Origin of the sequence: Dokdonia sp. Asnod1-B02, from assembly GCF_045063955.1 — a bacterium.
GTDB lineage: Bacteria > Bacteroidota > Bacteroidia > Flavobacteriales > Flavobacteriaceae > Dokdonia.
In genome coordinates, this window is record NZ_JBEFNW010000002.1 from 864,499 (window position 1) to 912,500 (window position 48,002).

Annotated in this window: 44 protein-coding genes, 2 tRNA genes, 2 rRNA genes and 1 pseudogene (1 of these 49 running past the window's edge); 20 read left to right on the forward strand and 29 right to left on the reverse strand. The window is 38.0% G+C overall.

The window, feature by feature from the left end; translation table 11 throughout:
• Positions 1-123 precede the first annotated feature (123 nt).
• From ACJJVU_RS03935 to ACJJVU_RS03945, 3 genes are read right to left on the reverse strand one after another with little or no spacing between them, the layout of a single operon-like run.
• Entirely contained in the window at positions 124-951 is an 828-nt protein-coding gene (locus tag ACJJVU_RS03935; protein ID WP_405222507.1) for a TPM domain-containing protein, read from the reverse strand.
• Entirely contained in the window at positions 951-1,394 is a 444-nt protein-coding gene (locus tag ACJJVU_RS03940) for a TPM domain-containing protein (protein WP_405222510.1), read from the reverse strand. The genes ACJJVU_RS03935 and ACJJVU_RS03940 overlap by 1 nt, the downstream gene beginning before the upstream one ends.
• Positions 1,395-2,000, reverse strand: coding sequence for a LemA family protein (locus tag ACJJVU_RS03945; RefSeq protein ID WP_405222513.1), 606 nt, complete (start codon positions 1,998-2,000; stop codon positions 1,395-1,397).
• A 191-nt stretch (positions 2,001-2,191) separates the two neighbouring features.
• Between ACJJVU_RS03945 and ACJJVU_RS03950 the strand changes: the two genes are divergently transcribed.
• Positions 2,192-2,365, forward strand: a complete 174-nt coding sequence (locus ACJJVU_RS03950; protein ID WP_013751097.1) for a hypothetical protein — start codon at positions 2,192-2,194, stop codon at positions 2,363-2,365.
• On the opposite strand, the gene ACJJVU_RS03955 is transcribed toward ACJJVU_RS03950, so the two are convergent.
• Positions 2,362-2,691 (reverse strand): MerR family transcriptional regulator, encoded by a 330-nt coding sequence (locus ACJJVU_RS03955; protein WP_405222516.1) that lies wholly within the window; start codon positions 2,689-2,691, stop codon positions 2,362-2,364. The two genes, ACJJVU_RS03950 and ACJJVU_RS03955, sit on opposite strands and share 4 nt — an antisense overlap.
• Positions 2,691-3,662, reverse strand: a complete 972-nt coding sequence (locus ACJJVU_RS03960; protein WP_298329244.1) for a M23 family metallopeptidase — start codon at positions 3,660-3,662, stop codon at positions 2,691-2,693. Before ACJJVU_RS03960 ends, ACJJVU_RS03955 begins: the two co-directional genes overlap by 1 nt.
• Before the next feature lie 118 nt (positions 3,663-3,780).
• Between ACJJVU_RS03960 and alaS the strand changes: the two genes are divergently transcribed.
• Positions 3,781-6,393, forward strand: a complete 2,613-nt coding sequence (alaS, locus tag ACJJVU_RS03965; protein WP_405222519.1) for an alanine--tRNA ligase — start codon at positions 3,781-3,783, stop codon at positions 6,391-6,393.
• 70 nt (positions 6,394-6,463) lie between these two features.
• The gene (locus tag ACJJVU_RS03970; protein WP_405222522.1) at positions 6,464-7,411 is read left to right on the forward strand and encodes a GSCFA domain-containing protein; all 948 of its coding nucleotides are present in this window, start codon (positions 6,464-6,466) and stop codon (positions 7,409-7,411) included.
• Between the two features lie 7 nt (positions 7,412-7,418).
• Here ACJJVU_RS03970 and ACJJVU_RS03975 read toward each other — a convergent pair whose 3' ends face one another.
• Both ACJJVU_RS03975 and ACJJVU_RS03980 read right to left on the reverse strand, forming a co-directional pair.
• Complete coding sequence (locus ACJJVU_RS03975) at positions 7,419-7,730, reverse strand: rhodanese-like domain-containing protein (RefSeq protein ID WP_405222525.1); 312 nt, start codon at positions 7,728-7,730, stop codon at positions 7,419-7,421.
• Positions 7,714-9,462 carry an aromatic amino acid hydroxylase gene (locus ACJJVU_RS03980; protein ID WP_405222527.1) on the reverse strand — a complete coding sequence of 583 codons (1,749 nt, stop codon included), beginning with the start codon at positions 9,460-9,462 and terminating at the stop codon, positions 7,714-7,716. Before ACJJVU_RS03980 ends, ACJJVU_RS03975 begins: the two co-directional genes overlap by 17 nt.
• Before the next feature lie 161 nt (positions 9,463-9,623).
• On the opposite strand from ACJJVU_RS03980, the gene ACJJVU_RS03985 reads away from it, so the two are divergent.
• Positions 9,624-10,373 carry an enoyl-CoA hydratase/isomerase family protein gene (locus tag ACJJVU_RS03985; protein ID WP_405222530.1) on the forward strand — a complete coding sequence of 250 codons (750 nt, stop codon included), beginning with the start codon at positions 9,624-9,626 and terminating at the stop codon, positions 10,371-10,373.
• Positions 10,374-10,464: 91 nt separating this feature from the next.
• On the opposite strand, the gene ACJJVU_RS03990 is transcribed toward ACJJVU_RS03985, so the two are convergent.
• The 3 genes and pseudogenes from ACJJVU_RS03990 to ACJJVU_RS04000 all read right to left on the reverse strand — a co-directional run bounded on the left by ACJJVU_RS03990 (position 10,465) and on the right by ACJJVU_RS04000 (position 11,556).
• Positions 10,465-11,031: a DUF4136 domain-containing protein gene (locus tag ACJJVU_RS03990; protein ID WP_339846927.1), complete on the reverse strand. Its 567-nt coding sequence runs from the start codon at positions 11,029-11,031 to the stop codon at positions 10,465-10,467.
• An 11-nt stretch (positions 11,032-11,042) separates the two neighbouring features.
• Positions 11,043-11,216, reverse strand: a pseudogene (locus tag ACJJVU_RS03995) (hypothetical protein); the annotation flags it as partial.
• Positions 11,217-11,385: 169 nt separating this feature from the next.
• Entirely contained in the window at positions 11,386-11,556 is a 171-nt protein-coding gene (locus ACJJVU_RS04000) for a DUF5522 domain-containing protein (RefSeq protein ID WP_339846929.1), read from the reverse strand.
• A gap of 118 nt (positions 11,557-11,674) precedes the next feature.
• On the opposite strand from ACJJVU_RS04000, the gene ACJJVU_RS04005 reads away from it, so the two are divergent.
• The 5 genes from ACJJVU_RS04005 (at position 11,675) to ACJJVU_RS04025 (ending at position 15,680) form a co-directional block, all read left to right on the forward strand.
• Positions 11,675-12,001, forward strand: a complete 327-nt coding sequence (locus ACJJVU_RS04005; protein WP_405222533.1) for a hypothetical protein — start codon at positions 11,675-11,677, stop codon at positions 11,999-12,001.
• Positions 12,002-12,004: 3 nt separating this feature from the next.
• Positions 12,005-12,913, forward strand: coding sequence for a 1-aminocyclopropane-1-carboxylate deaminase/D-cysteine desulfhydrase (locus ACJJVU_RS04010; RefSeq protein ID WP_405222536.1), 909 nt, complete (start codon positions 12,005-12,007; stop codon positions 12,911-12,913).
• A 4-nt stretch (positions 12,914-12,917) separates the two neighbouring features.
• Positions 12,918-13,751: a glucosaminidase domain-containing protein gene (locus ACJJVU_RS04015; protein ID WP_298329205.1), complete on the forward strand. Its 834-nt coding sequence runs from the start codon at positions 12,918-12,920 to the stop codon at positions 13,749-13,751.
• 76 nt (positions 13,752-13,827) lie between these two features.
• Positions 13,828-15,111: a glutamate-1-semialdehyde 2,1-aminomutase gene (gene hemL / locus ACJJVU_RS04020; protein ID WP_405222539.1), complete on the forward strand. Its 1,284-nt coding sequence runs from the start codon at positions 13,828-13,830 to the stop codon at positions 15,109-15,111.
• Between the two features lie 62 nt (positions 15,112-15,173).
• A complete protein-coding gene (locus tag ACJJVU_RS04025; RefSeq protein ID WP_298329198.1) occupies positions 15,174-15,680 on the forward strand; it encodes a hypothetical protein in 507 nt (168 codons plus the stop codon).
• A gap of 86 nt (positions 15,681-15,766) precedes the next feature.
• Here the strand turns inward: ACJJVU_RS04025 and ACJJVU_RS04030 are convergent, their stop codons facing one another.
• The 3 genes from ACJJVU_RS04030 to ACJJVU_RS04040 form a co-directional block, all read right to left on the reverse strand.
• On the reverse strand, positions 15,767-16,216 hold the full coding sequence (locus ACJJVU_RS04030) for a hypothetical protein (RefSeq protein WP_405222542.1): 450 nt from the start codon (positions 16,214-16,216) through the stop codon (positions 15,767-15,769).
• A gap of 233 nt (positions 16,217-16,449) precedes the next feature.
• Positions 16,450-18,924 carry a zinc-dependent metalloprotease gene (locus ACJJVU_RS04035; protein WP_405222545.1) on the reverse strand — a complete coding sequence of 825 codons (2,475 nt, stop codon included), beginning with the start codon at positions 18,922-18,924 and terminating at the stop codon, positions 16,450-16,452.
• 63 nt (positions 18,925-18,987) lie between these two features.
• Positions 18,988-20,460: a hypothetical protein gene (locus ACJJVU_RS04040; RefSeq protein WP_405222548.1), complete on the reverse strand. Its 1,473-nt coding sequence runs from the start codon at positions 20,458-20,460 to the stop codon at positions 18,988-18,990.
• 151 nt (positions 20,461-20,611) lie between these two features.
• Between ACJJVU_RS04040 and ACJJVU_RS04045 the strand changes: the two genes are divergently transcribed.
• Both ACJJVU_RS04045 and yiaA read left to right on the forward strand, forming a co-directional pair.
• Entirely contained in the window at positions 20,612-21,778 is a 1,167-nt protein-coding gene (locus ACJJVU_RS04045; protein WP_405222550.1) for a hypothetical protein, read from the forward strand.
• Positions 21,779-22,132: 354 nt separating this feature from the next.
• Positions 22,133-22,594, forward strand: coding sequence for an inner membrane protein YiaA (gene yiaA / locus ACJJVU_RS04050; RefSeq protein WP_405222553.1), 462 nt, complete (start codon positions 22,133-22,135; stop codon positions 22,592-22,594).
• A 79-nt stretch (positions 22,595-22,673) separates the two neighbouring features.
• On the opposite strand, the gene ACJJVU_RS04055 is transcribed toward yiaA, so the two are convergent.
• The 10 genes from ACJJVU_RS04055 to ACJJVU_RS04100 form a co-directional block, all read right to left on the reverse strand.
• A complete protein-coding gene (locus ACJJVU_RS04055; protein ID WP_405222555.1) occupies positions 22,674-23,057 on the reverse strand; it encodes a thiol-disulfide oxidoreductase DCC family protein in 384 nt (127 codons plus the stop codon).
• A 269-nt stretch (positions 23,058-23,326) separates the two neighbouring features.
• The gene (locus ACJJVU_RS04060; protein ID WP_298329177.1) at positions 23,327-23,971 is read right to left on the reverse strand and encodes a DsbA family oxidoreductase; all 645 of its coding nucleotides are present in this window, start codon (positions 23,969-23,971) and stop codon (positions 23,327-23,329) included.
• Between the two features lie 7 nt (positions 23,972-23,978).
• On the reverse strand, positions 23,979-24,647 hold the full coding sequence (locus ACJJVU_RS04065; RefSeq protein WP_405222558.1) for a hypothetical protein: 669 nt from the start codon (positions 24,645-24,647) through the stop codon (positions 23,979-23,981).
• A 13-nt stretch (positions 24,648-24,660) separates the two neighbouring features.
• On the reverse strand, positions 24,661-25,482 hold the full coding sequence (locus tag ACJJVU_RS04070; RefSeq protein WP_405222561.1) for a hypothetical protein: 822 nt from the start codon (positions 25,480-25,482) through the stop codon (positions 24,661-24,663).
• A gap of 10 nt (positions 25,483-25,492) precedes the next feature.
• Positions 25,493-25,807: an EthD family reductase gene (locus tag ACJJVU_RS04075; RefSeq protein ID WP_405222564.1), complete on the reverse strand. Its 315-nt coding sequence runs from the start codon at positions 25,805-25,807 to the stop codon at positions 25,493-25,495.
• Between the two features lie 29 nt (positions 25,808-25,836).
• Entirely contained in the window at positions 25,837-26,565 is a 729-nt protein-coding gene (locus tag ACJJVU_RS04080; protein WP_013751118.1) for an SDR family oxidoreductase, read from the reverse strand.
• A gap of 71 nt (positions 26,566-26,636) precedes the next feature.
• A complete protein-coding gene (locus ACJJVU_RS04085) occupies positions 26,637-27,188 on the reverse strand; it encodes a carboxymuconolactone decarboxylase family protein (RefSeq protein WP_013751119.1) in 552 nt (183 codons plus the stop codon).
• A gap of 66 nt (positions 27,189-27,254) precedes the next feature.
• Complete coding sequence (locus ACJJVU_RS04090) at positions 27,255-27,818, reverse strand: TetR/AcrR family transcriptional regulator (RefSeq protein ID WP_013751120.1); 564 nt, start codon at positions 27,816-27,818, stop codon at positions 27,255-27,257.
• A gap of 192 nt (positions 27,819-28,010) precedes the next feature.
• Positions 28,011-28,571, reverse strand: coding sequence for a hypothetical protein (locus tag ACJJVU_RS04095; protein WP_405222573.1), 561 nt, complete (start codon positions 28,569-28,571; stop codon positions 28,011-28,013).
• Between the two features lie 146 nt (positions 28,572-28,717).
• Positions 28,718-29,740, reverse strand: coding sequence for an adenosine deaminase (locus ACJJVU_RS04100; RefSeq protein WP_405222576.1), 1,023 nt, complete (start codon positions 29,738-29,740; stop codon positions 28,718-28,720).
• A gap of 285 nt (positions 29,741-30,025) precedes the next feature.
• Between ACJJVU_RS04100 and ACJJVU_RS04105 the strand changes: the two genes are divergently transcribed.
• Positions 30,026-31,069 (forward strand): flavin-containing monooxygenase, encoded by a 1,044-nt coding sequence (locus tag ACJJVU_RS04105; RefSeq protein WP_405222578.1) that lies wholly within the window; start codon positions 30,026-30,028, stop codon positions 31,067-31,069.
• 78 nt (positions 31,070-31,147) lie between these two features.
• Here the strand turns inward: ACJJVU_RS04105 and ACJJVU_RS04110 are convergent, their stop codons facing one another.
• The 4 genes from ACJJVU_RS04110 to lysS all read right to left on the reverse strand — a co-directional run bounded on the left by ACJJVU_RS04110 (position 31,148) and on the right by lysS (position 36,288).
• On the reverse strand, positions 31,148-31,951 hold the full coding sequence (locus ACJJVU_RS04110; protein WP_405222580.1) for a hypothetical protein: 804 nt from the start codon (positions 31,949-31,951) through the stop codon (positions 31,148-31,150).
• Positions 31,952-32,030: 79 nt separating this feature from the next.
• On the reverse strand, positions 32,031-32,444 hold the full coding sequence (locus tag ACJJVU_RS04115) for a hypothetical protein (RefSeq protein WP_405222582.1): 414 nt from the start codon (positions 32,442-32,444) through the stop codon (positions 32,031-32,033).
• A gap of 123 nt (positions 32,445-32,567) precedes the next feature.
• A complete protein-coding gene (locus ACJJVU_RS04120; RefSeq protein WP_405222585.1) occupies positions 32,568-34,361 on the reverse strand; it encodes an NACHT domain-containing protein in 1,794 nt (597 codons plus the stop codon).
• Positions 34,362-34,593: 232 nt separating this feature from the next.
• Complete coding sequence (gene lysS, locus ACJJVU_RS04125; RefSeq protein ID WP_405222587.1) at positions 34,594-36,288, reverse strand: lysine--tRNA ligase; 1,695 nt, start codon at positions 36,286-36,288, stop codon at positions 34,594-34,596.
• A gap of 183 nt (positions 36,289-36,471) precedes the next feature.
• Between lysS and ACJJVU_RS04130 the strand changes: the two genes are divergently transcribed.
• From ACJJVU_RS04130 to lipB, 3 genes are all read left to right on the forward strand, one after another.
• Entirely contained in the window at positions 36,472-36,630 is a 159-nt protein-coding gene (locus tag ACJJVU_RS04130) for a YqaE/Pmp3 family membrane protein (RefSeq protein ID WP_013751129.1), read from the forward strand.
• Between the two features lie 2 nt (positions 36,631-36,632).
• Positions 36,633-37,487, forward strand: a complete 855-nt coding sequence (locus ACJJVU_RS04135; protein WP_405222590.1) for a hypothetical protein — start codon at positions 36,633-36,635, stop codon at positions 37,485-37,487.
• Between the two features lie 1,149 nt (positions 37,488-38,636).
• Positions 38,637-39,362: a lipoyl(octanoyl) transferase LipB gene (gene lipB, locus ACJJVU_RS04140; protein ID WP_405222593.1), complete on the forward strand. Its 726-nt coding sequence runs from the start codon at positions 38,637-38,639 to the stop codon at positions 39,360-39,362.
• A 10-nt stretch (positions 39,363-39,372) separates the two neighbouring features.
• On the opposite strand, the gene ACJJVU_RS04145 is transcribed toward lipB, so the two are convergent.
• Positions 39,373-41,829, reverse strand: coding sequence for a hypothetical protein (locus tag ACJJVU_RS04145; RefSeq protein WP_405222596.1), 2,457 nt, complete (start codon positions 41,827-41,829; stop codon positions 39,373-39,375).
• A 93-nt stretch (positions 41,830-41,922) separates the two neighbouring features.
• Positions 41,923-42,561 (reverse strand): ribonuclease HII, encoded by a 639-nt coding sequence (locus tag ACJJVU_RS04150; RefSeq protein WP_405222599.1) that lies wholly within the window; start codon positions 42,559-42,561, stop codon positions 41,923-41,925.
• A 108-nt stretch (positions 42,562-42,669) separates the two neighbouring features.
• Between ACJJVU_RS04150 and ACJJVU_RS04155 the strand changes: the two genes are divergently transcribed.
• From ACJJVU_RS04155 to ACJJVU_RS04175, 5 genes are all read left to right on the forward strand, one after another.
• Complete coding sequence (locus ACJJVU_RS04155; protein ID WP_405222602.1) at positions 42,670-44,616, forward strand: putative porin; 1,947 nt, start codon at positions 42,670-42,672, stop codon at positions 44,614-44,616.
• Between the two features lie 882 nt (positions 44,617-45,498).
• Positions 45,499-47,022 (forward strand): 16S ribosomal RNA (locus ACJJVU_RS04160).
• A 213-nt stretch (positions 47,023-47,235) separates the two neighbouring features.
• Positions 47,236-47,309: transfer RNA gene (locus tag ACJJVU_RS04165), tRNA-Ile, on the forward strand.
• A gap of 174 nt (positions 47,310-47,483) precedes the next feature.
• Positions 47,484-47,560, forward strand: a tRNA-Ala gene (locus tag ACJJVU_RS04170).
• A gap of 279 nt (positions 47,561-47,839) precedes the next feature.
• Positions 47,840-48,002 (forward strand): 23S ribosomal RNA (locus ACJJVU_RS04175) (it continues 2,663 nt past the right edge of the window).
• The 16S and 23S rRNA genes sit together here with 2 tRNA genes alongside, the layout of an rRNA operon.

A 48,002-nucleotide genomic window follows, 5' to 3' on the forward strand; every position in this document is an offset into this window, starting at 1 on the left:
ATGCAAATGTTTTTATAAATGTTATAATTACTGTCTGTCTGAATAATAACGATAGTTATGTGTAGATGAGCGTAGGTGTTAAAGCTATTTTAAGAGATTTTATTTTTGAAGTACTTAGTGTAATTACCATCCTCCAGAAGCACCACCACCTCCAAAGCCACCGCCACCAAATCCTCCTCCAAAACCACCGCCTCCACCGAAGCTTCCACCACCGCCAAAAGAGCCGCCTCCACCAAAGCCACCACGTCCCATGTTGCTGAGAATGATAACATCTAGTAGCGAGCCGCCTACACTGCGCTTACCTCCATTACGACCACCACCTCGATGATTGTTGCGACTTATGATAATGAGAATGATGATAAAAAAGATAAACATGAGAATCCCTTGTATGGGAAAACCATCGTTACCTTGTCTCGTTCCTTTAAAGTTTCCTTGCAAACCATCAAAGATGGCATCTGCGCTTTGATCAAGGCCAGCATAAAAATTCCCTTGTTTAAACTGAGGAATCATTATTCTATTTATGATTTGCTCTGCATCACGGTCAGAAATGATGCTTTCTATTCCATAACCCGTATTGATATCTACCTTGCGATCATCTTTTGCGAGAATAATCAGGATGCCGTTATCTTCATCTGCCTGGCCTATTCCCCATTGCTGTCCCCACTTTGCACCTACCATATCAAGTCCTTCTCCATTAGAAGTAGAGATAATAGCAATCACAATTTGTGTTGAGGTACTGTCACTGTATTTAATAAGTTTGTTTTCTAAAGCACTCTTTTGTCCTGCAGATAATAAGCCTATGTAATCATAAACCGCGTCCGGATTTGCCTTTGTCGGTTTTTCAGGAATATTAAATTGACCAAATGCAGGAATACTCAGTACCAATAAAAGTAGAGAGAAGAGTGCGCTTTCGCGAAAGCGTGAACCTAAAAAATTATTTTTTTCTTGCATTAAGAGGTGCTTATTTCGTCAGGGAGTTCATTTTTATCACCATGCTTCCATGGGAAAAATGCAGCTAGTTTCTCTCCAGCAGACTGTACTCCCTGGATGAGGCCATCGCGGAAGTTTCCTTTTGTAAACTGAGCAATCATAGCATCCTTAGTAGACTCCCAGAAATCTGGCGGGACTACCTTGTTGATGCCAGCATCACCACAAATTGCGAGTTTATGATCATCTACTGCAACGTAAATAAGGACTCCATTTTCTTCCTTAGTATTATCCATTTTAAGTAAATGAAATAATTCTTGAGCACGTATAAGCGCATCCTCTTTGTTAGAGTGATGTTCTAAGTGCACACGAATTTCCCCCGAAGTACGAGTCTCAGACTGTCTAATAGCCTCAACAATGGCTTGTTCGTCACTTTTACTTAAAAAGTCTTCTACCGTAGATGCCATTTATTTTGTGCCAAAATCAAATTCTACTTCTGGAGCATTTTCTGATCCTGCATCTGCCTCAAAGTATGCGCGGTTTTCAAAACCTAAAATTCCTGCAGCTAGGTTAGTAGGAAACATACGTATTTCAGAGTTTAAGATTTTTGCCTTTTCATTAAAGCGATTACGCTCCACATTGATACGGTTTTCTGTACGTTCCAGCTCATTGATTAACTCCTTAAAGTTTTCATTTGCCTTAAGATCTGGGTAACGTTCAAAAACGGCAAGAAGCCTAGATAGCGCAGAGGTAAGACCTGACTGAGCTTCTTGAAATTGTTTAAGCTGTGCTGGTGTAATGTTTGAAGGGTCTATGTTAATAGAAGTTGCTTTACTACGCGCTTCTATAACTCCTATAAGAGTAGATTGCTCAAACTCTGCATAGCCTTTGGCTGTATTTACAATATTTGGAATTAAGTCTGCACGACGTTGGTAAGAGCTCTCCACGTTACCCCATTGTGCACTTACCTCTTCATCTAGAGGAACGAGATTGTTATTTGTGCGAGCAAGCCATAAGCCTCCTATTACTAGTATAGCAACAATGGCGATAAGAGCGATAAGTCCTTTTTTCATAATATAATTAGGTTTGATTGTTAGTTGTTGTTTGTTGTGATTTGTTACAAGTAACGTGCAATAGTAGCAAGTTAAGAAAAAGAATTACTATAAGAAGACAATAAGGTTTTGTTAAACTCGCCGTCTAAGAGTTGTATAAGCTTGATTTTTGCAAATAAAAAAACAACACTCATTTGTAGTGTATTATTGTTATGGATTTAAAACTTTTATATTTACTAGCATCTATGGGAGTTATAGGTGTTATTGCAGGTGTATATCACCTCGTGTCTGGGCAGTATCTTGTAATGAGCCTCTTGTCAATAACTACTAGTTTATTTTTTATAGGCCTAGCTTATCGCGATTATTATAAAGGAAAGCGTTTTTAGAGATTAGACTTAATCTCTAGTAGTTGTGCTTTTACAGCTTCTAGCTTCCTTATAATATCAAAATTTGATAAAATTTCTTTTTTACCTTCTTTGAGGTGTGTTTTTGCACCTTCAAGTGTAAAACCGCGCTCTTTAACCAGATGGTAAATGAGCTCTAGATTTCTAATATCTTCTGGAGTAAATCTCCTTGTGCCCTTAGCGTTTTTTTTAGGAGCGATTACATCAAACTCTTTCTCCCAGAAACGTATCAAAGATGCATTTACATCAAATGCCTTTGAGACTTCACCTATAGTATAATACAGTTTTTCTGGAAGGTCTATATACATTAATCGAGTGATTGATTTTCTATAGATGATGCAGCTAGCATAAGATCATATTCCTCTGGAGTAAGATCATTATGGTAAAAGTTTACAGGATTAACTACGGTGCCGTTTTTCCATACTTCATAGTGTAGGTGGGGACCAGAAGATAGACCTGTATTGCCCACATATCCTATAATCTCACCACGCTTTACATTCTGTCCTACGGTAGCTTTGTACTTACTCATGTGCGCATAATACGTTTTATAGCCAAAACCATGTTCTATAATTACCATTTTGCCATAACCACTTCCTAGTCCTACTTTAGTGACTTTTCCATCACCCGTGGCATAAATTGGCGTGCCAGGAGGAGCTGTAAAGTCCATCCCGTTGTGCATTTTACGGTATTTTAAAATAGGGTGCACTCGCATTCCGTATCCAGAGGCTACACGTGAGAGGTCTTTATTTTGAACCGGTTGTATAGCTGGTATTGTTTTGAGTAACGCTTCTTTCTCTTCGGCTAGTTTGGCGATTTCGTCTAGAGATTTTGACTGGATTACAAGTCGTTTTGTGATCTGATCAATACGTTTTGCACTTCCTGTAATCATAGAAGAGTTATCAAATCCTTCTAAGTCTTTATAACGATTGACACCTCCAAAACCTGCTTGTCTTATTTCATCAGGAATAGGGCTAGCTTCAAATAATACACGGTATACATTATTATCTCGCTCTTCTACATTTGCAAGTACGCGTTCTATCTGGTCAAGTTTCTTTTCTTGAATCTCAAACTGTAATGACATATTTGCCAGCTCGCGTTCTAGTTTTCGTTCCTTAGGAGTATCGACACCAGAGTTAAACACAGCGATTGTTATAAGAAGTCCCATAAGAGCGGTTGCTGCAATGAATATCAATGCTGCGCCAAAGGTGCGTCCCTTCTTTCTCTCTACTTTTCGGTAGGATAGTGTCTCACTATCGTAGTAATATTTTACCTTAGACATAAGTTAAAATGCTTATTTTTGGGGTTTGTTTATGGGGTTTAGTACGCTTTCGCGAAAGCGTGATTTAAAACCTCAACAACGTTCAAATATAAAATAAATTATCCACACCATCCATCGTATGAAATCTCAAGAGGTACGTAAACAGTTTCTAGACTTTTTTGAATCCAAAAAACATACCATAGTGCCCTCTGCACCAATGGTTTTAAAGGATGACCCCACGTTAATGTTTACAAATGCGGGAATGGTGCCTTTTAAAGAATATTTTCTAGGAAACGCTACACCAAAAAATGCTAGACTGTCAGATACTCAAAAATGTTTGCGTGTTTCAGGGAAGCATAATGATCTTGAGGAAGTAGGTAAAGACACCTATCACCACACGATGTTTGAGATGCTGGGTAACTGGTCTTTTGGAGATTATTTTAAAGAAGAAGCAATATCATGGGCTTGGGAATTCTTAACGGAAGTAGTTAAGATTGATAAGGACAGTCTTTACGTGAGTGTTTTTGAGGGAGATAAGGAGGATGGATTAGATAGAGATCAAGAAGCTTTTGATATCTGGAAGCAACGCATTGATGAGGATAGAATCATCGATGGAAATAAAAAAGATAACTTCTGGGAAATGGGAGCGCAAGGACCTTGCGGGCCATGTTCAGAAATACACGTAGACATAAGATCTGCCGAAGAAAAAGCAAAAGTAGACGGGAAGACACTCATCAATATGGACCATCCACATGTTGTGGAAATCTGGAACCTCGTATTCATGCAGTACAATCGTCTTGCAGATGGATCGCTTGTGAAGCTACCTAACCAGCATGTAGATACTGGAATGGGATTTGAGCGTTTATGTATGGTACTTCAAGGAGTACAGTCTAACTATGATACAGACGTTTTTACTCCACTAATGAGTGAGATAGAAACCATCACAAACTCAAAGTGTGGTAATGATGAAGAAATAGATATTGCAGTACGAGTAATAGCAGATCACGTAAGAGCTGTGTCATTCTCTATTGCAGATGGGCAGTTACCTTCTAATACTGGAGCTGGCTATGTAATCCGTAGAATCTTACGACGTGCAATTCGTTATGGGTTTACGTTTCTTGACACGAAGGAACCATTTATCTATAAGCTTGTGGCAACACTTGTGAAGCAAATGGGTGACGCATTTCCAGAGCTTAAATCACAAAAGAACTTAATGACAAATGTGATACGTGAGGAAGAAGCTTCTTTTTTACGTACGCTAGATAAAGGGTTACTATTACTTGATAATGTAATTGCGGAGACTAAGGGTGATACTGTTGCTGGTGATAAAGCTTTTGAGCTTTATGATACCTACGGATTCCCAATAGATCTTACAGCACTTATACTTAGCGAGAAAAACTTAAAGCTTGATGAGAAAGGTTTTGAAGCTGCTCTTAAAGAGCAAAAAGACCGCTCTCGTGCAGCAACCAAGGTGGAGACAGATGATTGGAATATCTTACAAGAAGATGCCGAAGAAGAGTTTGTAGGATACGATACATTAGAAACTCCGGTGAAAATTACTCGCTACCGTAAGACAGAGAGTAAAAAAGACGGTGAGTTATATCAACTGGTATTTAATCTTACGCCGTTCTATCCAGAAGGAGGAGGGCAAGTAGGAGATAAAGGATATCTAGAGACTCCTAACGGAGAGGTAGTTTACATTATCGATACTAAAAAAGAGAATAACTTAATTATTCACCTTGCTAAAAATCTTCCGCGATCTACAGATGGAACGTTCAAGGCAGTGGTAGACGCAAAACAGCGTAGCCGCACGGCTGCAAACCATACTGCGACACACTTATTACACCAAGGTTTACGTAAGGTGCTAGGTACACACGTAGAGCAAAAGGGTAGTATGGTACATAGCGGGAATTTACGTTTTGACTTTGCTCACTTTTCTAAGGTGACTAAAGAGGAACTTAAGGAGGTAGAAGATTTTGTAAATGCACGCATACGCGAAAATCTATCACTAGAAGAGCAGCGAGGTATTCCTTATGATCAGGCTGTACAAGAAGGTGCAATTGCATTATTTGGAGAGAAGTATGGAGATGCGGTTAGAACTATCCGTTTTGGTAAGTCTATGGAGCTTTGTGGAGGAACTCACGTACCAAGTACTGGAGAAATCTGGCATTGTAAGATTACCTCAGAAGGTGCTGTTGCATCTGGAATACGTCGTATAGAAGCAATCACAAGTGATGCAGCTAAAGATTATTTTACTTCAGAGACGGAGGCTTATAATAATGTAAAAGCTACGCTTAAAAATGCACAAGATCCAGTAAAAGCAATTACTAACTTACTGGATGAGAATGCTGCATTAAAAAAACAAGTAGAAGCACTCATAAAAGAGAAGGCTCAAAACTTAAGCGGTGACCTGGCTAAGGAATTTACAGATATAGATGGTGTTGATTTTCTTGCCAAAAAAGTAGATCTAGATGCAGGAGCAATAAAAGATCTTGCATTTAAGCTAGGAGAAAATAAAGACAATGTGTTTATTCTTTTTGCTACAGAGCAAGACGGTAAAGCATTGCTAAGCTGCTACATTTCGAAGGAGCTTGTAGCTTCTAAGAAATTAAATGCAGGCACTGTGGTGCGCGAACTAGGAAAGCACATCCAAGGTGGAGGTGGTGGACAACCTTTCTTTGCAACTGCAGGAGGGAAAAACCCAGCAGGAATAGACGCCGCAATTGCCGAAGTGAAAAATTACTTGGTTTAATACACATACAACCATCTGCTTATTGACTTAATAAGTAGATGGTTTTTTTATAAAGAATGCTTCTTGTGTTATGATAAAATTACAGACTCAGTTGCCACTTACTACATCATCTACGCCGTTTGGGTATGATGATACGTTGCTGCTATTGGGTTCTTGTTTTTCAGAAAACATAGGAGATAAACTTGATTACTATAAATTTCAATCGGTTACAAATCCATTTGGGATTATATTTAATCCTATAGCGCTTGAGCGCCTAATACAAGATGCGATTGAAGACAAAACATATACCGAGGAAGATGTTTTTGAACTTGGCGGTGTCTGGAAATCATACTATGCTCATAGTGATAAAAATGCTTTGAGTAGACTAGGAGTTGTAATACATCTTCAAGAAGCACAGCAATTACTTAGGACGCAACTAAAAAGTGCTTCCCATCTCTTTATCACATTAGGTACTGCTTGGGTTTATAGACATCTTGAACGAGATGAGGTAGTGGCCAACTGTCATAAGGTGTCTCAAAAGGAGTTCGCAAAAGAGCTCTTGTCTGTAGATGATATTGTACAAAGCCTATCTAGCATAGTAAAGCTTGTACGCAATTTCAATCCTAAAATTCATATCACTTTTACAGTGTCTCCAGTGCGTCACATAAAAGATGGATTTGTAGAAAACACCCGAAGTAAATCTCATTTGATTTCTGCCATTCATGAGCTAGTTGATAAGAGTGCTATTTCTTACTTCCCTTCTTACGAAATCATGATGGATGAGTTAAGAGATTATCGCTTTTATGGTGTAGATATGATTCACCCTTCAGCACAAGCGGTAGATTATATTTGGGAACGATTTGTTGAGGTATACGCTTTCGCGAAAGCGCAACAAACAATGAAACAAGTCTCAAAAGTACAACAAGGAATTACTCATAAACCTTTTAATGCCGAAGGAGAGCAGCACCAAAAATTCTTAGCAAAGTTAGACAGTCAAAAAGAAGAGTTACTTGAAAAATTTCCTTGGATGAGGTTTTAAAGAAACCTTAGGTGATCATTTTTTTATAAAGTGAAAGCCATCCGCCACCATTCATGGCTTCTATCCCTTTGCTTTTTAAAATTGCAGTAGCAGATGCGCTTCGTGCTCCGCTCGCGCAAACACATATTATAGGTGCATCCCAACTCTTAATTTTTGCAGCATTGGTAGCTATTGATTGTAGTGGTATATGCTTAGAACCTGGAATAGCGCCGTTATCATATTCGGCTTTTGATCGCACATCTATGATAACAGCATCTCTACTAAAGAAGTCGTCAAGTTTCCGCTGTTTCTTACCGAAAAAACTACTGAATAACCCCATTGTCTTCCATTACTAAACTTAGTCCGTCTTTTATGAGATGTGCAATATTTGCTCTAGAAATCATGAGAGATTCTAGGTGTGCTAGCACTTCCTTATTTCGCGTAAGCTCAAATATCTCAAGTGATAAAAGCCAGTCTGTAGGATATTGTTCCTTTACAATTTTGAATATGGTAAGTAACGCAGTTTCTTGTGAAGACTTTGCTTCTCTCTGGTCTCTTACTTCCTTGTAATGTTCGTTAAGTTTTTTATCCTCTTCAGATAGTTCGTTGTGAATGGTGGCTGTACTGCTCACATTACTTTTTACGTCAAACGAGTGATGGTCTGCCGCTCCTGCAAAAGCAGATACTACAGAAGTTCCTATTACCATATCAAAAGGTCCGTTCTTGCGTGAGATAAGCTTATCGCCTTTGTAGGATACTTCGCATCCATCAAAGTGAACTACGAGTAAGGTTCCGTCTACACTACGAGTTCCGGTGGTAATCATTCCTGTTACGGTAATGCCACTTTCAAACTCAAAAGAGTTAATGCCGCCTTCGTAAATTTCAAAAGCCTTAAGATCTCTTGGGCTCATATTTTCGATAGCCATGGAGCTACGCTTGAGCTTCCCTAGAGGAGAAGAGAATCCTTTTCTAAAATGATCTGTTCCTAAGCCTATAAGTTCCTTACCTCTGTAAGAAAGTGCACTAGGACCATGAGTTTCAAAATAAACAACACGGTTGTCTTCATCTTGGATCATGTTGCTAAAATTCCCACTTACCTGCAGCCCAGTGTTAAGCTCGATAGAGCCTAGTTGCTTGCAGTCTATAAGTTTTTGAACACCTCTCCATCCACCACGTCTCAATGCCATAGTCTCTGCAAATTCTTCTAGTACTTCCATTAAGTACCCAAAATCTGGAGTGACAAATAGCTGAGGTTGCATTTTAGTTATATCAAATTCTTGATAAGCAGCATCTATGCTATAAGGTAGTTTCTTTACAGCATCTGTAAGGCAATGTTTACTCTCACCTAGTGATGATAATAAGCCAGCGCCATATAGTTTTGGATCTTCAAGTGTTCCTATAAGTCCGTACTCTACGGTCCACCAGTGAAGGTTTCTTATCAGTGCAATTTCAGATGGTTCTACCGTCATTTGCTGCAGGCGGTTTACCTCATCTTCGGCAGCGTCTATATCTTCTTGAGCAATACCTTCGGCTTCTTTTAAAATAGATAGTTTACGCACTGCTTCATACATATCCATATCATGTGCATTTGATATGGCACGAGCGCCTATTTCTCCAAATCTGCGCAGGTACTCTGCATAATCTGGACTTGCAATAATAGGAGCATGACCAGCACCTTCATGAATAATATCTGGTGCAGGTGTATATTCTATGTTTTCTAGTTGGCGAATGTCACTAGCAATCACGAGCACTTTGTATGCTTGAAATTCCATAAAAGCATTAGGAGGTATAAAACCATCTACCGCAACAGCAGCCCATCCTATTTCTTTAAGAATGCGATTCATCCCGTACATAGAAGGGATGTTATCTATAGAAATCCCTGTCTTTTTAAGACCAGACATATAGCTCTCATGAGCCACCTGACTTAAATGAGCTACATTTTTACGCATCACATATCTCCACACCGCCTGATTGATAGGAGTGTATTGATCATAATCTTGCGCCTTGATATATTGCCCTAAATGCTTAGGCAGGCGATCTAATAACGGGTTTGATGTAACTGGTATTTCCATAAAGTAAATTTACGAAGAATTGGTCGTGAATAAAATGCATTCCTAAATCGTTTGCGCTAATTTATTTTTGGGTATCCGCTTTCGCGAAAATGTGAGTTGACAAAACATGCATTATTCCCTATTTACCTATTTTTACCTAACATTAATTTGAGCTATATAAAATGACACAACCATACGTAAAGACATTAAAAGCAAACGGAATCGCTACTATCACATTCTTTCATCCGTCACACAATAGCATGCCTAGTACAGTGTTGTCAGATTTAGAAAATGCTATAAACAACAGTGGTCAAGATGCAGATGTGAAAGTAATTGTATTACAAAGTGGAGGAGAACGCACCTTTTGTGCTGGTGCTAGCTTTGATGAGCTTAAAAGCATAGAAGATAATGTAGAAGGAAAAGAATTCTTTATGGGATTTGCGCGCGTGATTCTTGCAATGCGCTCATGTCCTAAAATAATCATAGGACGCATTCAAGGTAAAGCAGTAGGAGGTGGCGTAGGTCTTGCCGCTGCAACAGATTATTGCTACGCTACTAAGTATGCTAGTATAAAATTAAGCGAACTCACCATAGGTATAGGTCCATTTGTTATTGCACCTGCTGTTGAGCGTAAGATGGGATTAAATGCACTAAGCGACTTGACACTGAATGCAACAGAATTTTATAGCCCAGAGTGGGCAAAAGAAAAAGGACTGTATGCAGCAATTTTTGAAACCTCAATTTTAATGGATGAAGCGGTAGAAGCACTAGCTGTAAAGCTTGCTTCTTATAATCCAGAAGCAGTGAGTGCTATGAAAAAAGCATTATGGGAAGGGACAGACCACTGGCCATCACTTTTAGAAGAACGTGCTGAGATGAGTGGTACTTTAGTATTGAGTAAGTTTACTAAAGATACACTGGGAGCTTTGTAACTAAGATGACAATATCAGTCAGAAACTTTATACATTAAAAAAGCACCCCAAGGGGTGCTTTTTAAGTTTAAGGGCTAATTCAAACAATGTTTTATTTTCCTGCTACTTGTGGAGGATATACACCTAAAATTTCTTGAACAATTAGGTTAATGCGTTCTTCACGCTTATCTACATCTCCAGTAACTAGCGGTGCTGTACCCTGTCCTTGCCAGATAAGCTGATTTTTATTTGCGTCTATTAAGTCAATGTATAAAGTACCCTGAGTCGATCTTGCAACGGTATTGTTGTTAAAACCACCGTTCCAGCCCCAAGGGCCTCCCCATGGTCCCCAGAAACCTCCCCAGCCTCCACGGAAGCCAAAGTTATTTTGGTACACATCAATACGTTCTTTTGCTTTTGTAAATATGCTTACAAGCACCGTAGGATTTTCAGATTTTGTAAAACCTTTTGCCATCATCTCAGATTCAATTGCGCGGAGTACACGTTTTTTATCTAGATCAGAAATCTCTGCTTTGTCTATTCCTGGTTTGTAAAAAGCAAACGTTTTGTACTCGCTAAAGTTTGTTTCTTTGTCGTAGTCAGAAGCTACGCGCACAGTGCTACATGAAGCCAGTAAGAGTACGGCTCCTAGCAATGGTAAAAGTCTAAGTGCTTTCATAGTAGTTTATTTTAAAGATTATTTAATAAGTGATCATCCACAAAATTTGGCAATGTTACTGTAAGATTAGGTTCATTTTCCATGGCTCTTTCGATTGCAAAAACAGCACCTTCGTTACGAGCCCAGCTTCGGCTAGCAATTCCGTTATTTACATCCCAGAAAAGCATTGACTGTAAGCGTCTTTCAGAATATTAAAATTATCAATTACCGTACCAAAATGATTATTTAGAGAGGCACATTCATTACGGCAATAGGCAGGTGCATCAGGTGTAATCAAGATGGACTAATTATTATGTAGAATTTTTCGCGAAAGCGCACGACATCTAATCCGTCTATTTATTGTGGATCAAGACCTTATTTCTGGCTGCTAGTTTTCTTACTATATCCATATGGACAATGACGACAGCCACTCTCACAACAATAACCTCTTTTAAGGTGGTATTGCTCTGTAAAACATTTATAGCCTTCTGGCGTTAGGTAATAATCGCCGTCTTCTATAGGAATATGTTTTTTTAAATAGGACATAACACAAAGATAAGGATACGGCACAGACTTTGAATAACGTCTATAGTATTAGTAATAACGTACAAGTATTAAGGAGATCTTAAGATGCTAGATGTTATAATTAATTTATTTTTGACCTATGTTTTTAATTGTAAATAAATATTTATTGCGCAAACGCTTTGTGGGAGTCACTCTCTGGCCATTTATAGTGATGCGTACTCCAGAACTTAAGGAGGATATTGTATTTATTAATCACGAGAAAATCCATATTAGACAGCAAGCAGAAATGCTTGTGCTGCCATTCTTTATATGGTATGTAATAGAGTATTTTATAAGACTTATACAGTATAGAGATAGCTATGTGGCTTACCTTAATATCAGTTTTGAGAGAGAGGCTTATGCTCGTGAGTGCGAGCTCAGCTATCTAGAAAAACGTCCTTTTTGGAGTTTTCTAGCGTATCTTTAACCCGTGAATCTTACTTCAGAAAATCAATTTATTTCAGAAACAAATGGACGCTCCCTTTCTATTAAAAGGGAAGACTTGTTGCACCCTACAGTGTCTGGAAATAAGTTTAGAAAACTTAAATATAATCTTATACAAGCCCGAGGAGAAGGTTATGATACGCTACTCACTTTCGGAGGCGCTTACTCAAACCATATTGCGGCGACAGCAGCAGCCGGACAGTTAGCAGGTTTCAAAACCATAGGAGTTATACGAGGAGAAGAGCTAGGTGTTAATCTTGCTAAGACACTTGAAAGTAATCCCACGTTGGGATTTGCACATAAGTGTGGGATGAAATTTCACTTTATATCAAGGCAAGAATACCGTGAGAAAGATGAGTTACGCTTTCGCGAAAGCATAACAAAAACCTTTAATAATCCGTTTATAATTCCCGAAGGCGGAACCAATGATCTCGCTATCAAAGGTTGTAAAGAAATCTTAACTGATGATGATACAGACTTTGACTATATATGTTGCCCCATAGGAACAGCAGGTACAATTTCTGGTATCATAAATAGCCTGAAGCCCCACCAGAAGGCATTAGGGTTTCCTGCTCTTAAAGGAGATTGGGTAGCAGATGAGGTGAGAAAATATGCAAAGAACGAGCAGTGGGAGATTATTACCGACTATCATTTTGGTGGTTATGCAAAGGTGAATGGTGATCTCGTTAACTTTATAAATGAATTTCACGCTGAGCATCACGTTTTACTAGATCCTATTTATACGGGTAAGATGCTTTATGGTATTTCAGAGCTTATGAAAGGTGGGTATTTCCGCGAGAATTCTCGTATTTTAGCCGTTCATACGGGAGGTTTACAAGGAATTGCAGGAATGAATATCCAGCTAGCCAAAAAAGGACTTCCACTCATACACTAATTATATGTTCAAACGTTTTACCATACTTTTATTAATAGGAATACTGTCTGTAAGTTGTGGTGGTTCTAAAAAAGCCACACGTTCTAAAAAAAGAACAAAAACTACACGTACCGTCGAGAGAAGACAACCTTCTCCAAAAGTTGAGGAGGCAGCAACTCCAGATGACAATCTTGATAATGGTGTTAATCCAGTTCCTAAGGGTGGCGTAAACGGTTATATAGAAGACTTTGCAGATATCGCAAAAGAAGAAATGGAGCTATACGGAATCCCAGCAAGCATCACACTAGCACAGGGAATTCTTGAGTCTGGTGCCGGAAAAGGAGAGCTAGTACAAAAAGCAAATAACCACTTTGGTATAAAATGTCACGATTGGAAAGGTCAGACCGTTTATCATGACGATGACACGAAGGGAGAATGTTTTAGAAAGTATAGTTTGGCTAAGTTTTCTTACAGAGATCACTCCTTGTTTTTGACAGGAAGAAAGCGTTATACAGATCTTTTTAAACTTCCTAAAGATGATTATAAAGGATGGGCAAATGGGTTACGTGCTGCAGGATATGCAACAGATAAGAAGTATCCTCAAAAATTAATTAGCCTAGTAGAACGTTACGAGCTATATCGTTATGACGGTGAAGTACTAGGTAAAGATGTTGCAGACTATAAGAAAGTGACAGACAATAATAATCAACATACTGTGCAAAAGGGCGAAACGCTTTTCCGTCTATCTCGCATGTATGATGTAACGGTGCCAGAACTAAAAAAATGGAATGGTATTGATGGTGATCAAATCTTTGAAGGTCAGGTGCTTTTTATCAAACCATTTGATAGAGGGTATTAAGACATTAGATCCTTGAATAAAATATAGTACAAGATTGTACAGTGTAAAATGTACAGACAACAAATAGCATATTTAGATGATTTATAAAAGAAGTAGTGAGCTTTTTGTAGCAGCTCAAAAAGTAATACCAGGAGGAGTAAATAGTCCCGTAAGAGCTTTTAAATCTGTAGGAGGAGATCCTGTATTTGTAAAAGAAGCAAAGGGAGCTTATTTATATGATGAAGATGGACGCAGACTTATTGATTACATCGCTTCATGGGGTCCTATGATTTTAGGTCATGCGCATAAACCTGTGGTAGATGCTGTTGTAGAAAAAGCACAAAAAGGCACTTCCTTTGGAATGCCAACAGAGATAGAAACAAAAATAGCCGAGCTTGCCATCTCTATGGTGCCGGGTATTGATAAAATACGTTTTGTAAATAGTGGAACAGAAGCCTGCATGAGTGCAGTGCGTCTTGCCCGCGGATTTTCTGGAAGAGAGAAGATTATCAAATTTGCAGGTTGTTATCACGGTCACTCTGACTCATTTCTTATTCAAGCAGGAAGTGGTGCTGTAACCTTTGGTTCTCCTAATAGTCCAGGAGTAACGGCTGGTACGGCAAAAGACACCTTACTTGCAGATTATAATAACCTAGAAAATGTAAAAGATCTTTTTGAAGCAAATTCAGGGGAGATTGCTGCAATCATTATAGAACCTGTTGCAGGTAATATGGGTTGTATTCTCCCAGCCGAAGGATTCTTGCAAGGCTTACGTGAGCTTTGTGACGCACATGGTGCGCTACTCATTTTTGATGAGGTGATGACAGGCTTTAGACTAGCAAAAGGCGGTGTGCAAGAGCTTATGAATGTTCGTGCAGATATTGTCACTTTCGGAAAAGTAATAGGTGGCGGACTGCCTGTAGGAGCTTTTGCAGCTCGCACAGAAATCATGAGTCATCTTGCTCCAGAAGGACCAGTATATCAAGCAGGAACCTTAAGTGGTAATCCGCTGGCGATGGCTGCAGGACTAGCCATGCTTACAGAGTTAAATAATAGCGATGTTTTTGAAAGCTTAGCAAAGAAAACGGAGTACTTACACAAAGGAATTGATAAAGCCTTAACTGATAGTGGAGTTACCTTTACCATAAACCGAATTGGCTCAATGATTTCTGTACACTTTGCCGAAGGCGCAGTAACAGATTTCAAATCGGCTGCGGTGGGTGATAATTATACGTTTAAGAAATTCTTCCATGGATTACTTGAAGAAGGTATTTACATTGCACCAAGTGCCTATGAAAGCTGGTTCTTAAATGATGCTCTTTCTTATGAAGATCTTGATGAGACTATTGCTGCAGTAGCAAAGGTGGGGAAGACGTTGTAAGACGTAATCATTAAAAGTGTAGCTCTCAATCTTAAATAAGTTTTTTATCTCATTTTATAGACATGAAAAATATTATCGTATTAGTTCTTGTATTGTTTTCTTTCTCAATTGAAGGCCATGCACAAGTAGATAGAAGAAGTGAATTTGTTTTTGAAGGTTCCATACCTGAACATAAACTGGCATTTCTGAAGCAAAACTATAATTGGAAAGCAGAAACCAAGCTTATTATTAATTTTAAAACTTTTTTAAGTACTTGTCCGCGCAATCAATATCGAGTAATTGATAATGATTGGAATGATGAGTTTTATAGGAAATTAGCATTGAAAAATGTCACAAATATTTACATCTCGCTTGAAGATAATCTATTAAGAAAGCTTACAAAGTCTAGAAAAGACTTTTATGAGGACAAGGATGATTTTTTCACCAAAACGTTTAACTTAAAAAGTGGAAGACATTGTTATGCTCTTATGATGATTAATGAAAAGGGTTCATTTATGTTGAGAGTTGGAGAATATACAGAAGCAGATATAACTGACTTCTCAAAAATTCTAGAAGGAGAACAACCATAATCATTTATCAAAATCACTATAATAAAAAAACGGCATCCCAATCAAGGATGCCGTTTTCAATCTAAAAATAAACCAATCAATCAAAATTATTTATTTCCTCTGCGTGATTCTTTGTGACCTTTTTTTTCTTTGTCACCACGCTTTCCTTTTCGCTTAGCATTCATTTTTTTGAACTGCTTGAACTGATCTTCAGATAAGATGCTTTGCATTTTTTCTTGCATAGCAATCTGCTTATCTAGACGCTTATTCTGCATTGCGTAACGTTGCTCTTTTGTAAGCTCAGGCTTTTCTTTATTTGCCTTACGCTCTGCCTGCATCGCTTTGCGATCTTTTGCTTGATCAAGAAGTACGGTATACACTTTTTTAGACTGGTTATCGTCGAGTGCAAGTGCAAGTGTCATCTTCTTTGTACTAAGTGTAGCAACTTGTTCTGCAGTCATGTCATTACCTCTTCTTTCTTCTCCAGATCTTGGGCCTCTTTGTGCAGACATTGATACGGTCGCAAGTACTAGAAACATCATCATTAACTTTTTCATCTTTTTTATTTTTTAATTGTTGAACACTTATATGACCCTAAAAAAAGAGGAAGGTTTAATGATTATAAATTTTTGTGACTTTGTTATGATTTTATCAAAGCACGCTTTCGCGAAAGCGTAACCCTACAAATCATCTGTTTAAATAAGAAATTGACATCCTAAAAATGAACCAAAAAAAACAGCCAGCAATCAAATGATTGCTGGCTGTTTCAATAAATAAGCTGTAGTAATTATTACTTAGGATCAAGTATCATGTTGATGCGTTCTACAAGATCTTCTGAGTGTATGCGGCTCATACGGTCTCTAAGTCGGTTGTTTTGTAAATCACGTTTAAGATCTTTAAGCTCTGCACGTACTACGGCACGTATATCACTCTGACCTACATTTACTCTAGTCCCGCTAAAGAAACGACCACCACTTTGATCTTCTGTCATGATAAACTCAAGACGTTCTACATATGCACGCTGTAAGTTACGACGGTAAATATCTATCGCCTGGCGGCTTCTCAACTCTGAGAATAAACCAGCTCTTAGGTCAGACATCATAGTAACTAGTGAGTATGCATCTGTATCGTTCATAGCTTCATTTTCAAGCATACGAGCCATACGTCCAAAGTCTAGAAGGTTGTTAAGTGTTCTAGTCTGGAAACCTCTTACACGTTCTACACTTCCAGCATTTTCAATCTTGTCAAAAATGTTGTTGTCTAGTAACCACTCTGGTGTGTTAAAAAGTTGTGTCTGTAAGAAATCTAATGCTTCTTTTTGTTTTGCTTTAGGTACGTGTGTGTATACCGCTCCTTCTTGATCATACGTTTTGTACATTTCATATACACCACCTACGTTACCAGCAACGTGGCCCATGTAACGGTTGTATTGTGATAATACTTGACCATACATTTTATCTAGCTCATCGTAGTTTTGACCTTCTTCTGCCGTCCACTCGATAAGGTTAGGTACGATACGTTTAAGATTTGCAATACCATAAGCACTTGCTTTCATAGCATCATCACCTAGATCTTCTGTTTGTGAGCTAGGATCAATTACTCCTCTTTGTTGTCTCCCAAAACGGTACATAGGATCTCCAGCATGCTCAAGAATCCAGCTGTCTAGCGTTTTCTTCTCGTCTTCTGCACTTTTTGCAGATGGGATAGGGCGGTAACCCCAATTAATAGCGTATTTATCATAAATACCTATGTTAGGCATTAAAGCTACATCTCCATCTCCTGGTTGTGCTATGTAATTAAAACGTGCATAATCCATGATAGATGGTGCAGTTCCATATTTTTTAGTAAACTCAGGATTACGTAAATCATCTACCGCATAAGCAACACTACTTCCCATGTTGTGTGGAAGTCCAAGTGTGTGACCTACCTCGTGCGAACTCACAAAACGAATTAATCGTCCCATGATTTCATCTTTAAATTCGTTGCTACGAGCTTCTGGATTGATAGCTGCAGTCTGTACAAAATACCAGTTGTGTAATAATGTCATTACATTATGGTACCAGTTAATATCACTTTCTAAAATCTCTCCAGAACGTGGATCACTCACGTGAGGTCCATTTGCATTAGGAATAGGAGAGGCTAGGTAGCGCACCACACTATAACGTACATCTTCTGGACTCCAGTCTGGATCTTCCTCTACAGATGGAGGATCGGCAGCGATGATGGCGTTTTTAAAACCTGCAGCTTCAAAAGCTACTTGCCAGTCTTCTATACCTTGCTTTATAAATGGAATCCATTTCTTTGGAGTCGCACGATCTATATAATAAACAATCTGCTTTTTAGGCTCTACAAGTTCGCCACGATTAAAGGCAGCCATGTCCTCGTCTTTTACTTCAAGTCTCCAGCGGTCAAGGTAGCGCACTGTTTTACTTTTTTGAACGTCAATTCCATAATCTGTTTGACCACGTCCAAACCATCCTACACGCTCGTCAAACATACGACGTTGCATAGGCTCTTTAGGTAGTAAAATCATTGAGTTACTCATTAATAGAGATATTACTCCCGTAGCACTATTAGACGGTGCATCAGAAGAAGCGTACGTTTTTACACTACGTACTTCTATGTTTTCTGGGTAACTTCTTATAGTATCTAAGTAAGAAAGCTTAGTATCTAGCTTTGTTACTTTTAATCCTTTACGGCTTCTTTGTGGTAAACCTAGCGGCTTCACATCGCTCTCAAAAAGACCAGTTGCATCAATTACTGTATTTCTAGAACCAGAAACACTGTCTTTATGATACGCTTTAATGTCAAAAGCATATAATACAGGTTCAAAGTTACTGTTCTTTACAGCCTCAGAGATAGGGAGTGAGTCTGCGGCATATACTTGGTGTGATACTACACGTAATAATACTTTCTTGTCTTTTACTTCCCAGCGTAACACAGATGTGTTTTGTTTTCCACCACCAAAGCCTAAGCCTCCAGCAGTTTTTGCAATACGAGTAACCATGAGCATCTCACGACCCATAAGTGAGTCTGGAATCTCATAAAAATATTTGTCGTCTAGTTTGTGTACGGTAAAAAGACCTTCATCAGTCTTTGCATCTTTTGTGATGACTTTGCCATAAGGTTTAATGGCATTTTTACTGTCTTTTGCTTTTGATTTTGAAGCACTTGCCTTGCTGGCAACTTTAGATTGTGACGTGCTACAACTTGCGATAGTAATGGCAAATAGGGTTGCCATCACATAGGATAATTTTCTTTTCATTCGGTTGACCTTTTTTGGTGGGTAAAAGGTACAGACCAGCGACTCCCTATATTGTTAAGAAAATCACAACATGGCAAGTGTGGTCTCATAAAGTTTTGTGCCGTCTAGCGTAGCTTTTATCCAAGCAAAGAAACTCACCATAAAAATATCTTCATCTTTTAAGGACGCTACAGTAAATTGACTCATTACGCTTTCGCGAAAATTTGCCTTCTTCACAATAGTCGGGTCATTAAAAATCTGGCTAAATACTTTTATAAAGCGCTCCAGTCTCACTTCGGAAAGGATGATTTTTTTATACTTTCTTTTGAAGCTACGTAGTTGTGAGTGAACGAGATCAATATATTCTAGCTCATAATAATTAATCAATGAGAGTAAATCTCTTTTAATCATCCAGTCTATTCCTAGTCGTTCCTCATACCAGCTATCGGTATGTTTAAATTTATTGAGCGTACTTAAAGCAGCTTTGTACTCATCTTGCTGTGTGAGAAATACCACTTGTGCGAGCAATATATCAGGATCAACTTTCTGTTTTGTTGTTGAGATGTGGTTGTCTATATCTGCAATTGCAAGGGAGGAGTTACCACTGTAATTTAAAACGAAGGAGTTGATGAGAAGCAAATTTTCGCGAAAGCGGGATTTCCACTTTCCATTTTCGGCATTCATCTCAGTGTTCATTAACGAGAGGTAATGCGTTGCCTGCTCAAAATCGCGCACTCTAAAGTGAGCATTTGCCATAAAGTAGAGCACTTGGATGTGATAAAAGCGCTGCTTTTCTTGAACGATGTCTTTTTTCTTTATGAGATTGTAGGTATGTGTGATAAAAGGTAGAGCGTCCCCAAAATTGTGATCTAAATGCGCTGCGGTATTTATAATTTCTAGCAGCTGGTACAGGGATTTAAAGGTGAACGTCTCGTTGATTTCAATATGAAAAGCAGCGAGTATCTCTTCTACCGTTTTCTGTATCCCTTTCTTTAATAAATGCTCGTCAAATATGAGTATGCGCTTGATGTGTGCGTACGCCATGTTGAGTTGCTCTTGCTGTATAAATCGCTGCTGGTTTTGTTGTGCGGCTTGCGTTAGCTCTTGTAAATCTACCTCTGGATGAAGGTGACTGTACTGGAACTGGGTGTGATAACTTTCAATAAGTGCCGTGTGCAGATCAAGCTCTTTTGCTTTTTGAGTTGCCTTTTTTAAAAGTTTTTGAGCTGGTTTATGGAGATCTTGCTCATAGAGAATACGTGACGCGAGTATCCATTTAAAAACCTGCATATCATCTGAGGTTTCATTTTCAAAATTTTGAGTGGCTATAAAATCAATGAGACTGTCTTGTAGCCTTTTTGATAGCGCATGATACGCATTACGATTTGCACTCCCATAGAGCAGAATATCTATCTCCTTGAGAGGAGTTCCCTTTCTTATAAGGTTGTATAATGTGAGATTCTTTGTGTCTGTTCTTCTGTTTTTTGAACGTAAATAGGTCTTGAATAACTTACTGTCCTCTGTAGAGAAAGATTGTATAATAGCTGTGATATCCATTTTAAATCGTAAGTTTTATTTGTTCAAAGACTAATAAATATAGGTATTTAATGATATGTATTTCTATTTATATCATAAGTAATATTAAAATTTTAGATTTTATTATCTGCCACATCACTGCATCTTTGCCCTGTAATCAAACAACAAGGTCATGGAATTTAACAACAAAAAACTGTCAAGAACGACAACCGTAGTACACTACGTCATAAGTATATTACTGGCTGCATTTTTAATAGGACTTGCAAATAGAATTATCTGGGATATTGATGAATCTGATAATCGTCCTACGATAGAAAATTTTGAATCGCAAACAGATGTCGCTACTTACAGAAAGCTATACAGCACCGTACAAGATTCAATTAATGAACAATACCGTAGTCAGGAAGCTTTAGAAATAAATCTTGAGTTAGCCAAAACTACCTTATCTCAAGAGCAGCGCTCTTTTAAATCTTGGATTTCTACACGTACAGCTACGCAATCATCTACAGTAGATGCCGAGGTGCGAAAGCGTAACCTAACGATGGATTCCATTCAAAATGTGATACAATCTTATGAGAAGGAAAAATCTGCTTATGCAGCCGCTATCTTAACATTAAGAAATACACAGGCAGTCTATAGCTTGCAAGAGCAGGAGGCTATGGAGGTAGTGTACAATTTACACGATGATGCCGTGAGAAGTTATGAGCTGAGCATTTTTTTAAAACGTCTACTATTTGTACTTCCTATACTGCTGCTAGGTTTATGGATGCTTGTAAAGAAAAGAAAGCATACGTACTGGCCTCTATATCGTGGGTTTGTGTTCTTTTCTTTCTATAGTTTTTTTGTAGGTCTAGTGCCATACTTACCTAGCTACGGAGGTTATGTGAGGTATACTATAGGGATTTTACTTTCTCTCTTTCTAGGAGTATATGCGATACGATCGCTACAAGCATTTATAAAACGTAAAAAGGAAGAGCTGAAGCAATCTACCCAAGAGCGATCAAAGCAAATAAAAGAAGAAGTTGCCGAGAAAGCATTAGAAAACCATATGTGCCCTAGCTGTGGTAAAGATTACCTTATTAATGAGTTCCACCAGAGCGGAGGTAAAAAAGGAGTCGCAGGAAACCTAAAAGTAACCAACTACTGCCGCCACTGCGGTCTCCAACTCTTTAAAGATTGTAACAGCTGTGAAACTACAAATTATGCACACCTGCCTCACTGTTACTCCTGCGGAGATCATATTATGGAGATAGCAAAAGAAGAGAAAACTGAAGGGGAGATTATTAAAAAACAATATTTCACCCCAAACATAAAGGGAGAAAATCAGGTTTACAATTAGAAAAAGCCACCCTTTAGGGTTGGGGAAAGCTTTTTAGAACATCAGATTTTTTACCCCAACCCTAAAGGGAGAAAATCAGGTTTACAATTAGAAAAAGCTACCCTTTAGGGATGGAGAAAGTTTTTTAGAAAATGAGATTTTTTTACCCCAACCCTAAAGGGAGAAAATCATGTTTACAATTAGAAAAAGCCACCCTTTAGGGATGGGGGAAGCTTTTTAGAAAATGAGATTTTTTTACACCAGCCCTAAAGGGAGAAAATCAGGTTTACAATTAGAAAAAGCCACCCTTTAGGGATGGGGAAGCTTTTTAGAACATCAGAATTACCAATTAAACAACAACAAACAACAACTATTATGGAAAATCAATTTGAAACACCAGTAACAGAAAAGAAGAATAAAAAACAAGAACCATTTTCAAACAAGCCTACGGGAGCTTTTATAAGTGCATCATGGAGTGCGTTATTTGTCGGGATGGTGTCCTTTTGTATTGGACTTTGGAATGCAGATATGTACCTTAATGAAAAGGGGTATTACTTTACGGTATTATTATTTGGACTATTTGCCGTAGTATCTGTACAAAAAAGCGTGAGAGATAGACTAGAAGGAGTCCCAGTAACAGATATTTATTATGGTATAAGTTGGTTTGTCACCATCGTCTCGATCTTATTACTCGTTGTAGGTTTATGGAATGCAGATCTAGAATTAAGTGAGAAAGGATTTTATGGAATGTCATTTACATTAAGTCTGTTTTCAGCTATAGCGGTGCAAAAGAATACGAGAGATGTAAAATTTATAGATAGTATTAATGACAACTAGCAAAAAGCGACACCTTCGGGTGTCGCTTTTTGTTGTTTGATGAAACCCAATGCTTCTTAGGGAGTGTTGGGTTTCTATATTAAATATTAATGGTACAAGATGAAGAAGCACCAAACCATTTAAGTCTATTACGAGAAGCAGTATTGTAAATGAAATCACGTATGATTCTTGGGATAAATGCAAGTAGTGCTGCTACCGATTTCCACTTTGGGATTTTTGAAATGATCTTTAAAAACCCATCAGAATGTGTATGTAGTTCTTGATTTTCAATAAGCATTACTGTATCTAATCGATCTGTAGGTCTTCCATATTCTTTTAAAATATGCTGACCTTTTGGAGATTGAAAGGCGATACATTCAAACAATTCGCTTGGTGCAAATTTAAGGAGCCACCCCACAACACCATTACAGAGATTACAAGCTCCGTCAAAAATAATTATGCTTTTTTCTTGTAAAGGTTTCATAGCGATGATATTAAGTTCTTCAGCTATAGGTCGGAGTTGAGTTGGTTTCTTTTCATGGAGAAGAGAAAATAGTTTTAAAAATTGAGTGGAAGTACTAGGGTAGTGGTATTGTTACGCTTTCGCGAAAGCGTAATTAATTGAATACATCCACGCAGCATCAAAAGTAAAAACCCGCACAAGATGCTTTTTGAGCATTATGTACGGGTTCTATGTTCTTTAAAAATGCTTTTAGGGAAAAGCGAATTTTAAAGACTAGTATGTTTGTTCTCTTATTCTGCAATAAGTTCTGAGAGTACTTTCTTAAATAAATCTACAGGTTGTGCTCCAGTAACAGCACTCTTTCTATTAAAAACAATGGTAGGAACTGAATTTACACCTAAGTTCTTCCAGTAACCTTGCTGTGTTCTTACTTCATAACGAGCTTCTTCATTTTCAAGTAAGGCCATACCTTCCTCTGCATTTAGGCCAACGTCGAGAAGTGCTTGTTTTAAGACCTCTCTTTGTGATACATCCTTACGCTCACTAAAGTAAGAAGCGGTAAGTCGCATTTTTAATGCTGTTTGCTTGTCAAATTTCTTTGCATACTCTAATAGTACGTGCGCATCAAAAGTGTTTACAATTCTCATATCGTCAAAATAGTCAAACGTAAAACCAAGCTCATTTCCAGCATCTACTAGTCGTTGTTTAGACTCTTTTTGTTGCGCTGCAGTTGATCCATATTTTTCTGTAATATGCTCATCTACATTTTGACCTTCGGCAGGCATTTGAGGATTTAACTCAAACGGTTGCCATTCTATCTCTACTTGGTCTTCAATGCCAAGTTCTGATATTGCTTTTTCTAAGCGTTTGTAACCTACGGTACACCATGGGCAAACTACATCTGAGACAATATCTATTTTTAATTTTTCTTTCATTTCTTTGCTATTTACTTATTTCGCTAGTTGTAATAAAGCGCTGTTCATCTGGTTCATTGAGTGCTTCTTCATGTTCAGAAAGCATATTCATAATCATAGAATTTACCACTCTCTCTTTTGAGAAATCTTGAGAACGCATTGTTGCTTTATGAAACGTACCTAGTGTTTCTTTATGATTAGTAGGAACACTATTATTTATCAATACAATACTATAAGAATTATTTGACAAGGTATCCACTTTTGTAATGTACGGTTTAAGATGCTCGTGATTATTTTCAAAAACTGGAGTAAAATCTTTAAGATAATTTTTTGGAGCATCTATACATTCTCTAGCATACTTGTGATAGTCTCCTAAATAAAGCTCGCTTTGTATAGGTGTGGGTTCATAACCCAGCATCAAAAAAGATTGATCTGCAGCGTTATCTACATGGAAAGGTGTGTTCACTTGTTGGTCAAAACGAACAAGCCAGTGATAGCTCAAGGGTCTATTGTAAGTCGCTTTTGTGTAGCTAGATAATTCTTTTTTAAGAGCAACCATGTTGGCTCTTAGTTCGCTAGAGGAAGATTCTTCACCTAAATCAATATGAATAAAGCCAGGTTTGCTAGTGTCAGTTCTAAAAACATCTTTAATAGCATTTTTTGCTATTGCTTTTATGTCGACACTTAACTTTTCCATAGCGATAGCAACTTTATTTTTTGAAATCTTTTATGGTTAATCCATTATTGAAAGAGATATCTGTCCAAGTAACCTCTGTAAAAGGTCCATTAAGTACAACACCATCCCAGTTTGATTTTTGATATTTTCTTTGAGTAGGAATTAATAGTCCGTCTATAGACTCGTACTTGAGTTCCATCAAATAAGGAACCTCAATAACATTGTATGCTGCTACTGTAAAAAGAAACTGATCTACGAGACCTGTATCTTGATTAATATATATTTGATAAACATCTGTATTTTCCTTATTAGGTATATTAAAGGAAACCTTGACGATGTCATACGTTGCTTCATTAATTACCGTCTCTCCTATATAATGATAAACTACATTAGGGTCTAGTAATTTTGGCATCATCGCAAACCAATATAAATTGGTAGGTCTATTGAACATCACCTTGTCAATAAGAGGTTGGTCAGTTATAAGTTTTCCGTCGTGTTTTAACCAGTACTCATTCCCATCATATCCTTGCTCTATAGCTCCTTCTAGTTGGGGAATTGTCCTTTCATGTTGAACATATAAACCGTAGGATAGCTCTCCGTCAAATAAATATTTTTCTGTAGCTACATCTACTTTACCATCGGCAGTTTTATAGGTGTATGTATAGATGACATCTTTCTTGTCTAATAGGCTTCTGTAGTCACCTACTTTTTGAACCATATTATACACCAACTCATGACCTTTGTTCTCAAAAGTCACTACAGATTCTTTTGACTCTTCAGTTTGTTGAGTACTTCTATTATCTCCACATGATAATAGAAGTACACAAACTATAATATTTAAAAAATTTATTTTCAAAAGAGGTGTATTACAAAGCTATGATTTCACTTATTTGTAATTCTCCTTGCACATTGCTGTAGTTCTCAACATCTGCTGCAAATTTTTCTCCGTGTGGTGCAAAGCTTTCTTGGAAAGAAGCAACACTATCAAATTTTAAATGAGCAATCGCTACATAAGGAGCAAGCTCTCCGGGTGCTCTTCCAGCAATTCCTACTTCTAATTCTAATCCCTTTAGTGCGTCACCTAGTGATTCTTGAATCATAGGTAAGTGGCTATTTTTATAATAGTCGGTGTCAAATCTTACACTCTCACTATTAGGGTACATTACAGATACTTTTATCATGATCTATGTTTTTAGTGTGATGGTACTTCTTAAAAATCTGAAGTTACGATGTTGTCAGAAAAGTTTTGATATTCTTTTTCAAACTGCTTTGCCATGTCATCTGGAAATAAGTGAAAATCTCCAGCTTTTAATGCGCTTACAATTCCTTCAGAAATTTCAGAAGTTGTAGCTCCATTTTCAAAGCCTGCCTTTTCTGCCATATCTGTATCTACTGGTCCTGGGTGCACACTTAGTACATTAATTCCTCGAGGACTTAACTCTGTGCGAATTCCTTGTGTCAAAGAATACGATGCAGCTTTTGATGCAGAGTATGTAGAGAGTTGAGAGAAGTTCTTGATAGAAGCAATAGAGTTCAATTGTACAAGCGCTCCTTTGTTGCTTTCTAAAGTTTTTGCGAAAGCGTTTGCAACACGCACTAATCCAAAAGCATTTACCTGTAGCTGATTAAGAAAATCTTCTTCTACATCATCACTTATGATAGACTGTGGTGTCCCTATACCTGCATTGTTTACTACTACATCTACATCTGTAGCGTGTTCTGCTAGTGTTTTTATAGAGGCTGTGTTTGACACATCTGCTTGCAAAGTGACTACTTTATCACCATACTTTTCTTCTAGTTCTTTTGTAGAGTTTGTATCACGTACCGCTAGATATACCTTCTTTGCTCCGTGGTCTAAAAATGACTCCACAATCGCTTTACCAATACCTCTATTTGCGCCAGTGACTAATGCTACTTTATTTTCTATTGAAATACTCATATGATTTGTTTTAAAGAAGCCTTCCTGCAATATTGAGGAAGGCTTATTATTAATTAAGTTGGGGGAGTTACTTATTTTTTCTCCCAAGCAAACTTCTCAAATGCAGCATCTACAGGTGTGTTTGCGATGTGATTTGTGTAGTTACTTATTACTTTTTGAGATAATCCTAAGATGATATCTAGTACTTGTCTTTCTCCATATCCAGCTGCATAAAATGCAGTAAGATCTTCTTGAGAAACGTTACCACGGTTACGTGTAAGCGATAAAGTGAATGTACGTAGTGCTTCTAGTTTTGCATCTTCTAGTGGAGTCTCGTTACGTAAAGCCTCGATGATTGCGTCATCTACTTTCATCATTTTTGCGATACCTGTGTGTGCTGGTACGCAGTAGTGACATGCATGCTCTACGTTAATTGTTTGCCATACTACCGTTAACTCGTCTGCGTTAAATGAAGAGTTTGTAAATAACTCATGTAGTTCTTGGTATGCTTTTAAGATCTGTGGAGACTCTGCAAGTACTCCGTGTAATCCTGGAAGCATTCCAAAAGACTTTAAAGAATTTTCTAATAATGGCTTACTCTCTTGTGGAGCACTCTCGATGTTGTGAACTTTTAATGTTGTCATAATAGCAATTTTTAATTTATGTTAATTATATCTAAACGTTCGTTTAGTTTTAGGGTAAAAAAATAGTTAGATGTTTTTAAACGTCATCTCTATGTAATCTTCAATCTCTTGTGTTGTGTTTACTCGTGAGGCAGCTGCTAGGCCATGTTTGGCTAGTAAAAGAAAATTTGCTTCTCGCATAATGGTTTCTTCATCTTTACTACCGTCCATTCTCAGTTTTTCAATAAAAAGCTCCTTTATACTACTCATAAAGGAATTCATCTCTTCTTGAATCACAGCGTCTTCACTTGCTGCAAACTCGTTATAGGTATTTGTAAGTAGGCATCCGTTGCGCGATCCGTCACGGTCAATGATGGTCACAGAGTCTATAAAAAACTGCTTGATATCTTGCACTCCGTTTGTACCGCTAGCAAACTTCTTAATGATAGCGCCTACCTTTTCTTTGTAATAAGCTAAGCTTGCCATAAACAGACCGTGCTTATTTCCAAAACTTGCATAGATTGAGAATTTATTAATACCCATTTCCTTCTCTAGCATTTGCATAGAGGTAGACTCGTAGGTATTTTTCCAAAACAGATTCATAGCCTTCTCGACTACTTCACGCTCATCATAATTCTTTTTTCTAGCCACTTGTTTCTTATTACTGTGCAAAACTAACCAACCGTTTAGTAATTAAAAAGGGTTTAACAATTATTTATGTAATGGCCGTATTATAAATAGAAAATCCCCATCATATAGATGATGAGGATTGTAGGTAATAGGTAGTGATGGTGGGTAATTACGCTTTCGCGAAAGCGTAACAACAATTCTTATAATCTATGCTTATGGTTTTACCTGCTCCCAGTAATTATACAAGCCTTTTTTAAGAGGAAGGTATTTTTTAGGCATATCCTTAGCGGGCGAAAGGGTAAAGGAAATACTATCCTTAAAGTACCAGTAATTATCTCGCAGTGCTCCAGTAGTGGTTTTGATATTCCACGCTGGGATATTAATCATAGCATAGGAGCTATCTTTTTCTACGTAGTCTATTCCAAAATCTTTAAGCTGCTCCTTAGCAACATATTTGAATTTGAGTTTAATATCAAGTTGCTTTTTCTCTTTGTGGCTCACTATCTCAGAAGTGGACCAAGCGTAGGTGTCAAACTTTTCTTTTAAGGTAAGGCGCTTTTCTTGTGCTTGTGCGTTTCCTATTCTGTAGAGGGTGTTTCTAATCTTTAGGCTGTCTTTTTCATTGCTTACGAGTGCAAAAACATCCCGTTGATCTACCGTTATAATTTGTTCTGCTATGTCAATGTGTACCGCAGTTTCTTCTGCCATAATGGTACTGTCTTCAACGCCAAAAAAAGTGCCAAGCGCAAAGAATATAATTTTTATTACCTCCATAGTATTCCTATTTAAGTTGGTTCAAAAATAGCTATAAAGATTGAGTTATCAGTCTCTTAGGTGGTGGTGATTGGTGGTAAGATGTCCCTTACAGAACGATAGAAATAAGGTTGCGCTCTTGCAAAAGCGCAACCTTATTAAAATACTTAATCGATGGAAGCAAAGTATGCTTTCACCTTTGTGATGTGTGCTTCTTTCTCATCTTCGGTAAGCCAGCTTGCTTTAAAACCATTAATAACAAGTTGCTTGATTTGCTCCTTAGATAAGTTTAAGGCACTTGCTGTCTGGTAGTAGTTCTCATTCATGTATCCGCCAAAGTAAGCTGGATCATCAGAGTGTATCGTCGCAAGAATCCCTTTATCTAGCATCTGTGCTACTGGGTGTTCTTCCATCTTGTCAATCACCTTAAGCGCCACATTACTAGTAGGGCAAAGCGTTAACGGAATTTGCTCTTTTACAAGACGCTCCACAAGTGCATCATCACTTAGGCAGCGATTACCGTGATCGATACGCACAACGTTTAGTACGTCAAGTGCTTCCCAGATATAATCGGCTGGGCCTTCTTCACCGGCGTGCGCAACTAGCTTGTAACCTTCTTTTGCCGAGGCTTCAAATACGTTTTTAAATTTGCTAGGAGGATTTCCTTGCTCAGAGGAGTCAAGCCCTACGCCATCTATCCACTCTTTATATGGCTGTGATTCTTCTAGCGTTTTAAATGCAGCTTCCTCACTTAAATGTCTCAAGTAAGACATGATAAGTTTATAAGTAATACCGTATTCACTTTTTGCTTTTTCTAGCGCTTTGTAAATCCCGGTGATTACTGTTTTAAAAGGAACACCGCGATCTGTGTGTGTTTGTGGATCAAAGAACACCTCTACGTGTACCACGTTCTCACTATGTACTTTGGTAAGATATGCCCACGTAAGATCATAAAAATCTTGCTCGTGTAAGAGTACTTGTGCACCTGTATAGTAGATGTCTAGAAACTCTTGAAGGTTATTAAATGTATATGCCTTTTTAAGTGACTCAATAGAATCATAAGCAAGGGTGATGTTATTGCGCTTTGCAATCTCAAACATCAATTCTGGCTCAAAACTACCTTCTATATGGAGGTGAAGTTCTGTTTTTGGGATGCCTTGTACAAGGGCTCTTAGGGGAGTATTATTCATTATAGCTATTTTTTTTGTGGCTACAAAGGTAGGGTTATTTGTAAGAAGTGGTTTTATGTCCCTTGAGCTGCACGTGAACTAGCCTTATGATAAGTACGCTTTCGCGAAAGCATAACCACCCACATTGCAACATTCTGTACGTGAAAAATAATCTAAAAAGTGATTGTGATGCGGAATATTTATAGTAAAATATTCTGATTATAGTGTGTGATTTTATTGAAAGCTATAAAAAGGAGGAAAGCTATTCTTAATGTCTATTTTTGCAAAAAATTAGAAGGGGAACAGATGTTAGATTATGTAGTAATAGGAGGAGCACAAGCTGGATTATCTATGGCGTACCATTTAAAAAAGATGGACAAGAACTACGTGGTGGTAGATGGTGATAAAGAAATAGGGGCGTCGTGGTTAAACAGATGGGATTCCTTAAAACTATTTACACCTACCGAATACAACCATCTGCCAGGTTTAAAATTTGACACTCCTAAAGGTCATTACCCAAGTAAATATGAAGTAGCAGATTATTTTAAGTCTTATGTGTCGACTTTTGAGATCCCTGTAAAACTCAATACATTAATTACTGCTATAAGTAAAACATCAAAGGGATTTACCCTTACACATAAGGATGGTAATCTTGAAGCAAAAAATGTAGTGGTTGCCACAGGTCCTTTTCACACGCCATACACGCCACCTTGTAATACTAAGATCGCAGGCAGTATCACGCAGATGCATAGTAATTACTATAAAGGACTCGATCAATTACAAGAGGGCGATGCGCTCGTAGTAGGTGGAGGAGACTCTGGATATCAAATCTTAAACGAACTCTCAAAAGATGGCCGCAGGAAGGTCTTTTTCTCTGGGGATACCACGGTAAAATCATTGCCGCAGCATATTTTGGGTAAGTCATTGTGGTGGTGGTTTACTGTCACAGGTTTTCTAAGTTTTAATAAGTATAGCTGGATGGGTAAGAGGATAAGCTCATTTACTCAGCCCGTTATAGGCACAGATGTAAAAGAGATTCTTTCTAGAGACAACGTCATTATAAGCGGCAGAACTAAAGATGCCATGCATGAGGAAATCATCTTCGAAAACAAGAAAGTAGCAAGTATTAAAAATATTATTTGGGCTACTGGATATCGCCCTAATTTTCAATGGATAGAAGGCTTAGAGCTTGATGCAGATAGCTATCCAAAAAACCGCAGAGGAGTAAGTAACATCGATGGCTTGTACTTCTTAGGACTACCGTGGATGTACACTCGCGGATCTGCAACCTTAGGCGGAGTGTCTAAGGATGCGCTTTATCTCGCAGACTTAATTGATGCAAAGGGGTAACTAACTTAACTCCGTTTATGGTAGTGCAATAACTAGTAGATAGCTACTAATAACGCTTTCGCGAAAATAGCTTTTATATCATTCCTTCTCAGGAATCAAATTACCATTAGTGTCATAGCGTTTTATGCTTAGGCGGTTGCCTTCATTGTCATAGGTAACCATCATTTGTAATGTACCATCTTTGTAGAAAGATTTCCAGGCGCCTTTTTTCTTAAAGTAATCGATGCCTGCATATTCCCCTTGCTCCTTGATACTGCCGTTCTTGTAGAAAGAAGTGTACACGCCTTTCTTGTTACCTAGCGCATCAAATTCTTGAGAGGTAAATAGCGTTCCATCAACATAGTAAATGTTGAGGTTGCCAGTAAAGTCGCCTTTGTCTGTGTAGGTAGCATCTAGTCTCAAGTTGCCATTGTTGTGATATTCTGTATTACTTATAATCACACCTTCGCTGCTATAGGTGATTTTTGATTTGATTTGGCCATTCTCCCAATACCCCATCCAACTGCCAACACTTCGATTCTCCTTATAAACTCCTTTAGATCTTAGTTGGCCATTACTGTAATAATCCTCGTAAGGGCCATCCATATTATAGAAACCTTCACTCGCATAAGAACCTTTAGTTTGTAACTGCCCGTTGCGGTAATACATTTCAAAAGGGCCTACTGGATTATCTGAGCTATTAAAGGTGAGCTTAGTATCTATCGCTCCATCCTTTCTATAATAAACCCACTCACCCGTAGGGAAGCCAGCAGCATTTTTACGCCCGACACTTTTTTTCTCACCCGTATTGAAATATTCAACTACTTGGTTTTCTTGAGCGCTGGTGATGTGTGTGCTTAGGAGTAGGAGGAAGATGATGAGGTAGGAGTAAGGTGGGCGCATTGTGACGTGATATTTTTTTACCTGAAGAGTATATTGATAACGATACTCGCTAGTGCGATAATGATAAAGGCTGTTTAATCTAGATATGTTTTTGAGTAACTTTTTCTTTAACAAACTCAGTCGCTTTTTTAAAATCGTCAATACCTATTTCCGATTCTCCTAGAATGAAAGCTAAATTAGTCCCGACATCGATATCAAGAAACAGGTTATTCTCAATCACTCTATAGCTTTTGAAAACCTCCCATTTTATTTTGGCCTCATATTTATGATCTTTATATCTAAAGAAGAGGTCGTCAAATTCCCACAAGTGATTTTCATTTGATCTTTTATGTTTGAAAATTTCCGCATTCATTAAATCTAAATAGGATTTTCTACTTTTCTGGTAAAATTTATAGTAGGTATAAAAATTCATTAAATAATGAACTCCAATTGCGACTAGCAGAAAGCCAGTATTGTTTTCTCCATATATGATTAATCCACCAACTAGGATCATTGGAATTGCTAAGAACAGACGTTTTCGGTTGTTTTAATTTCCAAGAATATTAGATGTAAATCTACATTGTTTATTATTTATAAGTAAATTGAGATGAAGAATAATAGCGTAATTTTACAGAGTCTATCTACTAAGTAAATCGTTAATATTAGATTTTTTCTTTTTAATTGTAATATCCCAGGTTATAATTTTCTTGTTAATTTTCGTTCTTACTTCGTTGACAAATTCATCAATACCTTTCGCTAAGAGAATACTTATCATTTCTTTATTATCATTCAGTGTAGGCATTGATAATTTTCCTTTTTTAGTTTTCACAATTTGATTATCGTAAAGCTCTATAAGGTCTTTCTCACAATTATTTTTTTCAATAAAATCCCAAATATCGTAATAGTCGTAAATTTCACAAAAATCTAAAATAGCATTTTGAAAATTGCTAGTTTTCAAAATCCTTAAAGATTGTTTTTCTTCATTTTTATAATTTCTTCTCCATAGCACAGGTCTAATAATATTAAAATACGCATTTACCAAATCCTCCCCATTCTTTTCTTCTAATGGTTTGTAAATTTTCTTCAGTTGTGGTATGAGAAAATTTGAAATAAAAATAGTTTCATCCATTTCGAAACATAAACTCCAAAAGTTGAAGCTATAATCCGTACTTGATTCGCGAAGAGTTTTGGTTAAGTTTTTGTAAGCCTTATGCTTCTTGTCAGTTGGTAGTCTATTTATAAATAATGCTGTAAAGTATTCCTGAATAGACCTATGTGGAAAGAAATATTCAAAGCCATCCAGAATAAGTATTGAAATTGAGGTTCTGAAATCGTATATCAAATTCTCAGTATTATATTCATAATCAGATGCCGCCTTTACTTTGTTTAAGATGTCTGTTAAGTATTCATTTGTGAATGAGTATTGACCTTCAATAAGTGATAGATAAGAAAATATTGATAATATATCCTCAAAATCGTCTCTTTGTAATCCTGTCATCTTTTCACGAGGAAAGCTATTTTTAGTTACTCCATCGTGTCTTGAGTATAAGGTATCGTAGACATTTCTGTAAAAAGCACTTTTTCTTTTTGGAATTTCGGGGTGATTTTCGAATGCCATTATGAACATAGATAATAACAAGGGATTCCTTAAAAACTCATAATAATTTCTGTTTTTTGGGTCTAATACAATTTTTTTAATTCTGTCTTTTCTTTCACCATCATCAACAATTTTGCTAATAAATTCAATGACATCATCATCATTTAATGGATCAACATTAAAATCATGGAATCTAGGAAAGCTTTCTATTCCACTTCCTGGTCTCGTAGTAATCAAGAATTTATTATTGGAGTAAGAATCTACAAACAATTCCATTTGACGATTTATTTCTTGTTTTTTATCAGAGAAGATTTCATCGTATCCATCTAATAGGAATAGAAAATCTCCACTTTCTAAAGTTCTTTTAAAGATGCTATCAGTGGGTTTAACTTTTGATTTTAATATTTTTTCGGTGATAAGCTTTTCTAAATCTCCTTCGAAATCATTTAAGTTTCTTAATTCTATTAAAATTGGAATTCTACTGTAATCTCTTATCGTTTGTAGAAAAATATGTTTAATTAGTGTGGTTTTTCCACTACCAGCGGATCCGACTATTGTTATATTGTTATATTCTATAAATAATTCATCAAGATTTTGAAAGTCGGTAGTTAAATTTTTGTAAGTAGCTTTGATTGGGTAGTAAATATTTTGAAATTTAACTTTTTCACTCCTATGTAAAAATGTGTTTGTAAAATAATATTTGTCAGTTTGAGAATGTAAGTAATCTGTTAATCCTATTTCAAAAAAACTATCCCATTCATTATTTATAGCTTTGAATCCATCTATTATTGGTTTAATTAGACTTGTAACTTCCATATTTGTCGTCATTCCCATACTTTGATTTTAAAATTTAAAGAATTAGTTTTTAAGTCACTAAAATACAACTTCCTAATAACCAATATGTGAGGCTAGCCACATTTGAGGTAAATAATATGGACAATTAGTTTAATAACAGCATCGAGGTAATCAATTCAAATTTTCGCGAAAGCGCATAAAAAATCCCCACTTAAAAAGCAGGGATTTGATAGTCGGTAATTAGGTAGTCCTTTTTAGTAAGACGGTAGGGTTAGTCTGCAATGGTTACAAATAGACCTTCGTCTGTTTTAGAAACTTTGGCAGCGCCTAGTTTGGTAAGACCTTTAAGGCCTTTGTCCCATCCTTTGTTACTTAAACCTGCTGCAGCTTTGAGTGCGCCAAGTTCTTGAGGGCTTTCCTCTTTAAGGAGGTCGTAAATTGCTTTTTCGTTCTCGTTAAGATCAAGTGCCTTCTTTTCTGGTTTCATCTGTGGGAAGAACAGTACTTCTTGTATAGACTGGTTATTAGTCAAGAACATAATCAAACGGTCCATCCCAATTCCCATTCCTGAGGTAGGAGGCATCCCGTACTCTAATGAACGCAAGAAGTCATAATCTATAGAAGCTGTTGCCTCGTCATCACCACGTTTTGCAAGTTCTAGCTGTGCCTCAAAACGCTCACGCTGGTCGATAGGGTCGTTAAGCTCTGAGTATGCATTTGCAATCTCTTTACCACAAACCATCAACTCAAAACGTTCTGTAAGTTCTGGGTTATCACGGTGCTCTTTACATAGCGGGCTCATCTCTTTAGGGTAGTCTGTGATGTAGGTAGGCTGTATGTAGTTACCCTCACACTTCTCACCAAAAATCTCATCGATGAGTTTTCCTTTACCCATAGTCTCATCTACCTCGATACCCATGCCTTGTGCGGCAGCGCGTATCTCATCTTCTGTTTTATCAAGAATATCAAATCCTGTAAAGTGTTTGATACTATCTGCCATGGTTACTCTAGCATACGGAGCTTTAAAATCTACTTCGTGCTCACCAAAGGTTGCCTTTGTAGTTCCATTTACAGCAATCGCACAGTGTTCTAGTAACTGCTCACAAAACTCCATCATCCAGTTGTAGTCTTTATAAGCTACATAGATTTCCATTGCGGTAAACTCTGGATTGTGCGTGCGGTCCATCCCTTCATTACGGAAGTTCTTTGAGAACTCATACACTCCTTCAAATCCGCCAACAATGAGACGCTTTAAATACAGCTCATTTGCAATACGCATATATAATGGCATGTCTAGTGAGTTGTGGTGCGTCACAAATGGTCGTGCTGCAGCTCCTCCAGCAATAGGCTGTAGGATAGGAGTCTCTACTTCAAAATATCCTGCGTCGTTAAAGAAGTTACGCATCGCATTAAAAAGCTTGGTGCGTTTTACAAATACTTCTTTTACGTGTGGGTTTACAGCAAGATCTGCATAACGCTGGCGGTAACGCATTTCTGGATCTATAAATTCATCATAGGTATTACCCTCTGCATCTGTTTTAGGTAATGGTAATGGTTTAAGTGCTTTACTTAATAACGTGAAGCCAGTAAGTGATACCGTAATCTCACCTACTTGTGTAGTGAATAACGTTCCTTCTACACCAATGAAATCACCTAAGTCAAGAAGCTTTTTAAATACCTCGTTATAATGAGACTTATCTTCTCCCGGGCAAATCTCGTCACGGTTAAAGTATAGTTGTATGCGACCTTCACCATCTTGGATCTCTCCAAAAGATGCAGAACCTTGAATTTTCTTTCGCATCAAGCGACCTGCCATTACTACCTTCTCACCCTCTTTATAGTCTGCGATTGCTTTCTTAGAGCTATGAGTAACGTGGTATTGTGCTGCTGGATAAGGATTGATTCCTATTTCGCGCAAGCGGGATAATTTTTGACGGCGTACTTGTTCTTGTTCTGACAGTTGCATACAGTAATAATTCTTTTATATTTTTTGCAAATAAGCGCTACACATAAATAGCGGTAGAGCGGCGCAAAGATAGTAATAGCCCGCTCAGAAATCAACATTGTAACAATTTGAAAATTATGTCGTCTTATTAAGTACATCAATCAACCTTTCCAACCGAAGGAGAGGATCAAAAAAACTTCACTTATGAGTATCTGGCGCGTCTTACTTGCCATCTTTTTTCCACCACTAGCTGTAATAGGCAAAGGATGTGGGTCTGTATTAATAGTTTTCTTACTTTGGCTCTGTGGCTGGGTGCCTGGCGTAATTGCAGCACTCGTAATATTAAATAATCCAAAAAAATAGGAATGAGTAAAAAGGTTTATGGACTGCTAGTAGTGCTGTTAGTGTTACTAGTGAGTTGTAGTATGCATGAGCGTATTGTGTTTAATGAAGACATGGGAGGTCGTTATGAGTCTAAGTTTGACCTATCACAAATCATGGCAATCGCTGCTCAAAGTGGAGCGAGTAACCCAGAAAAGAAGAAGGAGAAAATGGATACCACGATGGTGTTTAATGACTTTCTAGAAATCTACAAGGATAGCATCGCCACATTACCAGCTGCACAGCAGGAGAATGTGAAAGCACTTAAAGACTTTGCTATGAATATGAACATAGACGAGGAGAATGGGGTGATGGTACTTACTGTCATAAAAGACTTCAAAGAGTTTAAGGAGATAGAGCGCATTGCATATGATGTAGATAAAGTATTTGAAAGCGCAAAGAAAACCACACCAGGCGGAGAGCAAGCGAGTAGTAGCCCAGCAAATAGTATGCTGAGTACAAACAAGGTGATCTATACTTTTAGCAATAACACCTTTAGAAGGACAGATCCTAAAGCGTTATCAAGACACCTAGAAGGCAGCAGCGAATTATCTAAAAAGACAAGACAAGACGTAGAGGATGCCGTCTTTAAAGATGAGAATGGAGAAGTGGAAAATAATATGATGAAAGAGATGGTGCTAGGGATGGACGAAGTGCTAGATCAATCTACTATGGAACTAGAATACGTATTCCCAAGAAAAGTAATCTCCGTATCTCAAGAAGGCGCAGTAATCTCAGAAGATGGTAAAACAGTAACCTTCTCCATAGACTATAAAACCCTACTAGAAGGAACAGACAAAACCTTAGAAAACTTTGAGGTGGTTCTTGAGGATAAATAAGTCACGATAATTATTATAAGAGACCTTCTACTATATGGTAGGAGGTTTTTTTTTGTTTTAAAAGCTTTGCCCAGCCCTGAAGGGTGGCTTTTTCACAACTCGCGAACATCTCCCCAACCCCTCTTCGAAGAGGGGCTTTCATTTTTTGCAACTTCGTTGCAATTATTATTTGAGTGTTCCTGTCTTTGAGGAGGGGTTTGCAAAAGCTTTCCCCAACCCTAGAGGGTGGTTTTTTCACAACTCGCGGACATCTCCCCAACCCCTCTTCGAAGAGGGGCTTCAATTTTTGCAACTTCGTTGCAATCCTCATGCGAGTGTTCCCCTCTTTGAAGAGGGGCTAGGGGAGATGTTTCACAAGAGTACTCACACACACCTACGAAAGCTAGAGTAGGTTTTTACAATCAGCTCTTGTCAAATAAAGATTTTTCCACCCTTCAGGGTCGGGGAAAAGAAAAATTAAAGGACTACTAAAAAAGCCTTCCCCAATCCTAAAGGGTGGCTTTTTTATTTTTACAAGCCGAAAACATCTCCCCAACCCCTCTTCGAAGAGGGGCTTCAATTTTTGCAACTTCGTTGCAATTCTCATGCGAGTGTTCCCCTCTTGGAAGAGGGGCTAGGGGAGATGTTTCACAAGAGTACTCACATGCACCTACGAAAGCCAGAGTAGATTTTTAGAATCAGTTCCTGTCAAATAAAGATTTTTCCACCCTTCAGGGTCGGGGAAAAGAAAAATCTGAGCACTACTAAAGAAGTTCCCCCAACCCTAAAGGGTGGTTTTTTACAACTCGCGAACATCTCCCCAACCCCTCTTCGAAGAGGGACTTCAATTTTTGCAACTTCGTTGCAATTCCCACAAGAGTGTTCCTGTCTTTGACTAGATAATTTTCAAAAAGCTTTCCCCATCCCTAAAGTGTGGCTTTTTTCACAAGAGTGTACCCCTCTTCGAAGAGGGGCTAGGGGAGATGTTTCACAAGAGTACTCACACACACCTACGAAAGCTAGAGTAGGTTTTTACAATCAGCTCTTGTCAAATAAAGATTTTTCCACCCTTTAGGGCGGGGAAAAGAAAAATCGTTGTATTCACTTCTTAAGAAAAAGGGATTTTAAAAAGTTGAGATATTTTTTTATGTTTCTGCGTACCTTTGCGCCGTGAATAAAAATATCATTTTACAGGACCTCGGAAATCGAGATTATAAGGAAACTTGGGACTATCAAGAGACGCTTTTTAAGAAAACGGTGGATATGAAAATCGCAAACCGTAGACAAAACGCCGGACTGGTAACTCCTAATCATTTCTTGTTTGTAGAGCATCCTCATGTCTTTACATTAGGCAAGAGTGGTGATCTTTCTAATTTGCTTGTCAGCGAAAAAGAGCTTGCCGAGAAAAAAGCTAGTTTTTATAAGATTAATCGCGGCGGAGATATCACGTATCACGGTCCCGGACAAATTGTAGGATATCCTATTCTTGATCTTGATAGCTTTTTTAGAGACATTCACAAATACCTGAGACTACTAGAAGAGATGGTAATTCTCACCCTAGCCGAATACGGACTAAAAGCCGAACGTTCTCCAGGAGAAACAGGTGTGTGGTTTGATGTGGGAACTCCGTTTGCACGTAAGATTTGTGCTATGGGTGTACGCGCTAGCCGTTGGGTAACCATGCACGGATTTGCATTAAACGTAAATGCAGACTTAGGCTACTTTGACCTGATGATTCCTTGCGGGATAAAAGACAAAGCAGTGACCTCTCTCAATGTAGAGCTAGGTAAAGCAAGGGTAGATGAGGTAGAGGTAAAAGAGAAATTACTTAAACACTTTACAGCGCTCTTTGAAGCCAACTTCATTACCCCAGAAGCGGGCGCGGAATATATATAAGGACGACGCGCTAGTTAATCTTGTAAATCAATACCGAGTTACTACCTCCCTGAGTTACAAAACCTAGAGACTTATTGCTTCGTAAAAAGCCAACATCTGCCTTAGAAGTTCCATAGATAGGAAAGTTAGGTAGTAATACACCTTTATTGTCATAGATATAGACTTCGCTAGATTCTGTATTGGTGATAGCAATGTATTGTGATTTTCCAGTGCTTGAGATGCTAGGTGAAGTATAGGTGCCAAAGGCAATCTCTCTCTTCTTACCATTTACCACAAGTTCGTTTTCTCTCAAACCTACTTTCAGTTTACTCTCAATAGCGATTTTTGAATCAGATTGAAAATCTGAAATACTCTGGGTAAGCTTTCCAGAAGTGTTAATGCTCACTTTCTCACCATTAACTGTAAAGGTTTCAAAGTTGTTGCCGTACTTATAAATAGGAGTATCTCCAAAGTTGATTTTTTCTTTTACATCAATTCGCGTTTTTCCTGTGCGATTTAAGATGTGCAGCTTCCCGCTATTCTCGGCAATCGTGATATAATCTTTGTTACCTATGCGCATATGTGCTGGAGGATATAAAATCGTACTTCCGGCTTCTCTAAAGGTAAATCCAGAAACAGCCTTTGCATTTTTATCATACATCAGTACTTTATCGTTTTGTACGATGACAAAACGGTAATTACTGTTATTGTCATAGTCGAAGATAGAAAGCGGTTGTGTGATGTTGTCTTTAAAAGAAAGCGGGTAAGGAGATACTTCTTTACCATTGCGATCCAACACATAAAATGAAGATGGCGTGGTAAAAGCGAGTTGCAATCTGCCATTGCGGTATAGATCTATCTGCTGCACCTCACCTAGTATTTGACCATCTAGGTCTTTTTGCCACAGTACTTTTCCTGCATTACTTATTAGATATAGCGTGTTGTTTATGTCTTGAACCACTACATCCTTTCCATTAGTACGATGATTTGTTACTAGCTGCGGCGTCATTGTGATGTCTGCACTTAGTTTCACATTGGCAATTTGAGCAATATTTGCATCTGTAGTTGCCTCGTCGTTCTTGAGAATTGCCATATTTAGTAGCAAATAGTCTTTTTCTTGTATGAGTTGTAGCGCGCTATAATCATAGCCATCCAGAGTGATATCTTTTAATACTTTTTGACCATCTTCTGAGGCGAGCTCTTTATATGCATTACTGCCCAGACTAGAAATATGTAAATAACTAGACGCTCGACTTAATGTGCTCTCCGTGTTCTGGAAGGTAGCGCTGTTAGATAAGGTTGCTTTATTTTGATAGTTGGCAATCACAGTTTCTAGCGCTTCTTGATTTTCGGCAAAAAGGTAGAAGTCATCTATCGATGCGTACAAGGTAGGAGATGAAAGATTGAGTAGCGGTGAGTACGCTTTCGCGAAAGCAGAACCCATACTAATCTCATAGATGGAAACCTTTCTAAATTCGGCTTTTTCTGAAGCACTCGCTAGTTCATTGCCGGTAACCGAAATATCTGTAGAAACTCCTACTATTACTTTTCCTTTAGGCAGATGAATCATTCCTACCTCTGAGAAACTAGCAAAAAGATCCTCTCTTGCAAGCGTATATTTAGAGAGATCTAGTTTTAAAAAATCTGCTTTACTAGATTTAAACTGCTGCCAGTCGTCATAGGTGATAGCCTCTACAGCAATTGCAGCGGTAGGAGTAATAGATGCAATTCTATTAACCACCGGTTGTGTGTCTTTAAGTAAGCTTAATCTTTGTGATGTAGAATCTTGCACCAGCGCAACACCACTCAGTCTGATGTCATTGTTATCCAAGTCGACATCTGCCGCAGTCCAAGAAAACGAATTTTTAAGCGCATTTGCTGTTGCATTAGGAAATAGACTCTTATACAAGCTAGCACCTTCTGATCCTCTTATAAATATAGAAGCCGTAGCGCTATTGCTAGAAGAGGTGTATGCTTTTTCAAAAAGGTCATCTTCATAGATGTCTGTGTTATCCTCTCTCAATACATTTTCTAAAAGGATTTTTGATGTACTAGCAATGAGCACGTCCTTATATATAAGATAATGTGCAGTTCCGCCTAATGTTTTAATAGTAGGATCCTTAAGTGCTGCTTCTTTCATTAGTAACGAGTCTCCTTTAAAAAGAGAAGCATGTGCTTTTGTGATCATACTAATGTCATAGTCATTACGACCTAGTTTTGTATAACATAACAAGGTCTCGCCATCTGGCTGTATGTTTTTAAACAATGTCTGCCCTTTAACTAGGGTTTTATAAAGTGCCGTAGGAGCTAGCTCTTGTATAAGGTCATTATTTACAAGTGCACTTTTAAGATCCTTAAAGTCATTAGTCTTTATAACTACCGCCGCTTTGCGAGGTATATATTTAGTAAGAGAAGATGATGCCTTTGGTGTAGTATCGCAACTAGCGAGAATAACAAGGCTAAAAAGTATGTAAAAGAAAGATTTCATAAGTGCGCTTAAGGTGGGTTCAAAAATACAACCTCAGTCTTGAGAACTTCTTGAGAACCTCATATTGTTATTGACTACTTTTTAAACAAGGGATTAGCTGTTATTCTTAAACGTAAAATCTAGTTCGTATTGTTCTGGAAGTAACTTAAAGCTCTTGCGATGATACTTTGTAATACCATATTTGCGTATTGCCTCTCGATGTTCCTTGGTAGGGTAACCCTTGTTTTTCTTCCAATTGTACATGGGGAACTCTTCGTGTATGATATTCATATATTCATCACGAGCAGTTTTTGCAATAATAGACGCAGCAGCAATAGGTAAGTATTTTCCGTCGCCTTTTATAACTGTAGTGTGGTCAATCTTGGGAAAAGGTTTAAACCGATTGCCGTCTACAAGAATGTGTTGTGGTTTTTTTTGCTTTCGCGAAAGCGTACTTATCATACTTTCAATACTGCGGTGCATTCCTAAGATGGAAGCATTAAGGATATTAATATCGTCTATCTCACTCATCATAACATGAGCAAATCCATAAGCAATTGCTTCTTCTTCTATAATAGGTTTGAGTAATTCACGTTTCTTCTCTGTGAGAAGTTTGGAATCTGTAAGTATCTCGTTAATGAAGTTGTCTGGAAGCATTACGGCAGCAGCAGTAACAGGGCCTGCGAGGCAGCCACGGCCAGCTTCGTCCGTGCCACATTCTATGAGATGAGTATGATATTTGAGTTTAAGCATCTTTGTGGAGCTGAAAATACGAGGTTCGAGGATAAAAATGTAATTTTGACGCTATAATTTTTTTGTATGAGAGGAGTTTTGATTTTATTATTTTGCCTGTTGCAAACTATGCTTTTTGCACAAATTTCTCGGATTCCTACTAAAGGGTCATCTACAGGTATTATACAGCAAGACGATAATAGTGATCCTCTTAATGCCAGAGAGGTTTCTTCTACTAACATCAAGAAGTTTGAAAGACCACCCGTCGAAGATTATAAAATCATATCAATTGCTAGAGATACAACATACGTAGATACTACACTTAATATAAAGAAGGATTACAAATTTAATTACCTGCGTAAAGATAGATATGGCTTATTGCCATTTGCAAACACTGGGCAAACTAATAACACGCTCATCTATGACTTTAATAATAGACGTACTACACCGGGATATATAGCGCAGGCTAGACATTTTGCATATATGGAGGTAGAAGATATCAATTACTATCATCTACCTACGCCGCTTACAGAATTGTTTTACAGAAGTGCCTTTGAGCAAGGGCAGCAGCTAGATGCATTCTTTACTTTAAATATACATCCACGACTTAACATGTCTATTGCATATAAAGGAGTGCGTAGTTTAGGTAAATATCAAAATGCCTTAACGAGTTCTGGTAACTTTAGATTTGCAAGTAGCTATCGAACTAAAAATGATAGATATCATATAAGAGGACACTGGGTTGCTCAAGATTTATTAAATCAAGAAAACGGCGGACTAACAGAGCAAGGTATAGAGCAGTTTAATAGCGGCGAAGGAGACTTTAGTGATAGGTCAAGATTACCTGTAAACTTTGAGGATGCAGAAAATATACTTGATGGGACACGCATATATGTGAACCATCATTATAATCTTGTACAGAAAAAAGATAGTCTCAAGGATTATAGTCTTAGAGTAGGGCATATTTTTAATAGTGAGAATAAGTTTTATACTTATAGACAAGATGCGGCAAATGCAATTTTTGGTGAGGCGTTTAGTCAGACTAGTTTTTCAGATAGAACAGATCACGAAGAAACCTATAATGAGATTAATGCTGTTTATGAAGATAAAAAGCTAGGGCAACTCAAGTTTCAAGCAAATGCTTTGTATTATGATTACGGGTATAACGCAGTGCTTATTCAAGATGCAGATGGGGATGGTGTTTCTGAGCGTGTGCCTAACAGATTACAGGGGACAAATATTGCTGTGGGTGGAGCTTACAAAAATAGGATTGGGGGATTTGATATAGAAGGAGAGGCACAGGTAAATGTGGTGGGTGATTTTGATGGGTACAATATATATGGAGAAGCGGGATATTCGATAGCAGATGATAAGCGATTCTCTGTGAGTATTCTCAGTAATGCAAGACAAGCTAGTTTTAATCACTTACTGTTTCAAAGTAATTATTTAAACTATAACTGGTCTAATCAAGACAACTATGCTACTGTAAAAACAAATACGCTAGCAGCACAACTAGATGCAAAGAGTCTCGTAAATCTTGAGGCGTCTGCGTCTACTATAAAGGACTTCGCATATTTTGGACTTGGGGAAGACGGACTTGTAACCTCACTTCAATCTGGAGAAGCGGTAAATCATTTAAAGATAAGTGCAAATAGAGATATCAAGTTTGGTAAGTTTAACCTTGATCTCACGGCTACCTATCAAAATGTAACAGGGGCAGAGGGTGTGCTCAATGTTCCGGATGTCGTAGGGAGAGGTAGTTTTTACTTTACAGACCGTCTCTTTAAGAAAGCATTGTTTCTACAGACGGGTATCACAGCAAACTACTTTACTAAGTATAACCTCAATGGCTATGATCCTATCTTAGCCGAGTTTTATGTGCAAAACACAGAGGAGCTAGGTAACTTTCCATTATTGGATTTCTTTATTAATATGAAAGTCCGCCAAACACGAATTTTTATAAAAGCAGAACATTTCAATAGTAGTTTTACTGGAAGCGACTTTTACAGTGCCCCTGGATACCCATATAGAGACTTTAATATACGTTTTGGTATTGTGTGGAACTTCTTCTTATAGATGGTTTACGCTTTCGCGAAAATTTCTAAGGTGGATTTTGCAGCTATTTGATAGTTGCTGAGGTAAGAATTGCTAGTTTCTCTGAGTTTATGGAGTGTAAAATAGAGTTCTTTTATGGTTGTTGAGGTGTCAGTCAAATTATTTTAAAAGCTACTTCTTGTGTTTACAGTGAGTTGCATATTTCCTTGAAATTTTCTTAAGAATATTCTTGTCAGATTAGAACTTCGGTGTATCTTTGCCACCCGCTTAACAGCAAGCGGTTGTTCTTTTAAATGTCTTCAAAAAGTTTGTTTTTATTTCTTCAAATTATTTTTAAAAAGATAGTTTGTGATTAGGAAAAAGGTTGTAGTTTTGCAGCCGCTAACAAATGGAGGTTATTTGGGAGTTATGTTCATTGCGATTGTTACTTGGTTTTAGAGGTTGAAAATTAAATTTTCAATTATTTTTAAGATTAAGTTGTGAGTTTAAAAAACAGTTGTATATTTGCACCCGCTTAGAGAAACAGTAACATATCTAGCGAAGTTCAAAAGTTTTATTGAGATGTTTTGGAAGATTAGCTAGTCTAATTTAGGGTTCGAATCCTTAGCATTTACAAGAGTTTTCTATTATTAATAGTGATAGAGAAAGTTCATTGATTTATTGAATTGACAGCGCGTATTAATACCTTCGGGTATTATTACAAAGAATTTGAAAACTAGAAGTTTATTATTGACCAGATATTTCGAGTCGTGAGGAGTTAAATTTATTTACAATACACGATGAAGAGTTTGATCCTGGCTCAGGATGAACGCTAGCGGCAGTTATTACAAAGAATTTGAAAACTAGAAGTTTATTATTGACCAGATATTTCGAGTCGTGAGGAGTTAAATTTATTTACAATACACGATGAAGAGTTTGATCCTGGCTCAGGATGAACGCTAGCGGCAGGCTTAACACATGCAAGTCGAGGGGTAACAGAGGTAGCTTGCTACTTGCTGACGACCGGCGCACGGGTGCGTAACGCGTATAGAATCTACCTTATACTGGGGGATAGCCTTTGGAAACGAAGATTAATACCCCATAGTATGTTTGAATGGCATCATTTAGGCATTAAAGTTTCGGCGGTATAAGATGACTATGCGTTCTATTAGTTTGTTGGTAAGGTAACGGCTTACCAAGACTACGATAGATAGGGGTCCTGAGAGGGAGATCCCCCACACTGGTACTGAGACACGGACCAGACTCCTACGGGAGGCAGCAGTGAGGAATATTGGACAATGGAGGCAACTCTGATCCAGCCATGCCGCGTGTAGGAAGACTGCCCTATGGGTTGTAAACTACTTTTATATGGGAAGAATAAGGTCTACGTGTAGACTGATGACGGTACCATAAGAATAAGCACCGGCTAACTCCGTGCCAGCAGCCGCGGTAATACGGAGGGTGCAAGCGTTATCCGGAATCATTGGGTTTAAAGGGTCCGTAGGCGGGCATATAAGTCAGTGGTGAAAGTCTGTGGCTCAACCATAGAATTGCCATTGATACTGTATGTCTTGAATTATTGTGAAGTGGTTAGAATATGTAGTGTAGCGGTGAAATGCTTAGAGATTACATAGAATACCGATTGCGAAGGCAGATCACTAACAATATATTGACGCTGATGGACGAAAGCGTAGGTAGCGAACAGGATTAGATACCCTGGTAGTCTACGCCGTAAACGATGGATACTAGTTGTTTGGTCTTCGGACTGAGTGACTAAGCGAAAGTGATAAGTATCCCACCTGGGGAGTACGTTCGCAAGAATGAAACTCAAAGGAATTGACGGGGGCCCGCACAAGCGGTGGAGCATGTGGTTTAATTCGATGATACGCGAGGAACCTTACCAGGGCTTAAATGTAGATTGACAGGACTAGAGATAGTTTTTTCTTCGGACAATTTACAAGGTGCTGCATGGTTGTCGTCAGCTCGTGCCGTGAGGTGTCAGGTTAAGTCCTATAACGAGCGCAACCCCTGTGGTTAGTTGCCAGCGAGTAATGTCGGGAACTCTAGCCAGACTGCCGGTGCAAACCGTGAGGAAGGTGGGGATGACGTCAAATCATCACGGCCCTTACGTCCTGGGCCACACACGTGCTACAATGGTAGGGACAGAGAGCAGCCACTGGGCGACCAGGAGCGAATCTATAAACCCTATCTCAGTTCGGATTGGAGTCTGCAACTCGACTCCATGAAGCTGGAATCGCTAGTAATCGGATATCAGCCATGATCCGGTGAATACGTTCCCGGGCCTTGTACACACCGCCCGTCAAGCCATGGAAGCTGGGGGTACCTGAAGTCCGTCACCGTAAGGAGCGGCCTAGGGTAAAACTGGTAACTAGGGCTAAGTCGTAACAAGGTAGCCGTACCGGAAGGTGCGGCTGGAACACCTCCTTTCTAGAGCTTGTCCCTGTTATTGTGCGTTATGTATTTATATGTAACAATACCAATAATACACAGCAAACGACTTACGACCGAAAGGTTAAAATAAGTTTTAGTTTTCAATAGCTGTCGATTTAATTTTAATAAAACAAGTAAATAGTAGTTAGACTTTAGTGTATAGTTTTATACTTAAGACTATTACTTAACGACTATAGATTGTTTAATTACAGTCTCATAGCTCAGCTGGTTAGAGCGCTACACTGATAATGTAGAGGTCGGCAGTTCGAGTCTGCCTGAGACTACTAATTAATAAGTAGATATATTTTAAAAGATGTGTTTAATTGTTAGTTATGCTTTCGCGAAAGCTTAATAAATCGCGATGTTCATTTTATTACATTTTGAAGGAAATTTTAGAAGTTGAGAATCATTACTTCGTCATTCGAAAACTGATGTCATCATCGGAATTTCATAAAAATGGGGGATTAGCTCAGCTGGCTAGAGCGCCTGCCTTGCACGCAGGAGGTCATCGGTTCGACTCCGATATTCTCCACCAAGATAGTTACTTTATAGTAGTTATCATCCTTAGGTATAAAGGATATAGTTTTTAAAAACACAGGATTCACGAGAGTGTAATACGTTTTTACTTACATAGATATTATACTGATTATGGGAAAACGTTCATTGACATATTGGGAAATAATTAAAGAATACGAGAAGTCGTATGTAACCTAGCCGGTTATATACGCAAGAATATGAATATAATATGATTAACTCATTATAATATAAAGGCTTATGTATTTTATACATAAGCCCTTAAAAGAGCAATAAGTACAATAAGCTAATTAAGGGCGTATGGGGAATGCCTAGGCTCTCAGAGGCGATGAAGGACGTGATAAGCTGCGAAAAGCTACGGGGATCTGCACACAAGAATTGATCCGTAGATATCCGAATGGGGCAACCCACTATATTGAAGATATAGTACCAGAAATGGGGCA

Bases quoted from the DNA above. Each gene is read 5' to 3' on its own strand.
- ACJJVU_RS03945 (WP_405222513.1), bottom strand. From the start codon at position 2,000: ATGAAAAAAGGACTTATCGCTCTTATCGCCATTGTTGCTATACTAGTA.
- ACJJVU_RS03980 (WP_405222527.1), bottom strand. From the start codon at position 9,462: ATGGAAATACCAGTTACATCAAACCCGTTATTAGATCGCCTGCCTAAG.
- ACJJVU_RS04055 (WP_405222555.1), bottom strand. From the start codon at position 23,057: ATGAAACCTTTACAAGAAAAAAGCATAATTATTTTTGACGGAGCTTGT.
- ACJJVU_RS03935 (WP_405222507.1), bottom strand. From the start codon at position 951: ATGCAAGAAAAAAATAATTTTTTAGGTTCACGCTTTCGCGAAAGCGCA.
- ACJJVU_RS04135 (WP_405222590.1), top strand. From the start codon at position 36,633: ATGAGTAAAAAGGTTTATGGACTGCTAGTAGTGCTGTTAGTGTTACTA.
- ACJJVU_RS03955 (WP_405222516.1), bottom strand. From the start codon at position 2,691: ATGTATATAGACCTTCCAGAAAAACTGTATTATACTATAGGTGAAGTC.
- ACJJVU_RS03975 (WP_405222525.1), bottom strand. From the start codon at position 7,730: ATGGGGTTATTCAGTAGTTTTTTCGGTAAGAAACAGCGGAAACTTGAC.
- ACJJVU_RS04095 (WP_405222573.1), bottom strand. From the start codon at position 28,571: ATGGAGGTAATAAAAATTATATTCTTTGCGCTTGGCACTTTTTTTGGC.
- ACJJVU_RS04145 (WP_405222596.1), bottom strand. From the start codon at position 41,829: ATGAAATCTTTCTTTTACATACTTTTTAGCCTTGTTATTCTCGCTAGT.
- ACJJVU_RS04105 (WP_405222578.1), top strand. From the start codon at position 30,026: ATGTTAGATTATGTAGTAATAGGAGGAGCACAAGCTGGATTATCTATG.
- ACJJVU_RS04115 (WP_405222582.1), bottom strand. From the start codon at position 32,444: ATGATCCTAGTTGGTGGATTAATCATATATGGAGAAAACAATACTGGC.
- ACJJVU_RS03985 (WP_405222530.1), top strand. From the start codon at position 9,624: ATGACACAACCATACGTAAAGACATTAAAAGCAAACGGAATCGCTACT.
- ACJJVU_RS03950 (WP_013751097.1), top strand. From the start codon at position 2,192: ATGGATTTAAAACTTTTATATTTACTAGCATCTATGGGAGTTATAGGT.
- ACJJVU_RS04030 (WP_405222542.1), bottom strand. From the start codon at position 16,216: ATGAAAAAGTTAATGATGATGTTTCTAGTACTTGCGACCGTATCAATG.
- ACJJVU_RS04040 (WP_405222548.1), bottom strand. From the start codon at position 20,460: ATGGATATCACAGCTATTATACAATCTTTCTCTACAGAGGACAGTAAG.
- ACJJVU_RS03970 (WP_405222522.1), top strand. From the start codon at position 6,464: ATGATAAAATTACAGACTCAGTTGCCACTTACTACATCATCTACGCCG.
- ACJJVU_RS04015 (WP_298329205.1), top strand. From the start codon at position 12,918: ATGTTCAAACGTTTTACCATACTTTTATTAATAGGAATACTGTCTGTA.
- ACJJVU_RS04065 (WP_405222558.1), bottom strand. From the start codon at position 24,647: ATGGAAAAGTTAAGTGTCGACATAAAAGCAATAGCAAAAAATGCTATT.
- ACJJVU_RS04150 (WP_405222599.1), bottom strand. From the start codon at position 42,561: ATGCTTAAACTCAAATATCATACTCATCTCATAGAATGTGGCACGGAC.
- ACJJVU_RS04080 (WP_013751118.1), bottom strand. From the start codon at position 26,565: ATGAGTATTTCAATAGAAAATAAAGTAGCATTAGTCACTGGCGCAAAT.
- ACJJVU_RS04000 (WP_339846929.1), bottom strand. From the start codon at position 11,556: ATGTCCTATTTAAAAAAACATATTCCTATAGAAGACGGCGATTATTAC.
- ACJJVU_RS04045 (WP_405222550.1), top strand. From the start codon at position 20,612: ATGGAATTTAACAACAAAAAACTGTCAAGAACGACAACCGTAGTACAC.
- ACJJVU_RS04025 (WP_298329198.1), top strand. From the start codon at position 15,174: ATGAAAAATATTATCGTATTAGTTCTTGTATTGTTTTCTTTCTCAATT.
- ACJJVU_RS04120 (WP_405222585.1), bottom strand. From the start codon at position 34,361: ATGGGAATGACGACAAATATGGAAGTTACAAGTCTAATTAAACCAATA.
- ACJJVU_RS04075 (WP_405222564.1), bottom strand. From the start codon at position 25,807: ATGATAAAAGTATCTGTAATGTACCCTAATAGTGAGAGTGTAAGATTT.
- lysS (WP_405222587.1), bottom strand. From the start codon at position 36,288: ATGCAACTGTCAGAACAAGAACAAGTACGCCGTCAAAAATTATCCCGC.
- ACJJVU_RS03940 (WP_405222510.1), bottom strand. From the start codon at position 1,394: ATGGCATCTACGGTAGAAGACTTTTTAAGTAAAAGTGACGAACAAGCC.
- ACJJVU_RS04005 (WP_405222533.1), top strand. From the start codon at position 11,675: ATGTTTTTAATTGTAAATAAATATTTATTGCGCAAACGCTTTGTGGGA.
- ACJJVU_RS04060 (WP_298329177.1), bottom strand. From the start codon at position 23,971: ATGAAAGAAAAATTAAAAATAGATATTGTCTCAGATGTAGTTTGCCCA.
- ACJJVU_RS04130 (WP_013751129.1), top strand. From the start codon at position 36,472: ATGAGTATCTGGCGCGTCTTACTTGCCATCTTTTTTCCACCACTAGCT.
- ACJJVU_RS04100 (WP_405222576.1), bottom strand. From the start codon at position 29,740: ATGAATAATACTCCCCTAAGAGCCCTTGTACAAGGCATCCCAAAAACA.
- ACJJVU_RS03960 (WP_298329244.1), bottom strand. From the start codon at position 3,662: ATGTCTAAGGTAAAATATTACTACGATAGTGAGACACTATCCTACCGA.
- ACJJVU_RS04085 (WP_013751119.1), bottom strand. From the start codon at position 27,188: ATGACAACATTAAAAGTTCACAACATCGAGAGTGCTCCACAAGAGAGT.
- ACJJVU_RS04110 (WP_405222580.1), bottom strand. From the start codon at position 31,951: ATGCGCCCACCTTACTCCTACCTCATCATCTTCCTCCTACTCCTAAGC.
- ACJJVU_RS04035 (WP_405222545.1), bottom strand. From the start codon at position 18,924: ATGAAAAGAAAATTATCCTATGTGATGGCAACCCTATTTGCCATTACT.
- ACJJVU_RS04155 (WP_405222602.1), top strand. From the start codon at position 42,670: ATGCTTTTTGCACAAATTTCTCGGATTCCTACTAAAGGGTCATCTACA.
- alaS (WP_405222519.1), top strand. From the start codon at position 3,781: ATGAAATCTCAAGAGGTACGTAAACAGTTTCTAGACTTTTTTGAATCC.
- yiaA (WP_405222553.1), top strand. From the start codon at position 22,133: ATGGAAAATCAATTTGAAACACCAGTAACAGAAAAGAAGAATAAAAAA.
- ACJJVU_RS03990 (WP_339846927.1), bottom strand. From the start codon at position 11,031: ATGAAAGCACTTAGACTTTTACCATTGCTAGGAGCCGTACTCTTACTG.
- hemL (WP_405222539.1), top strand. From the start codon at position 13,828: ATGATTTATAAAAGAAGTAGTGAGCTTTTTGTAGCAGCTCAAAAAGTA.